We start from the raw sequence: 57,671 nt of genomic DNA, 5'->3' as shown, positions 1-57,671 counted from the left end.
AGAAGGCACTGAGCCATTGTTGAGACGCCCGATTTCAATTTCTTCTTACAACAACAGTGAAAAACAGTTCACGATGATATACAGGGCTGAAGGTAAAGGAACGACGCTGTTATCACAGCGTAAAGAGGCGGAAGCGGTCGATATCCTTGGACCCCTTGGCAACGGATTTCCCGTTCATGAGGCCAAAAAGGGCGAAACGGCATTATTGGTTGGTGGCGGGATTGGTGTCCCGCCCCTGTATCAATTATCACAGATGTTGGTTGCGAAAGGTGTTAGGGTAATCCATGTATTGGGCTTCCAGACCAAATCAGCCATCTTTTACGAAAAAGAATTCAGTGAATTAGGTGATACCTATATTGCCACAGTGGATGGTTCATATGGGACAAAAGGATTTGTTACGACTGTAATAGACAACCTGGAGCAAGAGTTTGCAACGATCTTTTCATGTGGGCCTACACCAATGTTAAAAGCCTTGGAAGCGGGCTATCGTGAGAAAAAGCTTTACCTGTCCCTCGAGGAAAGGATGGGATGCGGCATCGGTGCATGCTTTGCCTGCGTGTGTCATACAGGGGATGATCCAACTGGTTTCAGTTATAAAAAGGTATGCAGCGATGGACCCGTATTCCGGGCAGGAGAGGTGTTATTATGAGCAGGCTTTCAGTTGAATTACCAGGATTACACTTGAAAAACCCGGTCATGCCAGCATCTGGATGCTTTGGATTCGGCCGCGAATACAGTCAGTTTTTCGACTTGGATATTCTTGGGGCGATCATGATTAAAGCGACCACTCCTGAGCCGAGATTCGGTAACCCGACTCCGCGTGTTGCGGAAACCTCTTCAGGAATGCTGAACGCCATCGGTTTGCAAAATCCAGGTTTAGAAAAGGTCATCAGTGAAGAACTGGCCTGGCTAGGTGGGTATGATGTTCCCATCATCGCCAACGTTGCAGGTTCGCAAATAGCTGACTATGTAAAGGTTGCCAGGGAAATAAGCAAGGTGGGGAATGTAAAAGCACTTGAATTGAATATCTCTTGTCCGAATGTAAAAGAAGGAGGCATCGCTTTCGGTACGGTACCGGAAGTTGCCAAAGAGGTAACCAAGGCGGTCAAGGAAGTATCTTCCGTTCCTGTATATGTGAAGCTTTCACCGAATGTCAGTAATATTGTGGAAATGGCCAAAGCTGTAGAAGAAGGCGGGGCCGACGGGTTGACAATGATAAATACATTAGTCGGCATGCGATTGGATTTAAAGACTGGCAAACCGATCCTTTCGAACAGAACGGGTGGGTTATCTGGTCCTGCAATAAAACCTGTTGCGCTCCGGATGATTTATGAGGTAAGCCAGCAAGTGTCGATTCCAATAATCGGAATGGGCGGCATCGCTACAGCGGAAGACGTCATTGAATTTTTCTATGCGGGTGCCAGTGCTGTTGCGGTGGGAACCGCGAACTTCGTGGATCCCTTTGTATGCCCGACCATCATCGAAGAATTACCGAAATTGCTGGATGAGCTGGGTTTTGACCATATTTCAGAATGTACCGGAAGGAGCTGGAAGCAGAATGAAACAGTCACTAATTATCGCTCTTGATTTCCCTGACTTCATTCAAACAGAGAAATTCCTAAAACAGTTCCACTCGGAAAAACTGGCTGTAAAAGTGGGGATGGAATTATTTTATCAGAATGGACCATCAATAATCTCTTTCGTAAAAGAGCAAGGCCACGATGTGTTTTTGGACCTGAAGCTTCATGATATTCCGAATACGGTCAAAATGGCCATGACAGGATTGGCAACTTTAGGTGCTGACATGGTCAATGTACATGCGGCGGGTGGCCAAATGATGATGGAAGCAGCCATCGAAGGCCTTGATAAGGGAACGTCCGCTGGTAAAAAACGTCCATTATGCATTGGGGTTACCCAACTGACGAGCACGTCACAAGAACAAATGAATGTTGAGCAAAACATTGCCGGATCTCTGGAGGATTCGGTCCTCCATTATGCAAAACTTACTAAACAGGCAGGATTGGATGGCGTCGTCTGTTCCACCCATGAAGTAAAGAACATACATGAACGCATCAGTCATGAATTCTTAACGGTCACACCTGGAATCCGAAATGCAGGTGGAAAGACGCATGATCAAAAGAGAATTGCCACGCCTGAACAGGCTAGGGATTTTGGAGCGGATGCGATCGTTGTAGGGAGAGCCATAACGGGGGCGGAAGATCCATTAAGGGCTTATTTGGATATGAAAGCAGCTTGGGAGGGAATATCATGTTAAATAATAAGATAGCTGAACATCTATTGGAAATTAAAGCAGTGTACCTACAGCCGAATGACCCATTTACTTGGGCATCTGGAATTCAATCACCTATTTATTGTGACAACCGCTTAACCCTTTCGTACCCAGAGGTTCGCAATGAAATAGCGGAAGGATTGAAAGGATTGATTGAACAGCATTTCCCTGAGGCTGAACTGATAGCGGGCACAGCAACTGCCGGCATTCCGCATGCAGCTTGGGTGAGTGAAAAATTAAATGCACCGATGTGCTATGTTCGATCTAAAGCCAAGGAGCACGGAAAGGGCAATCAAATCGAAGGCCGCGCTGTTCCAGGACAAAAAGTGGTGGTTGTTGAAGACTTGATTTCAACCGGCGGAAGTGTGATTACTGCTGTTAACGCGCTGAAAGAAGCAGGCTGTGATGTTCTAGGAGTCGTTTCGATCTTTACTTATGAATTGGAAAAGGGAAAAGAAAAATTCGGCGCTGAGGGCATTATTAACCATTCGTTGAGTGACTACTCGACTTTAATAAAAGTCGCTAATGAAAAAGGGTACATCACAGCAGATGAATTGGAAAAGCTAAAAAAATGGCGGGAGAATCCGGCTGATACAGCTTGGATTTCAGCATGAAAATAGAGGTGGCCCAATCACGGAGATTGGGCCACCTCTATTTTTTTTACTCTTTTACCGCTTCCTTTAAGCGTATGACGGTATCGGCATCAGGTGTAATATATACGGTCTGCTGCTGCTCATAGATCACGAAACCAGGCTTAGAACCATTCGGTTTCTTAACATGGCGAACTTGTGTGAAGTCAACGGGAACTGAGCTCGATTGCTTTGCTTTACTGAAGAAAGCTGCCAATACTGCTGCCTCTTTTATCGTTTTTTCACTTGGCGATTCATTTCGAATCACAACATGTGAGCCAGGTATGTCTTTGGTATGAAGCCATATTTCATCACGGCGTGCAAACTTATTCGTTAGATAATCATTTTGTTTATTATTCTTCCCGACAAAAATGAGATCTCCATCTGTAGCATAATATGTTTCAAGCTGCGGTTTTGCATTTGCAGGCTTTTTCATGCCTTTTTTCTTTTTTTGCCGAATGTATCCTTCTTCCTGAAGTTCTTCGCGAATCTCCTCTATATCTCTGGGTGAAGCTGATTGGAGCTGCTGATGCAAGGCTTCAAAGTAGGCCAACTCCAATTTTGTTTTTTCGATTTGTTCTTGGACGACTCCGACTGCATTTTTGGACTTTTGGTATCTGGAGAAGTACTTTTGTGCATTATCTGATGGATTTTTTAATGGGTCAAGCGGGATGGTGACCATACTTTGTTCTTCATCATAATAATTGACGACTTCTATTTCCTTCATGCCTTTTTTCATTTGATATAGATTAGCTGTAAGCAGCTCACCGAACAACTGATACTGTTCTCCGCGTTCCGTATCTTTTAATGTACGTTCGAGCTTCCCGATTTTTTTTGAGTTCTTTTCGATTTCATTCGTAATGAAACGTTCTACATCCTGGCTCTTTTGCTTAACCCGATCTCTTTCTGCCTTTCCGAAGTAATAGCGGTCGAGCATCTCGCTCAATGAAGAAAATGTACGTTGATTTCCAGTCAGATGCTCCAGTGAAAGCATATAAAAAACTTCTTTATTTCCACCATCTTGTTTGATCGTCGCAGCATAGCTCTGTTCCGAGATGTCTTGGATAATCCTTAAAAAAGCTGATGGAAGGGTCGTGCTGTTGGCCAATCCAGCCCGGTAGACGGCTTCCTTTGCAACTAATGGTGAAACTCCTGAAAAATGGGCAACAAGCTGTCGATCCAGCTTTCCTGCATTGAAGTCAATATTTTTCCTTATGTCGTCCTCGGTAGCCTCGAAGGGATTATTCTTTTCTTGTGCGGGCGGAGCCTTATACTCCTGGCCAGGCAATATCGCCCGATAACTGTTAACGGCATGTGAAACATGCTTAATGCTGTCCAAAATCATATTCCGTTCTTTATCGACTAAAACAATGTTGCTGTGACGCCCCATGATTTCGATGATTAACTGCTTTTGAGAGACATCACCAAGCTCATTGCGGCCCTTCACTTCAAAAATGATCATCCTATCAAGTTCATATTGATAAATATCTTCTATCGTATAGCCTTCGAGATGCTTTCTAAGAAGCATGCAGAACATGGGTGCTTCTTTAGGATTTTCATAACTTTCCTCGGTCAATTGCACCCTTGAATAACTTGGGTGTGCTGATAATAAGAGCTTATGGTTCTTACCTCCAGCACGAACAACTAGTATTACTTCATTTTTATAAGGCTGATGGACCTTATTGATTCGTCCACCTTTTAATAAAGAAGCGATTTCTTCCGTCATCGCTTTCGTAAATAATCCATCAAATGACATTCTATTTTTACTTCCTTTACATAAAATTTTCTAAGATACTCATTTTGCTAGGTGTTATCAATGCATCAGGGCAGCCCATTATAGCTATATCACAGTTTTTTGGCGAACTGGGTGAAAAGCTGGAGTTGCAGTTCAGATATATTGAATGGATGCTATTTTTTTAGGTTCCTGAGATTAATTGCAAACTTTGACCATTCATCATGATTGGCGGTCGTTCATTCATTATATAATCCGAATCGTTCTTCTTTCCGCAATTCTGTTTAATTATAGCATTATTTTGGACGAGTCTGAATAATCATGGAAGAAGAGCAGGTTGTTTTATGTATCGGTAAGCAGGCAGGTGTTGGATGAGTAAAGCAAATAGCGCCTGTTGAGATGTATACAGGAGCTATTTCATTCTATTCAAAGGGATGTGTGATACTTGATGGAGTTCAGGGAAATGAATAATCAGGAAATGGAGAAAGCCCTTCAAACAAACGTTACACACGGTTTGGACGATGATGAAGTAAAGGACAGGCTGCGTAAGCATGGCTTTAACGAATTGAAGGAAGGCGAAAAACAGTCTGCCATTCTTTTATTTTTCGCCCAATTCAAAGATTTCATGGTCATAGTTTTACTTGCCGCGACCTTAGTCTCAGGGATATTGGGTGAATATATCGATGCGATTGCCATCATGGCGATTGTTTTTTTGAATGGATTACTTGGTTTTTTTCAAGAACGGAAGGCAGAAAAATCCCTGGATGCCCTAAAGGAAATGGCAGCGCCGCAAGTTAACGTTCTTCGGGATGGCCAATGGCTGAAAATCCCTTCGAGAGAAGTCGTTGTAGGGGACATCCTGAAGTTCTCGAGCGGTGACCGAATTGGTGCCGATTTACGGATCATCGACCATTCAAGCCTTGAAATAGAAGAGTCTGCACTTACAGGCGAGTCACTTCCCGCCGTTAAATGTTCTGATCCGTTGATGAATGAGGTCGAAGGTATCGGTGATCAGGAAAATATGGCTTTTATGGGAACGATGGTGACAAGAGGAAATGGAGTCGGAATTGTAACCGCTACAGGAATGAATACGGCAATGGGCAAGATTGCGGACCTCTTACAGACTGCAGAAACAAAAGAAACACCGCTTCAAAGGCGGTTGGAGCAGCTAGGCAAAATTTTGATCGTCACGGCTTTAATATTAACTGTAATCGTGGTCCTGACTGGCGTCATTCAAGGGCATGACCTCTATACGATGTTTTTGGCCGGAGTATCCTTGGCTGTTGCAGCGATTCCCGAAGGCTTGCCAGCCATTGTGACCGTAGCCTTGTCTTTAGGCGTTCAGCGTATGATCAAACAAAAAGCGATTGTCCGCAAGCTTCCAGCCGTAGAAACGCTTGGCTGCGCAACGGTGATTTGCTCAGATAAGACAGGTACACTGACACAAAACAAAATGACGGTGACGAAGGTTTGGAGCGGAGGGAAAACTTGGGATGTCGGCGGTACTGGTTATAATCCTGTCGGAGAGTTTTCTTTAGATGGAGTTTCAGTTGCACCGAAAAACCATAATGCCTTGCTTCAAATAATTACATTCGGCATGCTCTGTAACAAAGCTGAGTTAAAGGAGAATGGTAAACAATATATTTTAGACGGTGATCCGACAGAAGGGGCGATGTTGGTCGCGGCAATGAAAGCAGGGTTGACGAGGGGACACTTGTCTAAGAGGTTTACGATAGTCAAGGAGTTTCCATTTGACTCGAGCCGCAAAATGATGAGTGTCATAGTGAAGGATGATAAAGATAATCATTTTGTCATCGTAAAGGGAGCCCCCGACGTATTGATCGCCCAGTCCGACACGATTCTTTGGGAAGGAAAGTCGGAAATATTGAATCAGAAGAGTAAGGAAAGGGTGCAACAGGACATGAATGAGCTTGCCTCGCAGGCACTTCGAATGATTGCTGTTGGTTATAAACCTCTTTCAAAAGGAACGATTTTGCTTCATGAAACCGAAGCTGAGCGCAATTTGACCTTCATGGGACTGCAGGGGATGATCGATCCCCCGCGTCCGGAAGTGAAGCAGGCAGTTAAGGAATGCAGGGATGCCGGGATCAAAACTGTCATGATTACTGGCGACCATGTCATAACCGCAAAGGCAATAGCTAAGGAACTTGGTATTTTAAAAGGAAAAGACCGTGTACTTGAAGGACGGCAATTGGCGGAAATGGAAGTCGGGGAACTTGAGGAAGTTGTTGAAAGTGTTTCTGTATTTGCCCGCGTTTCCCCGGAACATAAGTTGAAAATCGTAAAAGCCTTGCAAAATAAGGGACATGTCGTTGCAATGACAGGGGATGGAGTCAATGATGCTCCTGCGATAAAATCCGCGGATATTGGTATATCCATGGGCATCACGGGGACTGATGTCGCTAAGGAAGCCTCTTCCTTGATATTGGTTGATGATAATTTTGCCACCATTAAATCTGCCATTAAAGAAGGCAGGAATATTTATGAAAACATCAGGAAGTTCATCCGTTACCTGCTAGCTTCCAATGTTGGGGAGATTTTGGTCATGTTTTTTGCGATGCTGTGTGCCTTGCCATTACCTTTGATACCAATCCAGATCTTATTCGTGAACCTTGTAACCGACGGACTGCCTGCGATGGCGTTAGGCCTGGATGCCGCAGAAGAAGATGTAATGAAAAGGAATCCAAGAAACGCTAATGAAGGTGTTTTTGGAAGAGGGCTTGGCTGGAAGATCATCTCACGCGGATTTCTGATCGGTATTTCTACATTGATAGCATTTTATGTAGTATATCGTGCAAATCCGGATAACCTTGCTTATGCACAAACGATTGCGTTCGCCACCTTGGTCCTGGCTCAGCTAATACATGTATTCGATTGCCGAAGCGAACGTTCGATTTTCTCGAGAAATCCATTCGGAAACCTTTATCTAGTGGGGGCGGTATTGTCCTCCCTATTATTGATGGTAGCCGTCATGTATGTGCAGCCTTTACAAACAATCTTTCATACGGTACCAATTTCGGGAAGGGATTGGCTATTAGTAATAGGAATGGCATCCATTCCAACTTTTTTACTGGCTGGAACCTTTTTAGCAAGAAAAGCACAATGATATATGATATAATCTTTAAGGTGGTAGAGTCTTGCTCTATTGCCTTTTTATTTTTGTAGTATTTTATTTGTGAGCTAAAGTTTTCGTGCTGTAGCTAATATATAATGATTGTTAAGGGCCAAATTACTACATTATGTTTGATAGGATGTGGAACCATGGTTACCAGTATGACGGGCTATGGAAGAGAAGAAGCGGAAAACGAACAGGTCAAGGTTTTTGCCGAAATTAAGACCGTGAACCATCGTTTTTGTGAATATACGATTCGAATGCCGCGCCAGCTTTTGGTTTTGGAAGAAAAGGTGAAGAAGAAGGCGAATCAATACATAAGAAGGGGACGGGTTGAAATCTTCATTACAGTGGAAGGTGAGAGCCTGGTTTCCAAAAAGGTGAAGATCGATTGGGATCTTGCTGATCAGTATGTGGGTTTGATGGATGAGGTCAAGGGAAAATACAATCTGGAAAGTTCCATTACATTACAGGATTTGCTGCAACTTGAATCGATTTTCATGACGGAAGAAGTACCAGCGGTTCCTGCAGATTTGGAATCCCTGGTATTGAAGGCGGTCACTGGGGCATTGGAAAATCTGAAAAAAATGCGGATTCTGGAAGGTCAGGAACTGGCCTTGGACATGAAACACCAGCTTAAAAAGTTTGGTGAGATTGTAACAGGGGTCAAAATTCATGCACCTTCAGTCGTCGAAAAATATAAAGCCCGGTTGGAAATCAAACTGGCCGAGTTGACTGAAGGATTGATCGAAGATAGCCGCATTATGACAGAAGCGGCCATTTTTGCTGATAAATGTGATATAAATGAAGAACTGACCAGACTCGATAGCCATTTACAGCAATTTTCAAGGACGCTTACCCATAGTGAACCAATTGGAAGGAAACTTGACTTCCTTGTCCAGGAAATGAATAGGGAAGTCAATACGATTGGATCAAAGGCAAATGATTCGGCCATTACCAAAGAAGTGGTGGAAATGAAAAGCCTGCTTGAAAAATTAAAGGAACAGGTTCAAAATATCGAGTAGTCGGTTTATGTTGAACCTAACAAGGTGACAATAGATATGAATGGGGGACTAAAATGTCAATTAAGCTCATTAATATTGGTTTTGGGAATATCGTTTCCGCAAACCGGATCGTGTCCATCGTGAGCCCTGAATCTGCTCCGATTAAAAGGATCATCCAAGACGCCCGAGACCGCGGATCCTTAATAGATGCTACATATGGTAGAAGGACTAGGGCCGTTATAATTACAGACAGCGACCATGTTATCTTATCTGCCGTTCAACCGGAAACGGTTGCCGCACGGCTTCAAGATAGAGATGACAGCGTAGAAGAGGGGTAACTGAAACAATATGAGAGAAAAAGGTTTATTAATCGTTTTGTCCGGTCCATCCGGTGTTGGTAAAGGAACTGTAAGGAAGGCGATTTTTTCTCAGCCAGGAACGGCATTCGAATATTCAATTTCGATGACGACACGGCTGCCTCGCCATGGGGAAGTGGACGGAGTGGACTATTTCTTCAAAAAACGCGAGGAATTCGAAGCACTGATCGAAGAGGGCAAATTGCTGGAATATGCTGAGTTCGTCGGTAATTATTATGGAACACCCGTGGATTATGTCCGTGAAACAATCGATTCCGGAAAAGATGTATTTCTGGAAATAGAAGTTCAAGGAGCTAAACAGGTCCGGGAGAAATTCCCTGAAGGACTTTTCATTTTCCTTGCTCCTCCGAGTTTGACCGAACTCGAAAGCCGCATCGTTACTCGCGGGACCGAGACGGAGGAAGCGATAAAAGGACGGATGAAAGTGGCGAAGGAAGAAATAGAACTTATGGATCTGTATGATTATGTTGTTGAAAATGATCATGTGGATGCTGCGTGTGCTAGAATTAATGCAATTGTAATTGCCGAGCATTGCCGTCGGGAAAGAGTTGCTGCTTTATATAAAAAAATGTTGGAGGCGGAATAAATTATGTTATATCCATCAATTGATTCTCTATTACTTAAAATCGATTCTAAATACTCACTTGTATCAGTGGCAGCTAAGCGTGCCAGGGAAATGCAAATTAAAGATAATTGCCTCATAGCGAAACCGGTTTCCCATAAATCAGTAGGTCGTGCCCTTGAAGAAATTCATTCCGGTAAATTGACTTACGATAATTCTTACGAGGAAAACTAAGAGAACACATAGCTTGACCTATCGGGCCTGACACCCTAAAGCAAACAGGAGCGTTACATTTGGAAAGTGCTTCCTTCCTGCGGCCAAGGTGTCAGGCCTGTTTGTTTTGATTTTTTTAAAGTAACGGAAGTCATTGATGAAAGCAGGCAAAGATATGGAATGTTTGGGGAAATCCATATGCTATTGCGCATTTCAAATGAAATTTCTTCGGTTTTCCGTCATAATTAGAAGAAAATAGAATGTATAGTTAGGGGAAATTTGCATGCTTATCGATAAAAAAGTACTTCTTTGTGTCACCGGCGGGATTGCTGTATATAAGGCTGCTGCCCTGACAAGTAAATTAACTCAGGAAGGTGCGCATGTTAAAGTGATCATGAGTGAATCGGCACGTAAGTTCGTGACTCCGCTCACCTTTCAAGCCCTTTCGAGAAATGATGTTTATACAGATACTTTTGATGAGAAGGATTCTTCAGTCATTGCCCACATCGACTTGGCTGATTGGGCTGATATCATCCTGTTGGCTCCAGCCACAGCCAATATCATTGGCAAGGTAGCCAATGGAATCGCGGATGATATGATCACGACAACACTACTGGCAACGGAAGCACCTGTCTGGGTTGCGCCGGCAATGAATGTGCACATGTACGCCCACCCAGCGGTACAGAAAAATATGGAGACACTTCGGTCGTTTGGATATCAATTCATTGAACCGGGTGAAGGGTATTTGGCATGCGGTTATGTAGGGAAGGGACGATTGGAGGAACCAGAAACAATCGTAGAACACCTTAATCGATATTTCGGTGAACGCAAATCACAGAAACAGCCTCTTAAAGGAAAGAAATTTTTGATAACGGCAGGACCGACTCGTGAAGCAATAGATCCGGTGCGTTACGTGACGAATCATTCCAGCGGCAAAATGGGCTATGCCCTAGCCGAAGTGGCAATTGAAATGGGCGCTGAGGTGACATTGATTACTGGCCCAGTGAACTTGATGCCACCTTCCAAGGCTAGCGTAATACCAGTGGAATCTGCAGCGGATATGTATGATGCGGTATTCGATCAGTTCGATTCCAGTGACGTCGTAATCATGACTGCTGCAGTGGCGGACTATAAACCAAAGATTTATCATGCTCAAAAGATGAAAAAGCAGCCAGGGGAAAATGTGATTGAATTTGAACGGACAAAGGATATCCTTAAGGAGCTCGGTGAAAATAAAACTCATCAGATCTTGGTAGGCTTTGCGGCTGAAACGAACAACGTTGAAGAATACGCAAGAGGAAAATTAGTCAAAAAGAATGCAGATATGATCGTTGCCAATAATGTTACCGTTGCAGGGGCAGGATTTGGAACGGATACGAACATCGTGACCATTTACGATAAAGATGGAAGTGCGACCGAACTTCCAAAAATGAGTAAAGCGGATATAGCTAAAAGCATCCTGGCAGAAGTATCTCGCAAGCAAAAGGAATGATGTCTTATGGATATAGCATCCGTCATCGTGGATGTACCTGCTAAACAAACGGATCGAGAATTCGATTATCGCATACCTGAAAAGTGGAACCAAGTCATCAAGCCCGGAATGCGGGTAATCGTCCCATTCGGTCCAAGAATGGTTCAGGGATTCGTCACAGGCTTAAAAGCTAAAAGCGACTTTGCGAAATTACGCTATATAAAAGAACCAATGGACTTGGAGCCCATCCTTAATGATGAATTGCTTCAGCTGGGTGACTGGTTGACCAAAGAGGCGATGTGTTTTAAAATTTCAGCGCTACAGGCCATGCTTCCGGCAGCGATGAAAGCAAAGTATGAAAAAGTGATCAAAGTCGTTGAAGATAAAAAGGATCGGCTCCCTCCCTTCATTCAAAACCTTTTCGGAAAAAATGATTCAATATCCTGGAAAGACGTGATTGAAGGGGAGAACGCCTCCCTCTTCCAAAAGGAAATGCAAAATGGCAATCTTGAGCTCGTATATAATGTGAAAAACCGACTTAATAAGAAGACGGTCCGTGTCATTAAATCTTTGCTATCCCCTAAGGAACTGAAAGAAATGGCATCAGCCATATCCAGCCATGCAAAAAAACAACAGGAACTCCTTCAATACTTTATTGAACATCAAGAACCCATTCCGTTAAAGGAATTGCTTGAATTGATAAACACATCAAGCGGTACCGTCAAATCCCTTGTATCAAAAGGGGCCTTGGCGGAAATGGATCAAGAAATTTACCGTGATCCTTATGAAAACCGTGTGTTCGAAAAATCCACTCCCTTTACACTGACAGCTGAACAAACAGCTGCCTTGAAGCCCATCAACGAGAAAATACATCATGATGAACATGATGTTTTCCTTTTATATGGTGTAACCGGCAGCGGGAAGACGGAAGTGTATCTACAGGCAATTGCCTCTGTCATTGAAAAAGGGAAGGAAGCCATCATGCTTGTACCTGAAATCTCCTTAACGCCACAGACGGTGAAGAGGTTTAAGGAACGATTTGGGGAGCAGGTAGCGGTCATGCATAGCGGTTTATCCGTAGGTGAAAAATATGATGAATGGCGGAAAATTCACCGTAAAGAAGTAAAAGTTGTGGTGGGCGCGCGTTCCGCCGTGTTTGCTCCTTTTGAAAACCTCGGACTGGTCATCATTGATGAAGAGCATGAATCCAGTTATAAGCAAGAAGAAACGCCAAGGTACCATGCCAGGGACGTTGCCATTGAACGAGCAAAATCATATAGGTGTCCTGTTATTCTAGGCAGCGCCACACCTACACTTGAATCTTTTGCGCGAGCCAAGAAAAACGTCTATAAATTATTGACCCTTAGCCAGAGGATGAATAAAAATGCGTTGCCGGCAGTGGATATTGTAGATATGAGGGAAGAACTGAGAACGGGAAATCGTTCCATGTTTTCGGAGCTGCTCTTTACCAAGCTGAAAGACCGGCTTGAGAAGGGGGAGCAAACAGTTTTGATGCTAAATAAAAGGGGTCATTCTTCCTTTGTGATGTGCCGAAGCTGCGGATTGGTCATCAACTGCCCTAATTGTGACATTTCACTCACATATCATCGCTTTAATGATATAATGAAATGCCATTATTGTGGGTTTGAAGAAGGAATGCCTTCCGTTTGCCCCGAATGTGAAAGTGAACATATAAGGTTCTTCGGCACAGGCACTCAAAAGGTTGAAGAAGAGCTTGCAAAAATCCTCCCTGAAGCACGGGTAATACGAATGGATGTTGACACGACGAGTAAGAAGGGTTCACATGAGCGGTTGCTGAATGCCTTTGGTGAAGGAAAGGCCGATATATTGTTAGGCACCCAAATGATAGCCAAGGGCCTTGATTTTCCTAATATCACCCTTGTTGGAGTCCTTTCAGCTGATACGATGCTACATCTGCCTGATTTCCGTTCTTCGGAAAAGACATTCCAGCTGCTGACACAAGTCAGCGGAAGGGCGGGACGTCATCAGCTTCCGGGAGAAGTGGTCATCCAAACCTATACGCCGGAGCACTACAGCATCGAGCTTTCTGCCTTACAGGATTTTGATGCTTTTTATGAACGTGAGATGCATCTGCGGAGGCAAAGTCATTACCCTCCCTATTATTATGTGGTCCTTATAACCGTTTCACATGAAGACTTAATGAAAACGGTGAGTGTCACTGAAAAAATTACCAATTATTTAGGCTCGCGATTGAATCGTGATTCTATCGTACTGGGTCCGGTTGCTTCGCCCATTAGTCGAATCAACAATAGATATCGCTATCAATGTCTGATAAAATACAAACGAGAACCGGACCTTAATCAGCATTTACGCACACTTTTGGAGCATTACCAAAAAGAAACCGCTCAAAATCATCTGCAGATTTCAATAGATTTAAATCCACAGATCATGATGTAATTGTTTAAGAGATGGATGATTACCGCGAGCTGTAACAGCTTGCGATTTTATATAACGAAGTGTTGTTTTTCATATCTAGGAGGGTACCTTTAATTTTGGCTATTTTACCGATTGTTTTGTTTCCTGAAAAAATTTTAAAACAAAAATGCGATAAAGTAACAAGTTTTGATAAAAAGTTGGCAAAGCTGTTAAATAACATGTATGAAACGATGGTGGAGGCGGATGGCGTTGGACTTGCAGCACCTCAGGTTGGCGTGAAAAAGCAAGTGGCCGTCGTTGAAATAGAGGAAGGATCAGCAATCGAACTGATTAATCCGGAAGTGCTGGAAATGGAAGGCGAACAGACAGGTGTTGAAGGATGCTTGAGCTTCCCGAGTTTATATGGTGAAGTATCGCGTCCATACCGTGTCAAAGTCCGGGCACAAGACCGAAAAGGATCTTTTTTCGAGATAGAAGCGGAAGATTTCCTCGCAAGGGCCCTTCAGCACGAAATCGATCATCTACAAGGAGTTTTATTTACAAGTAAGGTTTCCCGGTATATTTCGGAAGAAGAGTTAGAAAGGTTTGGAGAAGAATGACAAAAATTATTTTTATGGGTACACCGGACTTTTCAGTGCCGGTATTGAAAAGGATCATCGATGAAGGGTATGATGTGATCGCTGTTGTCACACAGCCCGATCGTCCAGTAGGCCGGAAAAAGGTACTAACGCCGCCGCCAGTTAAAGTCGAAGCCGAAAAGCAGGGGATACCCGTTTATCAGCCCGAAAAAATCCGTGAAAAAGAAGAACTTGAAAAAATCATTGCATTGAATGCTGACTTAGTGGTGACGGCGGCTTTCGGACAAATCCTTCCGAATGAATTGTTGGATGCCCCTAAGTACGGTTGTATTAATGTACATGCCTCCCTGCTTCCTGAACTGCGTGGAGGTGCGCCCATTCATTATTCCATTTTACAGGGGAAAGAAAAGACTGGGATAACCATCATGTATATGGCCGAAAAATTGGATGCAGGTGATATATTGACTCAGGCGGAAGTTACAATAGAGGAAGAAGACAATGTCGGTACACTGCATGATAAATTAAGCAAGATAGGATCGGATTTACTTGCAGAGACACTTCCAAAACTTATTAATGAGGAGTTACAGGCGATTAAGCAAGATGAGGCTAAAGCGTCTTTTGCGCCTAACATCAAACGGTCGGAGGAAAAAATCGACTGGTCGAAATCAGGGGAAGACATCTATAACCATATACGCGGCCTGAATCCTTGGCCTGTTGCTTATACTACCTTAGACGGTTCCATTTTGAAAATTTGGCAAGTAAAGAAACTTGAAGATGGCAAACAGGCCTTGCCGGGCACGGTCATTGATGTACAAAATGATGGTTTCATCGTTTCGACAGGCAATGAGACGGCAATACTAGTAACAGAACTGCAGCCTTCAGGAAAGAAAAAAATGCTGGCGAAAGATTACTTGCGCGGAGCCGGGTCGTTCATTAAAGCAGGCATGAAGTTAGGAGAACAGAATGAAGCAAACTAAAAAGGGAGTACGTGAAATCGCTCTCGATATTTTGGAATCTGTAGAGAAAAATCAATCCTACAGTAACCTATTATTGAATAACTTGATTAAAAAGCATCAGTTATCCGTCGTGGACAGTGGTTTGCTTACAGAAATAAGCTACGGTACCATACAGCGGAAGATGACTTTGGATTATTTTTTGAACCCGTATATTAAACAACCTAAAAAAACGCAAAGCTGGGTCATCAATTTACTAAGACTTTCCGTTTACCAAATGGTCTATTTAGATAAAGTGCCTGATCATGCAATCATTTTCGAGGCTGTCGAAATTTCCAAAAAGCGCGGACACAAGGGTACATCTTCGATGGTAAATGGTGTGCTTCGCAATATTCAAAGAAATGGTGTTCCTTCTTTAGAGGAAATTAAAGATGATCTTGAACGGCTTTCCATAGAAGTAAGTCATCCAATTTGGCTGGTCCAGCGTTGGGTAGAGCAATTTGGTTATGAAAAAACCAAGGAAATGTGTGAAATCAACTTAACTGCGCCATTACAGACAGGACGGGTCAATTTAAAGAAGATTTCACGCCGTGAACTGATCAGCATATTAACGGAAGAAGGATATCATGTTGAAGCAAGTGAAGTCGTTCCCGAAGCAATCGTCAGCTATAAAGGGAATCTTGCTCATTCAGAAAGCTATAAATTGGGGTATTTATCGATTCAGGACGAGAGTTCAATGCTTGTTGCCCATGCATTAGGTGCGAATGAAAATGATGCTGTGCTCGATTGCTGTGCTGCACCTGGAGGGAAAACGACACATATCGCAGAAGGCTTGACAACAGGACAAGTATATGCGCTCGACCTTCATGAGCATAAGGTCAAGCTCATTAAAGAGCAGGCGGAGCGCCTAAAACTCAGAAACAATATTAAGACCATGGCCCTTGATAGCAGAAAAGTGCAAGAACATTTTAATAAGGAAGGGTTTGACAGGGTCCTGATCGATGCACCATGTTCCGGATTGGGAGTCATGCGCCGGAAGCCTGATGTAAAGTACACTAAAACAAAAGATGATATAATGAAACTCTCAAGTATACAAAAACAATTATTGGAATCGGCTGCCCCGCTTGTTAAGCAAGGCGGACGGTTAGTATATAGTACCTGTACGGTGGATAAAGAAGAAAATGACAAAGTCGCTGCAGCATTTTTGGAAAGCCATCCGGATTTTGAAAGCGATGCAACCTTGTCCACAAGAATGCCTGAAAGCGTTCAGCCATTTATCGAGGGTCATACGCTGCAAGTTTTTCCGCAATATTTTAGCAGTGACGGATTCTTTATTGCGAGTTTTAGAAAGAAGGTGCTGTAATGGCAGAAATCACTAAATCATCTAGAGTAAGAAAAGACACGACACCAGAAAAACCATCGATCTACTCATTAGAGCTTCACCAAATTAAAGAATGGCTTCTTCAAAATGGAGAGAAGGCATTCCGGGCCGATCAAGTATATGACTGGCTTTATAAAAAGCGTGTCTCCAGTTTTGAAGATATGTCCAACCTTTCGAAATCATTACGGGATAAGCTGGAAGAACAATTCACCTTCACAACACTGAAAACTTTGATTCAGCAAACGTCCAATGACGGAACGATAAAGTTTTTATTTGAACTCCATGATGGATATTCGATTGAAACGGTGCTGATGCGCCATGAATACGGAAACTCCATTTGCGTGACAACGCAGGTTGGATGTAGAATTGGCTGCACATTCTGTGCGTCGACACTAGGCGGTTTGAAGCGGAATCTTGAATCAGGGGAAATTGTTGCCCAGGTCGTTAAAGTTCAGCAAGCACTTGACGAATCGGAAGAACGTGTTAGTTCTGTCGTTATCATGGGAATCGGTGAACCGTTTGATAATTACGATAATATGATGTCATTCTTGAAGAATATAAACCATGAAAAGGGCTTGAACATCGGCGCGCGTCATATTACCGTTTCCACAAGTGGAATCATTCCTAAAATTTATAAGTTTGCCGAAGAAAGCATGCAAATAAACTTTGCTGTTTCCCTTCATGCACCGAACACGGAATTGAGAAGTAAATTGATGCCGATCAATAAGGCCTACAAACTTCCAGACTTGATTGAAGCCATTAAATACTATACAGAAAAAACAGGTCGCCGTGTAAGTTTTGAATATGGTCTATTCGGTGGGGAAAATGATACAGTGGAGCACGCAGAAGAATTAGCAAATTTAATAACCGGGATAAAATGCCATGTCAATTTAATACCGGTTAACTATGTACCTGAACGCAACTATGTACGTACACCTCGTGACCAAATTTTTGAGTTTGAAAAAACATTGAAGAAGCGCGGCATTAATGTAACGATCCGAAGAGAACAAGGCAGTGATATTGACGCAGCCTGCGGCCAGCTTCGGGCCAAGGAGCGCAAAGAAGAGACGAGGTGACCCTATGAGGGCAATATTTAAGACAGACCGTGGAAAAGTCCGCCAGCATAATGAAGATAATGGCGGAATCTTTAATAACTCGGAAGGCGTTCGCCTTGCCATCGTTGCAGATGGCATGGGCGGCCACCGTGCCGGGGATGTAGCCAGTGCAATGACGATAGACCTTCTGAAAAAGGGCTGGGAAGTATCCACCGGAATCGAAACGGCAAATGATGCCGAGGATTGGCTGAAGCAGCAAATCTTCTTGGTCAATCAGTTGCTTTTTGAACATGCAGAAGCGAATACGGAATGTAAGGGCATGGGGACCACCATTGTTGCAGCCATTTGCACCGACAAGTTTGCTACCATTGCCAACATCGGGGACAGCCGATGTTATTTGTATAATGAGAGCGGTTTTAAGCAGATCACGGAAGATCATTCACTTGTTAACGAATTGGTCCGTTCCGGGCAGATTTCGAAGGAAGATGCCGAAAACCATCCACGGAAAAATGTTTTATTACGAGCGTTGGGGACAGAAACGCAAGTGGAAATGGACATTATGACGGTCATCTTTGAAGAAAATGATTTACTATTGCTTTGTTCGGATGGTTTGACGAATAAAGTGAGCGAACAGGAACTGGAAGAAACGGTAACCAATGGACAGCCACTTGAAGAAAAGGCGAATTCATTGATAGATAAGGCCAATCACTACGGCGGGGAAGATAATATCACCCTTGTGCTTGTTCAATTTACTGAAGAAAGTGAAAGCAGGTGAATTGAATGTTGATTGGTAGAAGAATCAACGACCGTTATAAACTGATCGAGATGGTCGGCGGCGGCGGTATGGCGAATGTTTACCTTGCAAGGGATATGATCTTAGATAGAGATGTTGCATTGAAAATCCTTCGCATGGATTTTAATAATGACGAAGAGTTCATCAAGCGCTTCAATCGGGAAGCCCAATCGGCAACCAGTTTGGCCCATCCCAATATCGTAAGTATTTATGATGTTGGTGAAGAAGATTCCATCTATTATATTGTAATGGAATACGTGGACGGTTTTACACTTAAGCAATACATACAAAAATATTATCCAATTCCAGTTGATGAAGCCTTGGATATCATGAAGCAAATCACGGCAGCGATTTCCCATGCCCATCATAATGGGATCATCCATCGAGACATCAAGCCACAGAACATTTTGATTGATAAAGAAGGAACCGTCAAGATTACGGACTTTGGCATTGCATTGGCCCTAAGTGCAACAAACATAACGCAGACCAATGCAGTCTTGGGCTCGGTTCATTATTTATCTCCTGAACAGGCCAGAGGCGGTATGGCCAATAAGAAATCGGACATTTATTCACTTGGCATCGTCATGTTTGAATTGTTGACGGGGAGATTGCCTTTTTCTGGTGAATCAGCCGTTTCGATAGCTCTTAAACATTTACAATCGGAAACTCCTTCGCCAAAACGCTGGAACCCTGAAATACCTCAGAGTGTGGAAAATATTATCTTGAAAGCGACAGCCAAAGATTCATATCACCGCTATGAGAGCGTGGACTCAATGGAAGATGACATGCGGACGTCGCTTAATCCGGAGCGTTCAAATGAACTGCCTTTTGCGATTCCCGAAGATCATGATGCAACAAAAGCCATCCCTGTCATAACGGATGATCAGCTTTCAAGCATTGACGAGACAATCATAAGGGGTCCTGAAAAAAATACATTAGTCTATGCGGACGATGAAGAAAGTGAATCAGAAGCAGAGATTAAATCGAAAAAGAAACAGAAAAAACAAAAGAAACAGAAAAAACAAAAAAACAAGTCGGAACACAAAGGTAAAAAACGAAAGAACATGCCTGCAATCTTGGTGACCACCTTTTTAGTTCTCGCCCTGCTTGCTGTTTTATCTGTCACTGTTTTACCTCCCCTCCTTGTTTCGAAGGAAGTGACGATCCCTGACCTTAAAGGGAAAGAATTGGATGATGCCATTACTGATCTGCTAGAATTGGATTTGGAAATTGGAGAAACGATCGAGATTGAAGATGAAGAGGTTGAAGCTGGTCTTGTAATCAAAACCAACCCTAAGGAAGGTAAGACGGTCAAGGAAGGCGCAGAAATCGATATTTATCAAAGCATTGGCAAAGAGACGATTTCATTGTCCAGCTATGAAGGTCGAGACTACTCGGATGTTAAATCCCTGCTTGATAAAATGGGATTCAAAAACATAAGCGTGACTGAAAAATATGATGTCAGTGCTGCTGGTACGATCATAGAACAATCGCCTTCGGGTGCCACTGAAATCGTACCATCCGAAACGGAGCTTGAGCTAACGGTCAGTAAAGGGGAAGATCTGCTTAGCTTGAAGAACTTAACGGGGTTCAATGAAGCTGGCCTTAATGATTATTCAAGTGAGAGTGGAATAAAGATAGATGTCGAAGAAGAAATCTATGATGATTCCGTAGCAGAGGGGCTTGTCATTTCCCAGTCACCCGAACCTGCTACGAAGGTGGAAAAGGGCAGTACTGTGAAGGTGGTCCTTTCAAAAGGGAAAGAAGAGATTCCTCCCAAGATTGTAACGGAGGAAATCAAAATCGAGTATGACCCGGTTGAGCCAGGCAAAGCGCAAAAAATTCAGATTTTCATTGAGGATATCAAAAATAGCATGACGGAGCCTAAAGAAACATTCTTTATCTTGGAAGATGCCAAGAGAACGATCGAATTAAATGTTTCCCCCGATAAGAAAGCAGGATATAAAGTCATGCGGGACAATCAGGTCATTATCGACCAAGCCGTCTCATATCCAGAATAAATTTAATAATTAGGAGTGTGGTTATGCCCGAAGGAAAAATTATCAAAGCATTAAGTGGATTTTATTATGTCCATGATGGTGAAGAGGTCTATCAATGCCGCGGACGGGGATTGTTCAGGAAGAATAAGGTAACGCCACTTGTGGGTGATTATGTGGTTTTTGAAGCGGAAAATAAAACGGACGGGACCGTGACCGAAATAAAACCGCGAAAGAATGAATTGATACGTCCGCAAATCTCGAATGTAGACCAGGCAATCCTTGTCTTTTCGGCAGTGGAACCTGATTTCAGTCCAGCCTTGCTTGATCGATTTCTCGTACTGATCGAAGATAACGAAATCGAACCCATTATCGTCGTGACGAAACTTGACTTGGTTACTGCTGAAAACCAAAAGAAATTGTCTCAGTATATCAAGGACTATCAGAAACTTGGCTATACTGTACTGGAGACATCTTCAGTTACCGCTGGAGGAATAGAAGAACTAGTGCCTTACCTGGAAGGAAAAACCAGTGTGTTTGCCGGTCAGTCCGGTGTTGGGAAATCGTCTTTGCTGAATGCAATCAATCCTGAATTGGCTTTAAAGACGGATGATATTTCTTCACACCTGGGACGTGGGAAGCATACCACCCGCCACGTTGAATTGATTCATATTGGCTCTGGACTTGTCGCGGATACTCCAGGGTTCAGTTCACTTGAATTTATGGAAATGGAAGCTGAACGGTTATCCTATTGCTTCCCGGAAATGCATAAGCATGGGGAAGACTGTAAATTCCGGGCCTGTCTGCACGATAAAGAACCGAAGTGTGCAGTGAAGGAAGCGGTTGATGCCGGGGAAATTCCACGTTATCGATATGAGCATTATATGCAATTCTTAGAAGAAATCAGAGATAGAAAGCCGAGGTATTAAAATGGTTAAAATCGCACCATCCATTTTATCAGCTGACTTTGCAAAATTGGGAGAAGAAATTCTTGATGTGGAAAGGGGCGGAGCGGATTTAATCCATGTAGATGTCATGGATGGGCATTTCGTGCCGAATATAACGATAGGCTCACTAATTGTTGATGCTATCCGACCGGTGACAAAGCTTCCGCTTGATGTTCATTTAATGATCGAACAACCCGATCGTTATATCGAGGCCTTTGCGAAAGCGGGAGCCGATTATATAACTGTACATGTAGAGGCGTGCACTCATTTGCATCGGACGATCCAATTGATTAAATCTTTTGGTGTAAAGGCAGGCGTGGTGCTTAATCCAGCTACTCCAGCTTCCTTGATCCAACCTATAATCGAAGATATTGACATGGTATTGCTGATGACGGTTAATCCGGGTTTTGGCGGGCAAAAGTTCATTAAATCCGTACTGCCCAAAATTGCCGAAGTGAAGGCGATGGCAGGAATGTATAATCAAAATTTGGAAATAGAGATTGATGGTGGAGTAAATGAAGAAACGGCTAAACTATGTATTGAACAAGGGGCGACAGTCCTAGTGGCCGGCTCGGCAATATATAATCAAGAAGATCGACACGCAGCGATTCAAAAGATCCGGGGAAAGTGATATAAGCCGACACTATCATATTCGTATGATGGTGATCGGCTTTTTTTATCAATTGAATATATATAGAAAAGGATGATTTAGATGATTATTAGCATAATGGCTGGAGGTCCTGAATGTCTTTGGCCGGATCTGACATGGTATAAGGAGAAGACTGATCTTTGGGTTGGGGTTGATAGGGGAGTATGGTCCTTGCTTGAAGAAGGTATCGAACCTAAGTGCGGTTTTGGGGATTTTGATTCAGTTTCGGAAGGTGAATACAAGAAGATTGAGCAAAGGCTGGAACAAATCAATCTATATTCTTCGGAAAAGGATGAAACGGATTTAGAAATTGCATTTAAATGGGCAATAAGTCAAAAGCCAAGTGAAATTCACATTCTGGGCGCTACAGGGGGGAGAATGGACCACTTTCTTGGAAATATCCAGCTGCTCCAAAAAGAAAGTGTCCTCCCATATCATGGCGATACAGATATATACATAGTCGATCAGCAAAATATATTCACAGTAAAGACAGCGGGTTCATATGAGGTCACTGCTTTGGATGATAAGAAATACTTGTCATTGCTCCCTGTAACGGCGGAAGTCACCGGCATTACACTTTCGGGTTTCAAATACCCACTGAATGATGCAAGCTTGGAAATAGGTTCGACGCTTTGCATCAGCAATGAACTAATTTCCGAATCTGGGAATGTTTCATTTGAGAAAGGCATATTAATGGTGATAAGAAGCAGTGATTAAAATTCATGCTTAGGGCAGATTCGGATATAATTACGATCATCCTATATCCGCTTAAAAGCTTATGTTGTAATAGAAAAATTCCACTTCATCTTATTTGTGGGATGCAAAGAGGAGGGGCATGATGAAATTTTATACGATTAAATTGCCAAAAGTTCTGGGCAGTTTGGTAAGGGCTATGCTCGGAGCGTTTAAAAAAGGCTGATACTTATCTCCATGACACCTCTCGAATATAGGGAGGTGTTATTTTTCGGGAAAATGAAAGGGGCGGCCATCCATTAATGGGTGAAGGCTTCCTTTCTTGATGCAGACTAGTCATGATCAACGAATTAAAACCATCCCCATTAAATACCGGCCATTACAAGTAAAAAGGCATCCTAAGAGGATGCCGTAACATTATACGCGTTCTACTTTGCCCGATTTAAGAGCTCTTGCAGAAACGTATACACGTTTAGGTTTACCGTCAACTAAAATACGTACTTTTTGAAGGTTAGCGCCCCATGTACGCTTGCTAGCGTTCATTGCGTGAGAGCGGCTGTTACCAGAACGAGTTCTTCTTCCAGTGATTACACATTTACGTGCCATGTTAAATTCCCTCCTAACTACAACAAGCTTAAGTTTTTCGCAGTCGTCTTAAGTCTTTGTAAAATACTTTAATAATTTATCATACCTACCGTTAGAATGCAATACTTCAGTTAATTACTTTCAAGAAAAAAACCTTGACATACATACTTCAAAATTGAATTATATATAGAACCGTAAGACATTTACTTTTAAAACCATAGACATTATAGTAAAATGTCTTTAGTTGATTTGATTTTTGGGAGGGAAAAGAAAATGTCTATCGAATTACAAACGAAGTATGGACAAATTGATATCTCTAATGATGTTATCGCTACTGTAGCAGGCGGTGCAGCCGTGGATTGCTACGGAATTATAGGAATGGCTTCCAAAAAACAATTTAAAGACGGCATTGCCGAAATTTTAAGAAAAGAAAACTTTACTAAGGGTGTAATTGTCCGTCAAGAAGAGGAAGAAGTTCATATCGATATGTATATTATCGTAAGTTATGGAACGAAAATCTCGGAAGTTGCACATAATGTGCAATCAAAGGTAAAGTACACTCTGGACAAAACTGTAGGATTAGCTGTTGATTCCGTTAATATTTTTGTACAGGGAGTTCGTGTGACGAACCCTTAAGTATAGGAGGAAAGTTTTGTGTCAATTACAAGTTTAAACGGAAAGCGCTTTGCAGAAATGATCATTCAAGGTGCCAACCATTTAGCGGCTAATGCCCAAATGGTTGATGCGTTGAATGTTTTCCCTGTTCCAGATGGAGATACAGGAACGAATATGAATTTATCGATGACTTCGGGAGCGAAGGAAGTGCAAAATAACGTCCAGGAACACATCGGGAAAGTGGGCACGTCCCTTTCAAGAGGACTGCTGATGGGCGCACGTGGCAATTCGGGAGTTATCCTTTCGCAACTGTTCCGCGGTTTTGCTAAAGCGATTGAACATAAATCGGAAATCAATAGTGAAGAATTTGCCCAAGCTTTTGAAGCAGGGGTACAGACAGCTTATAAAGCTGTTATGAAACCTGTTGAAGGAACCATTTTAACGGTTGCAAAAGATGCAGCCAAGCAAGCGGTTTCATCAGCAGCAAAGCATATAGACCTTATTCAGGTAATGGAAGAAATCGTTACGGAGGCCAATGCTTCATTAAAACGCACACCGGATCTTCTTCCAGTCTTAAAAGAAGTGGGAGTCGTTGATAGCGGCGGGCAAGGGTTGGTGTTTGTTTATGAAGGTTTCCTTGCTGAGCTGAAAGGTGAAGCCCTTCCAGTCCGATCTGCAAATGGCCCAAGCATGGATGACATGATCAGTGCCGAACATCACATGAATGTACAAGGGCATATGAACACGGAAGATATCGTATATGGCTACTGCACGGAATTCATGGTCCGCTTGGAAAGTGAAAAACTTGCCAATAAATCATTTGATGAAGAAAAATTCAGAAATGATTTAAGTGAATACGGAGATTCTTTATTAGTCATCTCAGATGATGAAGTTGTCAAAGTACATATTCACTCTGAACAGCCTGGCATGTGCCTGAATTATGGACAGCAATATGGTAGTTTAATAAAAATGAAAATTGACAATATGCGTGAACAGCATACTGCGATTGTAGGTGAGACGAATACACCCCTTCAAACTAAACCGTCCACCAAAGAGAAGTACGCTGTAGTGTCAGTGGCGATGGGCGCTGGCATCAGCGAATTATTCAAAAGCATCGGCGCTAAGTCCGTCATCGAAGGCGGACAAACGATGAATCCTAGCACGGAAGATATCGTTAAAGCTGTCGAAGAGGCATATGCAGATCATGTGATCATCTTGCCTAACAATAAAAATATCATCATGGCGGCCAATCAGGCTGCGGATGTACTTGGGGATCATGTGACTGTAATTCCAACGAAAACAGTACCACAAGGAATGGCTGCATTGTTGGCTTTCAACCCTTCACTTGATGCCGAAGAGAATAAAAAAGCGATGAACGAAGCCCTTTCGCATGTGAAAACGGGCCAGATTACTTATGCTGTCCGGGATACCAACATTGATGGTCTTGCAATCGAGACCGGGGACTTCATGGGAATTGCTGAAGGCACCATCAAAGTGAAGGATAAAGACATGACTCAAGCGGCAAAAGATCTTCTCTCCAATATGATTGACGAAGATTCAGAAATCCTTACCATTTTATATGGAGAAGATACCACTGCTGAAGATGTCGAAAGTCTTGTTGCGTTTTGTAATGAGAATTTCGAAGATGTTGAAGTTGAAGTCCATAATGGGAAACAACCTTTATATTCTTTTATTTTTTCAATTGAATAAGTAGAGAACCAGATAAGGGAGACTTATTCATCACAATGTTTGGAGGATCCCGAAAAAAATAAAAGGCAATAAACTGCATATGTCATTAGGCTATGCAGTTTTATTTTTTTGAAAAGAAGGATTACGGACAGCGTAATTGTAATTACAATATATCAGGCTTTATTATTAAACTAACTCCCAGTGTATAGAAGGAGGAGCAAATCATGAAATTTAGAAGTGTATTCGATATAATTGGTCCTGTTATGATCGGCCCCTCTAGTTCCCATACAGCAGGAGCTGCAAGGATCGGTAGGGTTGCCAGGAATTTATTCGACCGGGAACCAAAATGGGCCCATATTTCTTTTTACGGATCGTTTGCTAAAACCTATAAAGGCCATGGAACGGATGTAGCCATTGTAGGAGGCTTACTTGATTTTGATACATTTGATGAGAGAATCAAAGAATCGCTGGAAATAGCCCGCAAAAAGAAAATGAAAATCACTTTTCGAGAAGAAGAAGCAGTACCTGAACATCCCAATACAGCAAAAATAACAGTAGGTGATGATGATGGTGAACTGGAACTTGTCGGAATATCGATTGGCGGGGGGAAAATCGAAATCGTCGAACTGAACGGGTTTAAATTGAGGCTCTCCGGGCACAACCCTGCCATACTCGTCGTTCATGATGATCGATTTGGTGCCATTGCCAATGTTTCAAACATATTAGCCAAGCATCAAATCAATATTGGCCAGATGGAAGTCTCCCGAAAAGAGAAAGGGAAGATGGCCTTGATGACGATTGAAGTGGACCATAACCTGGAGGATGATGTCATCGCTGAAATTACAGCACTACCCAACATCACTCAAGTAGCAAGGATTGTGGATTGATAAGGCAATCGTTTCCACTTAGGAAGGAGAAGAAATCATGTTTCGAAATGTAGCGGAATTAGTAGAATTAGCTGAATCAAAGCAGAAAAAAATTTCAGCGCTGATGATAGAGCAGGAAATGGAAGTAACGGGAAAAAGCCGTGAAGAAATCATCCGCCAGATGGGAGTCAACCTGGATGTAATGGAACAGGCAGTTGAAAAAGGACTTCAAGGTGTACGGTCCGTTTCCGGCCTGACGGGAGGGGATGCAGTCCTTCTTCAGAATTACATTGAATCCGGTAATTCCTTATCCGGTGAACTGCTGTTGGATGCGGTAAGCAAAGCCGTTGCAACAAACGAAGTGAATGCAGCCATGGGAACGATTTGTGCGACACCGACTGCCGGATCAGCTGGTGTTGTGCCTGGAACCCTTTTTGCTTTGCAAAATAAGTTAAAACCGAATCGCGAACAGAAAATTGAGTTCCTATTTACAGCAGGGGCGTTTGGTTTTGTAGTAGCGAATAATGCTTCGATCTCTGGAGCCGCAGGGGGCTGTCAGGCGGAGGTCGGTTCCGCTTCGGGTATGGCAGCGGCAGCCATCGTTGAAATGGCAGGAGGGACACCGGCACAAAGTGCAGAAGCGATGGCAATCACATTAAAGAACATGCTTGGTCTTGTGTGTGACCCTGTTGCTGGGCTTGTGGAGGTGCCTTGTGTGAAGCGTAATGCCATGGGTGCAGCCAATGCTATGGTTGCCGCAGATATGGCGTTAGCGGGGATTACAAGCCGCATACCGTGTGATGAAGTGATTGATGCGATGTACAAAATCGGGCAAACGATGCCATCGGCTCTTAGGGAAACTGCACAAGGAGGTTTAGCGGCTACACCGACTGGGCGGGAGTTGGAAGCGAAAATCTTTGGCTTACCGCTGAATAAGAAGTGAACTCGACTTTACGGGAACCCATAACAGCAGTAAAAGGCATTGGGGCCGAAACGGCAGCAACTTTGGGGGAAATGGAGATCCATACCGTCGCGGATCTCCTTGAGCACCTCCCATATCGCTATGAAGATTACCGATTGAGGGATTTAGAAACGGTCGAGCATGATGAGCGGGTTACCATAGAAGGCAAGGTTCATACGGTGCCCACATTAGGGTACTTCGGAAAGAAAAAATCCAGGCTTACGATTAAAGTATTGACTGGGAGATATTTAATAAATGTCATTTTTTTTAACCAGCCATATCTGAAGCCCAAGCTTACGATAGGCGAAACCGTAACGGTAACAGGAAAGTGGGATCGTCATCGCCAAACCATTACAGGCTCGGAATGCCACGTTGGTGATCGTAGCCGGGAGAAAGAGTTCGAACCGGTGTACTCAGTGAAGGGCAGCATTACTGTCAAAGGGCTCCGCCGCTTTATCTCCAATGCATTTTCTGAATATGGGACAATGATAGAAGAAAATCTGCCCCCGCAATTATTGGCGGCATACAAACTGATGCCGCGTAACGATGCACTTCGTACCATGCATTTCCCTCAATCGGCCAATGAGGTGAAAAAGGCTCGACGCCGTTTTGTGTATGAAGAATTTTTATTGTTTCAACTTAAAATGCAGGCACTTCGTAAAGTGCAGCGAGAGCAGTCAAAAGGAATAGGACAGGAGTTTGACATGGAGCAGCTGGAAGCCTTTGTTGGAACTCTCCCTTTTCCTTTGACGAACGCTCAGAATAGGGTAGTCGAGGAAATAATGAATGACATGAAATCTCCCTACAGGATGAATCGTCTACTTCAAGGGGATGTCGGATCTGGAAAAACGGTGGTTGCCGCCATATGCCTGAAGGCGACGATTACAGCAGGTTTCCAAGGTGCACTTATGGTCCCGACGGAAATCTTGGCTGAGCAGCATACACAATCCCTGAAGGCGATGTTGGAACCGAGTGGTGTAAAGGTCGCATTGTTGACAAGTTCGGTAAAAGGCAAAAAGCGCAAGGAACTATTGCAAATGCTGGAATCCGGGGAGCTAGATCTTTTGATAGGAACCCATGCATTGATACAGGATGAAGTGAATTTTAGGAACCTAGGTCTTGTCATAACGGATGAACAACATCGTTTCGGAGTGGAGCAGCGCCGCATCCTTCGTGAAAAAGGTACAAATCCAGATGTGCTTTTCATGACGGCTACACCGATTCCGCGAACGCTCGCAATTACAGTGTTTGGGGAAATGGACGTCTCAACTATCGATGAAATGCCTGCCGGGCGTAAAGCGATAGAAACCTATTGGGCGAAACACCAAATGCTTGATCGGATCTTAACCTTTGTCGAAAAGGAACTAAAGAAAGGGAGACAGGCTTACGTCATCTGTCCATTGATTGAGGAGTCGGAGAAACTCGATTCTTTACAGAATGTTCTTGATGTTCATGCAATGCTGACACAATACTTTGCGAACAGGTACAAAGTGGGTCTTATGCATGGACGGCTGCCCGCGGATGAAAAAGAAGAAGTGATGCAGCAGTTTAGTGCCAATGAAGCACAAATCCTTGTTTCCACGACGGTTGTCGAGGTTGGGGTGAATGTTCCAAATGCAACGGTGATGGTTATTTATGATGCGGAGCGCTTTGGGCTTTCACAGTTGCATCAGCTACGCGGAAGGGTTGGACGGGGGAGTGATCAGTCCTTTTGCATCCTGCTGGCTGATCCGAAAACGGAAGTCGGCAAAGAACGGATGAAAATCATGACCGAGACAAACGATGGTTTTGCCCTTTCTGAAAAAGATTTGGAACTTCGTGGCCCCGGGGACTTCTTCGGTAAAAAACAGAGCGGCCTTCCCGAGTTCAAGGTAGCCGACATGGTCCATGATTACAGGACCCTGGAAGTGGCAAGGACAGATGCTGCAAAATTGATTGCCTCCCAAAGCTTTTGGCATTCCCCGGAGTATGCACCGTTACGGAACTATTTAGAGGGAACGGGAGTATTTACTGGAGAAAAGCTGGACTGAACTGAATAAAAAACCAATAGCAGATTGTGAGATTTTACGCAATATCTTGCAATCTGTTTTTAAAATATATATACTACTATTAGTACCTAGTCATAATACTACGGATGGTGACCTTCAAATGCGAAGAAATAAGAAGGAACGCCAGCAATTATTAATCGAAACGATTAAACAGAATCCTTTTGTAACGGATGAGGAGCTGGCTGAAAAATATTCGGTGAGTGTCCAGACCATTAGGCTTGACCGTCTTGAATTATCGATACCTGAACTGCGTGAACGTATTAAAAACGTGGCCGAGAAAAAATTCAGTGACGAAATCAGGGCATTGCCTTTGGATGAAATCATCGGGGAAGTAATTGATCTTAATTTAGATGATAATGCAATTTCGATTTTGGATATAAATAAAGAACATGTCTTTAAACGGAATGGAATTGCAAGGGGACATCACCTTTTTGCCCAAGCAAATTCATTGGCTGTAGCAGTCATAAATGATGAATTGGCATTAACTGCGAAAGCATCCATTTTATTTACTCGTTCTGTAAAGGAAAATGAAAGAGTGGTAGCTAAAGCGAGGGTTAAAAACGTGGACCACACCAACGATCGTTCCGTGGTGGAGGTTAGAAGCTACGTAGGTAATGAACTGGTTTTTAAAGGTGAGTTCGAAATGTATCGCTCTTAACTTGCTAGTAAAGGATGAAAGAAAATGAAGATAACGATAGATGCAATGGGTGGCGATAATGCTCCCAAGGCACAGGTTTTGGGAGCGATCAAAGCTGTCGAGACTTTTTCCGATGTGGAAATCACCTTGATTGGCAATGAATCCGAGATTAACCAATACTTAGCGAAACATGGCCGAATAAAGGTTATACATACTGATGAAAAAATATTAAGTACCGATGAACCTGTTCGTGCGGTTCGCCGCAAGAAAAGCGCCTCGATGGTATTGGCTGCACAGCAGGTGGCTGATGGAGAAGCCGATGCATGCATTTCTTCAGGAAATACCGGAGCGCTAATGGCTGCAGGCCTGTTTGTGGTAGGTAGGATAGAAGGCATTGAACGTCCGGCATTGGCTCCCACCCTTCCAACAATCGATGGTAAAGGTTTTGTACTACTGGATGTAGGCGCGAACTCCGATGCGAAACCGGAGCATCTCCTTCAATTCGCCATAATGGGGTCTGTTTATGCCCAAAAAGTGCGGGGAATCGAAAAGCCCCGTGTCGGATTACTTAATATTGGCACAGAAGAGAAAAAAGGGAATGAACTGACAAAACATGCCTTTACATTACTGCAGCAATCATCTGAGATATCCTTTATAGGTAATGTAGAGGCAAGGGACCTCCTAAGCGGGCCGGCAGATGTTGTCGTAACGGATGGCTTCACGGGTAATATGGTGTTAAAGACGCTTGAAGGTACTGCTATGGGTGTATTCAAAATGGTGAAAACGGCCTTGATGAGCAATCTCAAGAGTAAATTGGCTGCAGCAATGGTAAAGCCTGAACTAAAAGGCATAAAAAGTAAAATGGATTACTCGGAGTATGGCGGTGCCGGCCTATTCGGTTTGAAGGCCCCTGTCATTAAGGCTCATGGTTCTTCAGATGCGAATGCGGTCTATAATGCAATACGCCAGACCCGCGATATGGTTGGAAATGACGTCATATCGACAATTGCGGAGACGATAGAAAAACAATAATAAATCATAGAGGCAGGGGAGTAACAAATGGGTAAAATTGCTTTTGTCTTTCCAGGACAAGGTTCACAATCAATAGGAATGGGGCATGGCTTATTTCAGGAAAACGAGCGTGCTCAGCGAATTTTTCGAACAGCTGATGAAAAACTTGATTTTCCACTTTCCGAATTGATCTTTAATGGCACACAACAAGAATTAACGGTGACTTATAATGCACAGCCTGCTTTATTGACCACGAGTTATGCTTTTGTCAAGGAGTTGGAAGAAGCGGGGATCAAACCCGATTATACAGCTGGGCACAGTTTAGGTGAATATACGGCATTAGTGGCATCTGGTGCAATTTCTTTTGAGGATGCCGTATATACAGTGCGTAAGCGTGGTGAATTCATGGAAGCTGCGGTACCGAATGGTCAAGGCTCAATGGCTGCGATATTGGGAATGGACCGGGAAGCTCTATCTGAAGTCACTGCTGAAATTACGGCCACAGGGGAATCCGTTCAATTGGCCAATATTAATTGTCCAGGGCAAATCGTCATTTCAGGCACCTCGGAAGGGGTTAAACTTGCAAGTGCAAAAGCCAAGGAAAATGGGGCTAAACGGGCTCTTCCTCTTGATGTGAGTGGACCGTTCCATTCGGAATTGATGAAACCGGCAGCAGAAAAGTTACAGGGTGTCCTCGATGAAGTTAGCTTTAAACAGGCAGAAATTCCTGTTATTTCAAACGTAACGGCTAAGCCCATTACAGCACCTGCTGAAATAAAAGAAAAATTAATCGAACAGCTGTATTCACCGGTCCTATGGGAGGACAGTGTGAAAAGTCTACTTGAATTGGGCGTGGATACGTTCATCGAGGTGGGCCCAGGGAAAGTATTGGGCGGATTGATAAAGAAAATTGATCGTTCCGTTCAAATTCACTCGGTATCCGATATAGATACTCTAACTAAAACAATTGAAACATTGAAGGGGGTACAAGCATGATCCTCGAAGGAAAAAAAGCACTTGTAACGGGAGCATCACGAGGTATAGGCAGGGAAGTTGCATTAGAACTTGCCCGTCAGGGAGCAGACGTTGCCATCAACTATTCCGGCAGTGAAGCTAAAGCAAATGAAGTGGTTGATGAAATCAAGGCATTGGGCCGTAAAGCATTCGCCATCCAATGCGATGTTGCAAATAGTGAATCGGTGACAAGCATGATCAAAGAGGTCGTCGAACAGTTTGGCAGAGTGGATATCCTGGTTAATAATGCAGGCATCACACGTGATAACCTATTGATGCGTATGAAAGAAGATGAATGGGATTCTGTGATCAATACGAATCTTAAAGGGGTGTTCCTATGCACCAAAGCGGTTACAAGGCAAATGATGAAGCAGCGTAGCGGCAGGATCATCAATATGGCATCGATCGTCGGCGTCAGCGGAAATGCAGGGCAGGCTAATTATGTAGCGGCTAAAGCTGGTGTGATCGGCCTGACTAAAACCACGGCAAAGGAACTTGCTTCAAGAGGCATTACGGTCAATGCGATTGCCCCAGGTTTCATCTCAACGGATATGACTGGTGAATTGCCTGAAGACGTCCAAAAAGCCATGCTGGACCAAATTCCGCTTGCACGGTTCGGTGACCCTAAAGATATTGCTGCAGTGGCGTCTTTCCTCGCTTCCGAGGCCAGCAAATATATGACTGGGCAAACTCTTCATGTAGATGGCGGCATGGTCATGTAAGTTTTCTTTGATTTTTTTCGAAATTAATTTATAATGTTTTGAGGGGAGGTGAACACATTGGCAGATGTATTAGAAAGAGTAACTAAAATCGTTGTAGATCGTTTGAACGTAGAAGAATCAGAGGTAAAACTTGAAGCTTCTTTCAAAGAAGATCTTGGTGCCGATTCCCTTGATGTAGTTGAACTAGTCATGGAATTCGAAGACGAGTTTGATATGGAAATTTCGGACGATGACGCTGAAAAAATCGCCACAGTAGGTGATGCTGTGAATTACATACAAAGCACTATGTAATGAATTGTCATTTGACTAAAAGCTCCGTTTTTTAACGGGGCTTTCTCTTATTGGTTAAAGAAGTTTGATGCAGCGGCAGATAAGGGAATGAGCATGTACACGGTAAGCGCCGCCTGTATGGCAGTGGTCTTTTGCCACTAGTTTTCTTTAAGCGGATAATAATGTATGATGGTACATAGGAAAGCTTGACAGGAATTCCTGCCAGGTTTCTTTTTTATATTGGAAAAATATGCTTTTTGAACCGTTGTGGAGGGTTTTGTGTGATGCGTAGGAACGGAAATAATCGTAAACCATCAATCAAGGATAATAAATTTAAACAGTTGCAAGAAAATCTTGGTTTTCATTTTAAAGATGAAAATTTATTGAAACAAGCTTTTACACATTCATCTTATGTGAATGAGCATCGCCGTAAGCCTTATGAAGATAATGAAAGGCTTGAATTCTTGGGGGACGCTGTACTTGAACTGACCATCTCTAAATACTTATATCAAAAATATCCGATGATGAGCGAAGGTGAACTTACCAAACTAAGGGCAGCCATTGTGTGTGAGCCTTCACTTGTTGCTTTTGCAAATAGCCTTTCTTACGGGGAATATGTATTACTCGGAAAAGGGGAAGAAATGACAGGCGGAAGAGAACGCCCTGCCATGCTTGCGGATGTATTCGAAGCCTATATTGGTGCTTTGTACCTTGATCAAGGATTAGAGCCAGTTGTGCAGTTTTTGACGAATGTCGTGTTTCCGAAGATAGACGAGGGTGCTTTTTCTCATGTGATGGATTATAAGAGCCAGCTTCAGGAGCTTATCCAGCGGGATGCTATCGGTGTCCTGCAATATAAGATCTTGCAGGAAAAAGGACCGGCTCATAATCGGGAGTTTGTTTCGACCGTCTCCCTGAATGGGGAAGAGCTGGGCTCTGGAATAGGAAAGTCCAAAAAAGAAGCGGAGCAGCATGCTGCCGAGCATGCATTGATCGTTTTAAAAGAAAAAAATCAACAAGATAGTTGAACAGTAGAGGGGGAAAGGTCATGTTCCTCAAACGTTTGGACGTTGTAGGATTTAAATCTTTCGCAGAGAAAATTTCGATTGATTTTGTACCTGGTGTCACGGCAGTGGTTGGACCAAACGGAAGCGGTAAAAGTAATGTGACCGATGCAGTCCGATGGGTACTTGGAGAGCAGTCTGCGAAATCGCTGCGCGGAGCAAAAATGGAAGATATCATCTTTTCGGGAAGTGACACGAGGAAAGCGTTGAATTTTGCGGAAGTATCATTGACCCTTGATAACGAGACCAATTCCCTGCCGATTGACTTTCATGAAGTCAGTGTGACAAGACGAGTATATCGATCGGGAGAAAGTGAATTTTTCATTAATAATCAAGGTTGCCGTCTGAAAGACATCATAGACCTTTTCATGGATTCTGGTCTTGGGCGAGAAGCATTTTCCATCATCAGCCAAGGGAAAGTGGAAGAAATCCTAAGCAGTAAGGCTGAAGAAAGACGAGTGATCTTTGAAGAGGCAGCCGGTGTCCTGAAGTATAAAACAAGAAAACGAAAAGCGGAATCGAAGCTGACGGAAACACAGGATAATTTAAATCGTGTCCATGATATCCTCCATGAATTGGAAGGACAGGTGGAGCCGTTAAAAATTCAGTCTTCCCTTGCCAAGGAATTTTTGGCTAAGAAAGAAGAGCTTGAGCAAATTGAAGTGGCTTTAACCGTTTTTGAAATAGAAGAGCTTTATGAAAAGTGGGAAAAACTGTCACATGAACTTGAAAAACATAATGAAATGGAACAGCAAATGGCTGGACAGCTTCATGACAGGGAAGCGCATCTCAAAAAGCTAAGGGATAGTCTTGCGACGCTTGAGTCATCGATCAATGGACTTCAGGAAATTCTCCTGAATGCCAGCGAAGAACTTGAAAAGCTTGAAGGACGTAAAGAAGTTTTGAAAGAACGGAAAAAAAATGCTGCCCAAAACAAGTCACAGCTAGAAAAAGCGATTGTGGAAGGTGAGGCTGCTGTCGAGCGTTTGTCTTTGCAAAAGGAAAGAGAAACGGAAATCCTGAATGCACTGAACCTGGAAGTGAAAGGGATTCAAGAAACATTACATGAAAAACAAAAAAGCCTAGGCCTATTCAATAGTGATATCGAAGCGATGATCGAAGCGAAAAAGAGTGACTATATCGAGTGGTTGAACAAGCAGGCATCGGCTAAAAACGAAAAACAATACCTGCTCCAGCAGCTAACACAGCAGGAACATAAAAATGCTAAACTTGATTTGGAAAATGAAAAGTTCTTAACCGAAAGAATGGGTATCACTGCTAAAAAAATGGAATATTCTCAGCTGATGGACAATGTGACCAAGCAGCTTGAAGAGCATGTCACTTATTTCCGAAATCAGCAGAATAAATTGAATGCGGCAAAAGATACGTATCAAAAACAAGAAACCACCCTTTACAAGGCCTATCAATTCCTTCAACAGGCAAAATCACGTAAGGAACTGCTTGAAGAAATGGAAGATGATTATGCAGGCTTTTTTCAGGGTGTAAAAGAGGTTTTGAAAGCGAAAGAAACCCTTCGAGGCATTGAAGGGGCAGTTGCGGAATTGATAAAGGTTCCAAAGGAATATGAAACGGCCATCGAAACGGCTCTGGGCGGAGCGATGCAGCATGTTGTCGTGGAACGCGAAGAGCATGCACGGGAAGCCATTTCCTTCTTGAAGAAAAATAGGTATGGGCGTGCGACGTTCTTGCCTTTATCAGTCATAAAGGCAAGAGAGGTATCATCTAGCCAATTATCGGTGCTGAAGAGTCATTCAGCTTTTGTAGGGACGGGTTCCTCATTGATACAATATGATGATAGGCATGCAGCGATTGCTGAAAACCTATTAGGAACCGTGATGATCACCACAGATTTAAAAGGTGCAAATGACCTGGCGAAAATGATGCAGCACCGTTTCCGCTTCGTAACACTTGAAGGGGATATCGTCAATCCGGGTGGTTCAATGACTGGTGGAGCCTTAAAGCAAAAAACGACCTCCCTGCTTTCAAGGAAAACGGAATTGGAAGAGCTCAATCACAAACTTGCTGCCATGGAAGCTAAAACGAATCAGCTAGAAAAGCAAGTCAAACAGCTCAAAGTGGATGTGGGCGTTCAAGAGCAAACGCTTGAACAAACCAGAAAAACAGGAGAGAGACTCCGGTTACAAGAACAAACTCTTAAGGGCGAAATCCGTGAAGTTGAGCTGCAGGAAAGAAATGTGAATGAGCGGCTGCATCTTTATGATTTGGATAAAAATTCATATTTAGAAGAACAACAGCAAAAAACAGCAAGACTTGAAGAGCTGGAAGAACTTTTGGAATCATGTAAAAAGGAAATTGAAGGGCTGGACAGGTTGATTTCCGAAATGACCGAACAAAAGCAATCTCAACAATCCTCAAAAGAGAGCCTTGCTGAAGAAACGAATGAACTGAGGGTAATGCTGGCCTCTAAGCGTGGGCAGCTGCAAAACCAAAAAGAGAAGATGGAACGCATTGAATCGGATCTTTCAAAGGAAACAAGCAGGCTTGCCGAAAACAAAGAAGATTTAGGACTTCTGACCAATGAAATGACAGACAGTTCAAGCGGGGAAGAGTCCCTGGAAGATATGGCTCAGCAGAAATTGCTCGATAAAAATGGAGCCATTGAAGGAATCACCATAAAAAAACGGGAAAAAAACGAGCTTCTAACGCAAGTTGAAACGCTAGAACTGTCCTTGAAAGAAGAAAATCGACTTTATAGAGGCATTGTCGAAGTGATAAAGGATGAAGAAGTGAAATTAACTCGTCTGGATGTCGAACTGGAAAATCGCCTAGACCACTTGAGAGAAGAATATACCCTTTCCTTTGAAGGTGCTAAAGAACAGTATCCATTGATGTTGCCTGCAGAAGAAGCTCAAAAAAGGGTGAAGCTAATCAAGCTTGCAATCGAGGAATTGGGGACGGTGAATCTAGGTGCAATTGATGAATACGCACGTGTAGCTGAACGCTATGAATTCCTTCTTAGTCAAAAGGAAGACCTGCAACAGGCGAAAGATACATTATTCCAAGTCATCGATGAAATGGATGATGAAATGAAGCGGCGCTTTGCGGATACCTTCTATTCGATCCGTGAAGAATTCGAACAAGTCTTCAAAGCTTTATTTGGCGGAGGCAGAGCGGAGCTGAAACTGACAAATCCGGATGATTTACTAAATACAGGGGTAGATATCATTGCACAGCCTCCTGGGAAAAAACTGCAAAATTTGAGCCTCTTATCCGGGGGAGAACGCGCATTGACAGCCATAGCCCTTTTATTCTCCATTCTAAAAGTGCGTCCGGTGCCTTTCTGTATCCTTGATGAAGTCGAGGCAGCGCTTGATGAGGCGAATGTCGTCCGGTTCAGTCAATTTTTAAGGAAGTTCAGCAGGGAAACGCAGTTCATCGTGATTACTCACCGCAAAGGCACGATGGAAGAGGCAGATGTCCTATATGGGATTACGATGCAGGAGTCAGGCGTCTCCAAACTTGTTTCCGTCCGGATGGAAGAATCAGAAAACTTTATTGAAGTTTAAAATTCATGAATTAGAGGAAGTGGGACAATGAGTTTTTTCAAAAAGCTAAAAGAGAAATTTACGACCCAGGAAGAAAAAGAAAAATCAGTTGAAGCAGAAGTATCCATAGGGGAAAAATTCAAGCAAGGGTTGACAAAGACGAGGAATTCCTTTACTGGAAGGGTTAATGAACTTGTTGCCCGTTATCGGAAAGTGGATGAGGACTTTTTTGAAGAACTTGAAGAAATCCTGATACAGGCTGATGTAGGCTTTGATACTGTGATGGAACTGATTGATCAATTAAAAATGGAAGTCAAGCTTCGCAATATCTCTGATACGAGGGAAGTGCAGTCCGTTATTTCCGAAAAGCTTGTTGAAATCTACCAAGGTGATGATGAAGCGACTTCAAGCCTGAATTTACAAGAAGAAGGTTTGACGGTCATTTTGTTTGTAGGGGTTAATGGGGTAGGTAAAACGACGACCATCGGTAAACTTGCCCATAAATTCAAAACGGAAGGTAAATCTGTCGTATTGGCTGCCGGAGATACCTTCCGTGCCGGTGCGATCGAACAGCTTGAGGTTTGGGGAGAGCGTGTCGGTGTCAGTGTAATCAAACAGGGTGAAGGCTCTGATCCTGCAGCGGTCATGTTCGACGCCATTCAGGCCGCCAAGGCACGAAAAGCGGATATCCTGATCTGTGACACTGCCGGCCGCTTACAGAATAAAGTGAATTTAATGAAGGAATTGGAAAAGGTGAAACGTGTAATTGAACGTGAAGTACCAGGTGCACCACACGAGGTGTTGCTTGCCCTTGATGCAACAACTGGACAAAATGCCCTTATTCAGGCCAAGACATTCAAGGAAGCGACCAATGTTTCCGGTATTGTTTTAACAAAGCTTGATGGCACCGCAAAAGGTGGAATTGTTTTGGCGATTCGCAATGAATTGGCCATTCCCGTTAAATTTGTCGGGCTAGGTGAAAAAATGGACGATCTACAGGAATTCGATGCCGAGAAATATGTTTATGGCCTTTTTGCTGATATCATCGATAAAGAAGAGGTTTAAGAAAAATTGAAGCCGGAAGAGATTATTCTCTTCTGGTTTTTTGTCCTTGCGTTAATGACCCATTCTTAATACAGGATTCACAGTGGCTATTTGGAGGAACAATTGCAGAAAGGTCTAAAAAAAAGCGAGAAAAAGAAAAAAATGATGCTTTGCAAACAAGTGGTAAGGAGTTTGACTTGACATCAAATAAACAAGGCTTTACAATATAAACTTGTAAAGGGTTTTCACTTAACAGCAGGGAGGCTTGCTAAGATGCTTGAAAAGACAACGCGGATTAATTATTTGTATGACTTTTACCAATCGTTGTTAACAGAGAAGCAGCAGAGCTACATGTCCCTCTACTATCTGGATGATTACTCTCTTGGCGAGATTGCCGATGAATACGAAGTCAGTAGGCAGGCAGTCTATGATAATATAAAAAGAACAGAAGCGATGCTTGAGGAATACGAAGCAAAGCTATTGTTATTTCAAAAATTTCAAGAGCGTAACCAGTGGATTGCGAATATGAAGGGACTCATAGAAAAGGATTCCTTTTCAAAAGAGAAGCTGCTAGACGCAATCACAACGCTTGAGAAGTTGGATTAGGAGGCGGCAATATGGCATTTGAAGGATTGGCCGACCGACTGCAGAGCACGATGCAAAAGATCCGGGGAAAAGGGAAGGTCAACGAAGCGGACGTTAAAGAAATGATGCGTGAAGTTCGATTGGCCCTGCTTGAAGCGGATGTTAACTTTAAAGTCGTGAAGGATTTTGTAAAACGTGTCAGTGAACGTTCGGTAGGTCAGGAAGTGCTGAAAAGCTTAACCCCCGGTCAACAGGTAATTAAAGTAGTTAAGGAAGAATTGACAGAGCTGATGGGCGGCGAACAGAGCAAGATTGCCGTTGCCTCGAAACCACCGACTGTCATTATGATGGTAGGGCTTCAGGGTGCTGGTAAAACGACGACCACCGGAAAGCTTGCCAATCTTCTTAGAAAAAAATACAACCGCAAGCCATTGCTCGTTGCGGCTGATATTTACCGTCCGGCGGCGATTAAGCAGCTTGAAACACTTGGCAAACAATTAAGCATGCCTGTTTTCTCCCTTGGGGACCAGGTCAGTCCTGTTGAAATTGCCAAACAGGCAATTGAAAAAGCTAAGGAAGAACATCATGATTATGTGTTGATTGATACCGCAGGCCGCCTTCATGTTGATGAAAACTTGATGGGCGAACTGAAGGATATCAAAGAGTTGGCAAAACCTGATGAAATCTTCCTGGTTGTCGATGCGATGACAGGTCAGGATGCGGTCAATGTAGCCCAAAGCTTCAATGAACAGCTAGGCCTGACAGGAGTCGTATTAACGAAACTTGATGGGGATACACGTGGTGGTGCGGCACTTTCAATTCGTTCAGTCACCGATACGCCGATTAAATTCGTCGGTATGGGAGAAAAATTGGATGCACTTGAAGCGTTCCATCCAGAACGGATGGCGTCAAGGATTCTCGGCATGGGTGATGTATTGACCCTTATCGAAAAAGCACAGGCCAATGTAGATGAGGAAAAAGCGAAAGAATTAGAGAAAAAGATGCGTACAGCCACTTTTACCTTTGATGATTTCCTTGAGCAGCTTGGTCAGGTGCGGAATATGGGACCGCTTGATGATATTCTGAAAATGATTCCCGGTGCGAATAAAATGAAAGGGATGGACAACCTTCAGATCGATGAGAAACAGATCGGTCATGTTGAAGCTATCATCCGTTCAATGACAACGCATGAAAAGGAACATCCAGAAACCATGAATGCATCCCGCAAGAAACGGATTGCCAAAGGAAGCGGCAGATCGATTCAAGAAGTGAACCGTCTACTGAAGCAATTCGAAGAAATGAAAAAGATGATGAAACAGGTTACGAACATGCAAAAAGGAAAGAAAAAGGGATTCAAATTCCCGTTCATGTAAGGTTTATTTTAGGTCAAAACTGAGGCGAAATACGGGTCGAAGCCATGTATTTCAACACTTTTTTTACCTGTTAAGAAAAAAACCTTTACAAACATACAAGACATTTGATATTATACTATCTTGTGTGAAACTATTCGGAGGTGCTTATTTAAAATGGCAGTAAAAATTCGCTTAAAACGTATGGGAGCTAAAAAATCTCCTTTCTATCGTATTGTAGTTGCAGATTCTCGTTCACCACGTGACGGACGTTACATTGAAGTGGTAGGAACTTATAACCCGGTGACTCAACCAGCTAAAGTTGAAATCAACGAAGAGCTTGCTCTTAAATGGTTACAAGATGGAGCTAAACCATCTGATACAGTTCGTAACTTATTCTCTACACAAGGCATCATGGAAAAATTCCATGTTGCAAAAAACAGCAAGTAATCGACGGTAGTTGATGAAAGCTCTGATTGAAACGATTGTTTCAGCACTTGTGGATTATCCGGAAGAGGTCATCGTGACCTCCAAGGAAGAATCCGACCGGATTGTTTATATCCTCTCCGTTCATAAAGAGGACATGGGCAAGGTGATCGGTAAACAAGGGCGTGTTGCTAAGGCGATTCGGACTGTGGTATATGCAGCAGGATCTTCACAGCAGAAGAAAATCTATTTGGAGATTTCCGAATAAGGAGGGTTTAATAGCCCTCCTTTTTTTGTACTTCAAGAAAGTGAAATTCCGACTTGGATCCTAATTGAATAGACCTGGACTTTAAACTTTACGCCTTTTTAAGACGCATCTTTTACCGATTTACGTTATACTTAAGAGAATGACCCCCATTTCAAAAAGATTACCCCATCATACATATTTTTTGAAGGAAATAAGAAATCATAGATAATAGGAGGTGCTGGAATGAAAATTCTCCAAAATGTAATCGTTAACCAAGTATTAACGGAATCCAGCAAGAATCAGCTCCTCGAGAAATACAAGTCAAAACGCCTTCAGCTTCAAAAAGAGAGTGAACAGCTTCGCTTTGAACTGAAAAAACTTGAAAAAACAAGAACTCTCCAACCTGCTAGTCTCCGTGCTCATTTCGAAAAAGAAATAAACCAGAGGCAAGAAAAAATTAAACTGCTTGAATTTCAAATGGAGCAGTTGGAGATCCTACCCGCAGGTAGTGAATTGAAGGAACGGGAAGTTCAAAGTATCATTGATGTGGAAATTGGGGCAGATTGGGACGAAATTATGGCAACGAAGACCATTGTCATTAAAGATGGAATCGTCTCGGAAATTCGTTAGAGGTGAAAGAATGGAAAAATGGTTTAATGTAGGTAAAATTGTCAACACACATGGTCTTTTAGGAGAAGTCCGTGTTATTTCTTCAACAGACTTTCCGGAAAAACGATATAAAGTGGGAAATACTCTGTATTTGTTTAGGGACACGGAGAAAAAACCTTTGCCGCTTATCATCAGGTCGCATCGCACCCATAAAAACTTTAACCTATTGACGTTCGAGAACTATTATAACGTCGGACAGGTCGAGGCTTTTAGAAATGGGGTCCTGAAAGTCAAGGAAGCACAGCTTGATGAATTGGACGAAGGTGAGTTCTACTTCCATGAAATCATCGGCTGTTCGGTATTTACGGATGAAGGCATGGAAGTTGGGGAAATCATTGAGGTTCTTACGCCTGGTGCCAATGATGTTTGGGTCATTAAGAAAGCTGGCAGTAAGGACATCCTGATTCCGTATATTGAACAAATTGTAAAAGAAGTGGATATTTCCGCTAAAAAGGTCATCATTACACCGATGGAAGGACTTTTAGACTGATGAAAATCGATGTGCTTTCGCTTTTTCCAGAAATGTTCGAAGGGGTATTTGGTTCGTCAATTTTAAAAAAGGCTGCGGAAAAGCAGGCTGTCAGCTATAAGGTGACCAATTTTCGAGATTATGCAGATAATAAGCATTCGACGGTAGACGATTATCCGTATGGCGGCGGTGCCGGAATGGTATTGAAGGCACAACCGATCTTTGATGCTGTGGAAGCTCTTAAAGGGCAAGGTGGGCTAACCCCAAGGGTAGTCCTGCTTTGTCCCCAGGGAGAGCGTTACACGCAGAAAAAAGCCGAAGAGTTTGCTGAAGAGGAACATCTCATTTTCATTTGCGGGCATTATGAAGGGTATGATGAGCGCATCCGGGAGCATGTCGTAACTGATGAAATATCCATTGGTGACTTTGTGCTTACAGGCGGGGAATTGGGCGCAATGGTCATTATTGACAGCGTTGTTCGCTTGCTGCCTGGCGTTCTGGGAAATGTTGACTCCCCGATTCTTGATTCCTTTTCTTCTGGTTTGTTAGAGCATCCCCATTATACTAGACCTGCAGATTTCCGGGGGATGAAAGTTCCCGATCCGCTAATATCCGGGAATCATAAAAAAATCGATGAATGGCGGATAAAGGAATCTCTGCGCAGAACTTGGAATCGACGTCCGGATTTGCTCGATAGTTATGAACTATCGGAAGTTGAAAAAAAATTATTGTCCGAGATTAAAAAAGAAGACTGATGTCTATTGCATCGACGTTTATAATATGATAGGATATACCTTGTGACTTGGGCAAAATGCTCAGTCTTATAACGATGTTCCGCTGCAAACAATAAGTATTTGCAAGAGCGTCCAGGAGGAGTTGAAATCGATGCAAAATCTTATTAACGAAATCACAAAAGAACAACTTCGCTCAGATCTTCCATCATTCAGACCTGGTGACACAGTACGTGTACACGTAAAGGTTATTGAAGGAACTCGCGAACGTATCCAGTTGTTTGAAGGCGTTGTAATCAAACGTCGTGGCGGCGGAGTTAGTGAAACTTTCACAGTACGTAAGATCTCTTACGGCGTTGGAGTAGAACGTGCTTTCCCTGTTCACACACCAAAAATTGCGAAACTAGAAGTTATCCGTCACGGTAAAGTACGTCGTGCGAAACTTTATTACCTACGCGAACTTCGTGGTAAAAAAGCACGTATTAAAGAAATTCGTCGTTAATTCTTCGAATATCTTCATGCGGGTTTACCATGATCCACATAAGGTGAATAACCAAACAGTATCATGCAAAAAAAGGGAGCTTGTTTATCAAGCTCCCTTTTTGCACTTTAAGAAACGGTGAATACACATACGGTGAAAACTATATAGAATCCTGCTCGCTATAGCGTCGGCAACATGTTAAAATAATTGTTGATATGCTTCAAAAAGGGTGGGTAAGGATGGCGAAAAAGAAAAATGAATTGTGGGAATGGACAAAGGCGGTCATAATCGCGGTTATAGCGGCGACGCTGATTCGTTATTTCCTCCTGGCTCCTATTGTTGTGGACGGCAATTCCATGATGCCGACATTAAAGGATACGGACCGCATGATCGTTAATAAAATCTCCTATTCGATTGGCGAACCGAAAAGATTCGACATTATCGTTTTCGAAGCTCCAGAAGGAAAAGATTACATAAAGCGGGTCATCGGATTGCCAGGGGAAAAAGTGGAATATAGAGATGATACTCTTTACGTGAATGGAAAAGCTTATGATGAGCCATACTTGGATGAATATAAAGAACAATTGATTGATGGCGGGGCTTTGACGGAACCTTTTACATTAAGTGATGTCATAGAACGAGGAACGGTGCCTGAAGACCACCTATTTGTCCTAGGGGATAATCGCCGTTTTAGTAAGGATAGCCGCCATATTGGCGTAGGTGTCGTTCCTTACGAGAAAGTGTTAGGAAAAACTAAATTAGTTTATTGGCCGATTGAAGACTTTCGATTGGCGGAATAGTAGGAAGGTGGATTCCATTGACAATACAGTGGTTCCCTGGCCATATGGCCAAAGCAAGACGGGAAGTAACAGAGAAATTAAAACTGATCGACATCATCTTTGAACTTGTGGATGCCCGGATTCCGGCATCTTCACGAAATCCGATGATCGATGAAATCATTCAGCATAAACCGAGGGTTATCCTTTTGAATAAAGCTGATATGGCCGATCCGGTAAAAACGAATATGTGGCTTGAACATTATAAATCGCAGGGGAAAACGGCGATTGCCATTAACTCACAGGCAGGAAACGGTTTAAACCAGATTACAGCTGCTTCCAAAAAACTTTTAAAAGAGAAGTATGAGCGGATGGAATCAAGAGGAATAAAGCCGAGAGCGATCCGTGCCATGATAGTCGGCATTCCGAACGTGGGGAAATCGACTTTAATCAATCGACTTGCCAAAAAGAACATTGCCAAAACAGGGAATACACCTGGCGTCACGAAAGCGCAGCAATGGATAAAAGTTGGTAAGGAATTGGAATTGCTCGACACGCCGGGGATTCTCTGGCCTAAATTCGAGGATCAAGAAGTAGGTTTGAAGCTTGCATTGACAGGTGCGATCAAGGATACGATTCTAAACTTGCACGAAGTCTCATTATACGGCCTTCGCTTTTTGGAAAAAGAATATCCGGATAGATTGAAATCCCGTTATAACCTGGATGTAATTCCGCAGGAAACGCTCGAATTGTTCGATGCGGTCGGAAAGTTCAGGGGCTGTTTAGCATCTGGGGGCTTCATCGATTATGACAAAACCGCAGAGTTGGTCGTACGTGAAATCCGTTCAGAAAAGATGGGCCCGCTTACGTTTGAGGTCCCTTTGGATTATGAAGAGGATGATATCCCGGAATAAGATTAACATTGATCTGATTGTTGTAATACGGAGCTGGAGTTGGATGTCGAAAAGGCTTTTTCTTTTTGATGTCTCTTTTCCGCTCCGTATTTTTGTCTGAACAGTAGAAAGAAAGAAAGACTGCCGATAATTAATATGATGGGTGATAAAAGATGATAACTGCAATGAGCATTAAGGAAATCTCCTCAAAGTTAAAGACAATAAAAGAGCCCGAAGATATATTTTTACAAGAATGCCGGGAGGACGGACGAAAGGGAGTAACCGACTTAGTAAACAAATGGCAAAGAACTTATGAAAAAGAACAACAGGTAAGGGATGCTTTCACGGAAATGACAGAGTTTGAAAGGCAATTGCGAAAACAGGGGTTTTCCATTCTGGCTGGTATCGATGAAGTGGGAAGAGGACCGCTGGCAGGACCAGTTGTGACGAGTGCAGTCATCTTGCCTGAATCTTTTTATTTGCCAGGGCTTAATGATTCTAAAAAGATTCCAGAGTCAAAGAGGGAACTGTTTTATGAGATGATTTTTAAGGAAGCAATATCCATAGGTGTAGGTGTTGTACATAGCGAAATAATTGATGAAATCAATATATATCAAGCTACGAAAAAGGCGATGGTGGCCGCAGTGAACGATCTGTCAGAACTTCCTGATCATCTGTTGATCGATGCGATGGAACTGGATGTGCCGATTCCGCAGCTTTCGCTCATAAAGGGGGACGCAAGAAGCATTAGCATCTCTGCAGCCTCCATTATAGCGAAAGTGACTCGTGATAGGATGATGAAGGAATACGGTGAAAAATATCCGGAATATGGTTTTGAAAAGCACATGGGTTACGGGACAAGCCAACATTTAGAAGCGCTCGACACGCACGGGCTTACACCTTGGCATAGAAGAAGTTTTGCACCAGTTAAGGAAATCGCTGCACGAACGAAGGATTAAGGGGGGATGAGTGGGGCAATCCATAACAAGCGGTCACCCCGTATCTTCACCCATTGAGATAAAAGGACTGCGAGTTTGAAAAACGGGCAAATCCTTTTCGGGAAGGTGAATAAGGTTTTTCCTAACCAAACGGCCGAGGTGCAGATTAGCCATCAAAAAATGATTGCCACTCTCGATATCCCGCTTCGGACAGGAGAAAAGTATTGGTTTCAAGTGCCAGCACCCAATTGAGGGGAAGGTCGTGTTAAAAGTTTTAGATTCCCCCGATTTGAACGCATCCGGCTTAAAGGGAACAGTTGCACAATTGATCGCCCATCTCGGCATAATACCCGAACCGGCCGCAACGAAGCTTGCCGAATATCTCCTGATAAATCGCCTCCCGATAACCAAGGAAACTTTTCAGTCCGCTTTGCAATGGTTAAAAACTGCTGATGCTGCAGAAGTTGGTCTGCCTGAATAAAAACAATGTTGATTTAGCAACTGCCTTTTGTAAAAGATGTATTTGATGCATTATTTACACAGTCCAAAGGTGAACCTTTCCACAAACTCCTCAGTGGCCTCAAGCAGCAGCTGCAGGATGGTGGGGCAGTAACGAGGACTGCCGCCAAGCTAATGGAGGTATTGGACTCTTTACATGTTGCTAAACAGAACCAGCTTCAACAAATCGGTTTGCAAAACCTAGTGACCACTTGGTTGAATTCCGATTCAACGCCAGAAATGAAAATCTGGTGCATTCTCCCTGCTTCAAAAGACAGGTTTCGTTCCGAAGGGAAATACGGAATCTGTCTTTCTGGAAAATTTAATTGATGGAGCTGTGGCTAGGTCAGGTATTCCTGAGAATTCAGCGATTGATAAATGACAGCAAGGATTGCAGTTGCTTTCCGAGGCAAAAAGAGGAGCATTTGCAAAAGTTGAAGAGAACGAAATTGCTATTAATCGCATATTGAATAGTCATGATCATGAGGAGGAAAAACTGCCAATTGATATCCACTCGATGCAGAGAAAAAACATTTCTGCAGAAAAACTTCCCCCTCTTGCCTTTCATTTACTCCAGAATGCTTTTACCGAAGCGATAGCCAAAAAGGCAGTAGGCGAAAAATAGAAATGAATGACCTTATAGGCTACTTGAATAAGGACAAAGAGCAAGTAGCTGAGTCGAAGGGTAAGGCGTCTGAATTACTGTTTCAGTCGCTTAATAAGCTTCCTGAGGCCCAATACGCTAGGATTAATGAGAAGCTGGTCCTTTCACATGTATTGGAAGCTGAGTTCAAAAAATCGATTTCACCAATGGACCTTCTGTTGCACACCAACTGAAAGAAATGACCAAAATCCTCGGTCTTCAGCTGGAATATGCACTCATTAATCTTTCTGGAGATGATATGGCGGATTTCCCGAAGGATTTAGAGACACTTAAACCGCTGCTGCTTAAATTGCTGAATGAGCAAATTCCGGCATCTATCAAGGAGATGGCAGAACAAGTCCTGAATCGGATAACTGCGCAACAGATCCTTTCACAGGAAAACGGGCCGATTCAGAATTTACTCCTTACACTTCCAATCAATCTGGGTTCTACTCAAACGGATCTAACGTTACAATGGAGCGGAAGGAAAACAAAAGATGGCAAAATAGACCCGGATTACTGCCGAGTCCTTTTTTATTTAGAACTGGAACGCCTTAAAGAGACGGTCATCGACATGCAGGGGTCAAAACCGGATCATAAAAGTGACGTTCATCAATGGGCATGGTTGCGATCCTTGAAGAGGCAGCCGGTCAATATCTTGACATCCTGAGAGAGAATCTGGGAAAAATCGATTACAGATTATCTGGGGTTTCATTTGTAAATCCCGTGAATGAAAAAGAGCGGGACCTAAGGGTGAAACCGATTCCTTTTTCAGAAGCCGGTTCATATAGTGGAGTGGATATTCGAATATGAAAAATGATAAACGAAAAGAAGCCATTGCCTTAAAGTATGATCAAAAGACATCCAAAGCGCCCGTCATATTGGCGAAGGGGAAAGGGAAAACGGCTGAAAATATTCTGGAAAAGGCCATGAAACTTGATATACCGGTCCAAAGGGACGAATCGCTTGCTGCACTTTTAGGATAATTGGATATAAATCAAACGATTCCGGAAGAATTGTATGGGGCTGTTGCAGAGGTATTTGCATTCATTTATAAAGTTGACAAGGACATCAATCGGTAGGAGCCTAATTGTCCATGTAATTTCACCAAATGGATTTCTGTTGGTTTATGTAGAATATTAGGGAAATCACTGACAAATTTTCATTATATTAAAAAAATACTAAACTGTTTGCAAAAGGACAAGGCCGTGGCTTTGTCCTTTTGCTTTTACTTTGAATCAAGACATGGATAACCGTAATTTTTTATTAAAAGAACTCTGAGTTAAAATGGTGAAAAGGCTTTCACAGGAGAGTTTTTAATAGATTATAACTGTAATTACTTTTATTGTTAATAGAATTTCATAACTAAAATAAATGATTTAATAAGAAAAAAAACACAACGGCGAAGAAGTTTTTTTCCATTTTTCATAAGGGTATAGAAGTATATTATAATAATATTTCAAAAATTATGTGAAAGAATATTATGCACGAAGGAGAATTTTGTTGTAATATGGTAGAGAAAACACGCATTAAATTCCAAAGTTGTTTTTTAGTAGATAAGGAGGATGGGAAATGAATATCCATGAGTATCAGGGGAAAGAGATATTGCGACAATACGGGGTATCCGTTCCAAATGGCCGGGTTGCCTTTACTGTTGAAGAAGCAGTTGAAGCAGCGAAGGAGTTAGGTACGGAAGTTGTTGTCGTCAAAGCTCAAATTCATGCGGGCGGCCGCGGGAAAGCCGGCGGAGTCAAGGTAGCGAAGAATCTTGATGAAGCACGTACATATGCAGAAGAGATTCTTGGTAAGACACTGGTGACCCATCAAACGGGACCTGCAGGCAAGGAAGTTAAGCGTTTACTTATTGAAGAAGGCTGCGACATTACGAAAGAGTACTATATCGGGCTGGTCCTTGACCGTGCTACGAACAGTGTCGTATTGATGGCTTCTGAAGAAGGCGGAACGGAAATTGAGGAAGTGGCCGAAAAGACACCAGAGAAAATTTTCAAAGAAGTAATCGATCCGGTTGTCGGCCTGACTGGATTCCAGGCACGGAGGATTGCATTCAATATCAATATTCCGGCTTCACTAATAAATAAAGCTTCCAAACTGATGGTTAACTTATATACAGCTTTCGTTGAAAAAGATTGCTCAATCGCAGAAATCAACCCATTAGTGGTAACGGGCGACGGCAATGTAATGGCGCTTGATGCTAAATTGAATTTCGATGATAATGCGATTTACCGCCAAAAAGACATCGCGGAGTACCGTGATTTGGATGAAGAGGATGCAAAAGAGATTGAAGCATCAAAACATGGCCTTAGTTACATATCGCTTGACGGAAATATCGGATGCATGGTTAATGGTGCTGGGCTTGCTATGGCGACGATGGATATCATTAAACATTATATGGGAGATCCGGCTAACTTCCTAGACGTTGGTGGCGGCGCCACTGAGGAAAAAGTCAAAGAGGCTTTCAAAATCATCCTTTCCGATCAAAATGTTAAAGGCATCTTCGTTAATATCTTCGGAGGAATCATGAAATGTGACATCATCGCTACTGGCGTCGTGGCTGCTGCTAAAGAGCTTGGCCTGGATGTCCCTCTTGTTGTTCGTCTTGAAGGAACGAATGTTGACCTTGGCAAAAAGATTCTAAACGAGTCAGGTTTAAATATTACGGCTGCCGAATCAATGGCAGATGGAGCACAAAAAATAGTATCACTTGTAGGATAATAGGCAGGGGGGAACATAATGAGCGTTTATATTAATAAAGATACGAAAGTGATCGTTCAGGGAATCACTGGTGCAACAGCATTATTTCATACAAAACAAATGTTGGAATACGGCACGAAAATCGTTGGAGGAGTCACTCCGGGTAAAGGTGGAACAGAAGCGGAAGGCGTACCTGTATTCAATACAGTTTCCGAAGCTGTCACTGAAACCGGAGCGAATGCATCTGTTATCTATGTACCGGCTCCATTTGCTGCCGATGCAATTCTAGAAGCCGTAGACGCAGAACTTGATCTTGTCATTTGTATCACGGAACATATTCCTGTCCTGGATATGGTCAAGGTGAAACGATACATGGAAGGCAAAAAAACTCGCTTGATTGGACCGAACTGCCCAGGTGTCATTACTCCTGAAGAGTGTAAGATTGGTATCATGCCAGGGTATATCCACAAAAAAGGCCATGTAGGTGTAGTTTCACGTTCTGGAACTTTAACATACGAAGCCGTTCACCAATTATCGCAAGCAGGCATTGGGCAATCTTCGGCTGTCGGTATCGGTGGCGATCCCGTTAACGGAACGGATTTCATTGATGTTTTGAAAGCGTTCAATGAAGATCCGGAAACACATGCGGTGATCATGATCGGGGAAATCGGCGGAACGGCAGAAGAAGAAGCAGCAATCTGGGTGAAGGAAAATATGACTAAGCCAGTTGTTGGTTTCATTGGTGGCCGTACGGCTCCTGCCGGTAAACGCATGGGACATGCTGGTGCCATTATCTCAGGAGGAAAAGGGACTGCTGACGAGAAAATCCGCGTTATGAACGAATGTGGAATTAAAGTTGCCGAAACTCCGTCCGTAATGGGTGAAACATTGATCTCCGTCTTGAAAGAAAAAGATATTTACGAACCTTGTAAAACACATTGATATAAGTTGGGCCGACCTTTTTTGGGGTCGGTCTTTATTTCCTCCAATTTCCTCGGGAGAGACCAAGTCCATCACTATCAACCTACCTTTTTAAAATATCCGATTAGGGGCGTTTCCAATTGAATAAAAAAGAAAAGTTAATCCATCTCCATCATTGCCGCGGAGCAGGATGGAAAACCATCCAAAAAATAATGTCCAAAGACCCGTCATTATCTTCCCTGTTCACGAAGAATTACGTTGAATGGGCAAAAATGCTCCCTATCCCTTCAAATAAGCTTAACCTCTTTCTCAAAGATTTACATTCACTCAATACCATCGATAAACTTAAAAAATACGAAGATAGCCAAATCCATTGTTTGACGATCTTCGATGATGAATATCCTTTTTTGCTGAAGCAAATATTCGATCCACCGTGGGTTCTTTATTTTAAAGGTGATAAGGAGCTTTTAACAAGGAAGAATACGCTAGGTGTTGTTGGAACACGTAAGCCAACCACGTATGGTCTGGAGGCCTTAAAAACGATTCTATTACCGCTTGTAAAGAAAAGGTTCGTGATCATAAGCGGAGTGGCGGCTGGAATCGATGCAGAGTCACATAAGATCACATTAAGGGAAGGCGGAGATACGATTGGTGTTTTAGGAGGGGGGCTCATGCAAATATATCCGAAATCCAATGTTACCCTTGCTGAAGAAATCATCAATAAAGGCCTGCTTATATCTGAGACTCCACCGGAAATGAAGGCGGAACCTTGGATGTTTCCGCTTAGGAATCGAATCATCAGTGGATTATCACAGGGAGTATTCGTGGTTGAGGCAAAAGAAAGAAGCGGTTCCCTTATTACGGCACAAGCTGCTTTGGAACACGGGAGGGAGGTATTTGCGCTTCCCGGTAATGTTACGAGCCCTGAATCACTGGGGACCAATCAATTGATTCAGGATGGAGCCAAACTTGTTTTGAGTTCCAGGCAGATCGAGGAAGAGTTTTGAACAATATAATATAGAAGATAGCCGGTGAATCAAACGGGAAAATAGAAAAAAAAGGTGATTTTTTAGAAGGATGGGTTGAATTATTAGACAAAAAGGTTGAAAATATTGTAAAACTGTTATAAGTTTTGCAAATGGCACCTCTTGTCAAAATACCTATAAATAAATGAATCAGCATGCTTTGAAAAGTAAAGAGGTGTTGACAAATGATTTTTGAATGATTAATAATAGTGAAGATTTATATTACCTCTTTGAGGAGGATTTATTGGATGTCAGAATACTTAGTGATTGTGGAATCGCCCGCAAAGGCGAAAACAATAGAACGTTACTTGGGAAAAAAATATAAAGTAAAGGCTTCCATGGGGCATGTACGCGATTTGCCTAAAAGTCAAATGGGTGTCGATGTTGAACATGAATATGAACCTAAATATATAACTATCCGCGGCAAAGGCCCGGTTTTAAAAGAATTGAAAACTGCTGCAAAAAAAGCGAAAAAAATCTATCTCGCGGCTGACCCCGACAGGGAAGGGGAAGCCATTGCCTGGCATTTGGCTCACAGTCTTGATGTTGACGTTAACTCAGATTGCCGCGTGGTATTCAACGAGATCACGAAAGAGGCTATCAAAGAATCTTTTAAATCGCCGAGGCCAATAAATATGAAATTGGTTGATGCCCAGCAGGCAAGAAGGGTCTTGGATCGTTTGGTCGGATACAATATAAGCCCGCTTTTGTGGAAAAAGGTGAAAAAAGGCTTAAGCGCGGGACGGGTCCAATCGGTTGCTGTACGGATGATCATTGACCGGGAGAAGGAAATCAAAGATTTTATCCCGGAAGAGTATTGGACAATTAAGGCTGATTTTGTAAAAGGAAAAGAACAGTTTGAAGGTTCCTTCTTCAGCCTTGGCGGCGAGAAGAAGGAATTAAATACCGAAGAGGACGTCAAAAAAGTGCTCGCTTCTTTAAATGGCGGCGAATTTACGATAGGATCTGTGGCTAAAAAGGAAAGAAGGCGCAACCCAGCTGCACCTTTTACAACTTCTTCCCTGCAACAAGAAGCCGCACGTAAATTGAATTTCCGTGCAAAGAAAACCATGATGCTTGCTCAGCAGCTTTATGAAGGAATCGAGCTTGGCAAGGAAGGTACAGTCGGGTTAATCACTTATATGAGAACCGATTCGACCCGGATTTCCGATGTTGCGAAAGAGGAAGTCCACACCTTCATTCAAAGTAATTATGGTAAAGATTATGTTCAGGTTGAACAGCGCAAGGAGAAAAAACAAACTAATGCCCAAGACGCCCATGAAGCAGTCAGGCCAACAAGCACATTACGTGAACCGGGTGTAGTCAAGGAGTTCTTATCCAGAGATCAATTCCGACTTTATAAATTGATTTGGGAACGATTCGTTTCTAGTCAAATGTCTTCGGCGGTCATGGATACGATGAGCATCGACCTGCATAACGGGGATGTTATCTTCAGGGCAAATGGTTCGAAAATTAAATTTCCGGGTTTCATGAAGGTATATGTTGAAGGGTCCGATGACTCGGTGGAAGAAAAGGAAAATGCACTTCCGGATGTGAAAAAAGGAGATCAATTCTTTTCAAAAGATATCGAGCCGAAGCAGCATTTCACACAGCCTCCGCCCCGATATACTGAAGCCCGTCTTGTCAAAACCCTAGAGGAACTGGGAATAGGCCGTCCTTCTACATATGCGCCTACCTTGGATACGATTCAAAAACGGGGCTATGTTACCTTGGATAATAAACGGTTCATCCCGACAGAGCTTGGTGAGATCGTTCTTGAATTGATACGCGAATTCTTCCCGGATATTCTTGATGCAGAGTTCACTGCCAAGATGGAACAGGAATTCGACAGCGTCGAGGAAGGCAGTATTGAATGGATAAAGGTCATCGATGATTTTTATAAAGAATTTGCAGTTCATTTGGCTAAAGCCGAAGTCGAGATGGAGAAAATTGAAATCAAGGATGAACCTGCAGGTGAAGATTGCGTGGAATGCGGACATGGGATGGTCTTTAAAATGGGACGTTATGGAAAGTTCATGGCATGCAGTAATTTCCCGGATTGCCGTAACACAAAACCAATCGTTAAAGAAATCGGTGTCAAATGCCCAAAATGTAAAGAAGGAAACATCATTGAAAGGAAAAGTAAAAAACGACGCATATTTTACGGGTGTGATACCTACCCTGGATGTGACTTCATATCTTGGGATAAACCGCTGCCGCGGAGTTGTCCAAAATGTGAAGGTACACTTGTTGAGAAAAAACTCAAAAAAGGCGTCCAGGTCCAGTGCATGGATTGTGATTTCAAAGAAATGCCCCAAGCATAGAAAAGACCGTGAAATCGTTTACTTACTCTGTAAACTATCGAAAAATCCTAAATATAAATTGACTCGGCATCTGCCGAGTTTCTTTATGTTCGGGAAAGTATGATATCATGATAATAGGTGGATTTACTTCCAAGAAGAAAATGGATAAAGCTTGAAACTTTTTTATTTAGGCCATGTGAGGTAAAATTCAGTGGACAAGTACATTCTTTTAAAGATATAATTCCTATTTGCGTCCGTTACCCTTTTTAGAAAAGATGGATTGCAGGAAGAATGCCGGCTTTGTGGCATTTGCTTTAAAATTATCGTTAGCAGGAATGAGTATTTCGGGTATAAATACATAGATATCGTTAAAAATGAAACTTTTATGAAAGCAGTTTTAATGATAAATGATCCTGTCTTATCATATCTATACATGGAGGTTCGAAAAATGAAAGAAACAAAAGTAAGTGTAATCGGTGCTGGGCTTGCTGGAAGTGAAGCGGCGTGGCAGTTAGCTAAAAGAGGAATTAAAGTCGATCTATATGAAATGCGCCCTGTAAAACAAACGCCAGCCCACCATACCGATAAATTCGCTGAACTTGTTTGTTCCAATTCTCTTCGGGCAAATACGTTAACAAATGCAGTTGGTGTATTAAAAGAAGAAATGCGTATACTGGATTCGGTCATCATGTCCGCAGCAGATGCTTGTGCTGTACCGGCTGGCGGTGCTTTAGCTGTTGATCGTCATGAATTTGCCGGTCTTGTTACGGAAAGGGTCAAAAATCATCCAAATGTGACGGTCATCAATGAAGAAGTGACGGAAATTCCGGAAGGTCCCACCGTCATTGCAACCGGTCCGCTTACAAGTCAATCACTATCTGACAGCTTAAAGCAAATCATGGATGAAGAATACTTGTACTTCTATGATGCTGCCGCACCAATTCTTGAAAAAGACAGCATCAACATGGATAAGGTATATTTGAAATCCCGTTATGATAAAGGGGAAGCAGCTTACTTGAACTGTCCGATGACTGAAGAAGAGTTTGACCGCTTTTATGAAGCATTGATTGCTGCTGAAACAGTCCCACTTAAAGAATTCGAAAAAGAAATCTTTTTTGAAGGCTGCATGCCCATTGAAGTGATGGCATCACGTGGGAAGAAAACGATGTTATTTGGTCCATTGAAGCCTGTTGGCTTAGAAGATCCAAAAACGGGAAAACGTCCTTTTGCTGTAGTTCAATTGCGTCAAGATGATGCGGCAGGAACACTTTACAATATTGTTGGTTTTCAGACACATTTGAAATGGGGGCCGCAAAAAGAAGTATTGCAGCTCATACCTGGATTGGAAAATGCAGAAATTGTCCGTTATGGAGTTATGCATCGAAACACTTTCATAAACTCACCTAATGTTTTGAAGCCTACGTACCAATTCAAGAATCGGGATGATTTATTCTTTGCCGGTCAGATGACTGGCGTCGAAGGGTATGTAGAATCGGCTGCATCGGGACTTGTTGCAGGTATCAATGCTGCAAGGACCGTCCAAGGATTGGAGCCTATCATTTTCCCTGCGGAGACGACGATGGGCAGCATGGCAAGGTACATAACGTCGACGAATGGTAAGAGCTTCCAACCGATGAATGCCAACTTTGGATTGCTTCCAGACCTTGAAGTGAGAATCAAATCCAAAAAAGAGCGGAACGAAACGCATGCTAAACGCGCTTTGGACACAATTCAGAACTTTGTGAAAAATTTGTAAAATATTTGCCTGCTGTTTTAAAGTATGATACTATTTATTAGCCTTTGCGAGGTGTTTCCATGATTAATAAAAAAAAGGCATTATCATCCTTCATCGAATATTTACAAATTGAAAAAAACAGTTCACAATACACCATTGAAAATTACAAACGTGATATACACGAATTTTTTCTGTTCCTTAATGAACAGGGCATTGAGGATATCACGTCCGTTGAATATTTTAATGTCCGGTTATATTTAACGAATTTATATGAGAAAAAACTTTCTAAGCGCACTGTAGCAAGAAAAACTTCTTGCTTGCGGAGCCTTTATAAATTTTTACTGCGTGAAGGTGATGTGAAGGACAATCCTTTTTCTCTTGCTTCTTTACCTAAAAAGGATCAAAGACTGCCACGTTTTCTTTATGAGAAGGAAATGGATCAGTTGTTTTCTTCTTTAAAGAAAGATTCACCGATAGGAATAAGGAACAATGCCTTACTGGAATTATTGTATGCTACAGGCATTCGCGTAAGTGAATGTTGTGAGATTAAACTGCAGGATATCGATCTTTCCTTAGGGACGGTACTGATCCATGGAAAAGGAAAAAAGGATCGCTACGTTCCGGTTGGTAGATATGCACAGGAAGCAATAGATTTATACATACGTACAGCCAGGATGGAATTGACTTCGTCTGACGCCAAGGCGCATGTTTATTTATTTGTTAATTTTCGTGGAGACCCTCTGACACCTAGGGGAGTTCGCTATATATTGAATGAATTGATTAAAAAGTCAGCCGCAGATGGAAGTCTTCATCCCCATATGCTAAGGCATTCGTTTGCTACACACCTATTGAACAATGGGGCGGACATTCGCACGGTTCAGGAATTGCTTGGTCATTCAAAAATTTCATCAACGCAAGTGTATACGCATGTTACAAAAGACCAATTGAAAAAAGTCTACAATGCATCACATCCGCGGCCTTAAATGTTGAAAGGGGACACTTTATGACAACGATATTTGCAGTGCATCATAAAGGTGAATGTGCCATGTCCGGTGATGGGCAGGTTACTTTAGGAAATTCAGTAGTGATGAAGCATACAGCAAGGAAAGTGAGAAAAATCTTTAATGGTAATGTCCTTGCAGGTTTTGCTGGTTCCGTTGCAGATGCATTCACTTTATTTGAGATGTTCGAAGCCAAACTTGAAGAGTATAATGGCAATCTTCAACGCGCTGCCGTCGAAATGGCAAAGCAATGGAGAAGTGACAATGTATTGAGGAAGCTGGAAGCCATGTTAGTCGTGATGGATAAGAACCATTTACTGCTCGTCTCTGGTACCGGGGAA

The 57,671-nt window shown here is 42.8% G+C and carries 59 protein-coding genes and 1 pseudogene (2 of these 60 cut by a window edge); 58 read left to right on the top strand and 2 right to left on the bottom strand.

Annotation, left to right across the window (positions count from 1 at the left end; translation table 11 throughout):
- The 4 genes in view from Q8G36_RS06120 to pyrE are tightly spaced (each overlapping or abutting the next) and all read left to right on the top strand, a layout consistent with a single transcriptional unit that may run on beyond the window.
- A protein-coding gene (locus Q8G36_RS06120) for a dihydroorotate dehydrogenase electron transfer subunit (RefSeq protein ID WP_305159350.1) crosses the window boundary here: on the top strand, positions 1-649 show its 3' portion. The gene continues 131 nt to the left of window position 1, outside the view; 649 of the gene's 780 nt are visible here — the last part of the coding sequence; its start codon lies beyond the left edge, outside the window; its stop codon occupies positions 647-649.
- Positions 646-1,587: a dihydroorotate dehydrogenase gene (locus Q8G36_RS06115; RefSeq protein ID WP_305159351.1), complete on the top strand. Its 942-nt coding sequence runs from the start codon at positions 646-648 to the stop codon at positions 1,585-1,587. Before Q8G36_RS06120 ends, Q8G36_RS06115 begins: the two co-directional genes overlap by 4 nt.
- Entirely contained in the window at positions 1,559-2,275 is a 717-nt protein-coding gene (gene pyrF, locus Q8G36_RS06110; protein ID WP_305159352.1) for an orotidine-5'-phosphate decarboxylase, read from the top strand. Before Q8G36_RS06115 ends, pyrF begins: the two co-directional genes overlap by 29 nt.
- Positions 2,269-2,904 (top strand): orotate phosphoribosyltransferase, encoded by a 636-nt coding sequence (gene pyrE, locus Q8G36_RS06105; protein WP_305159353.1) that lies wholly within the window; start codon positions 2,269-2,271, stop codon positions 2,902-2,904. Before pyrF ends, pyrE begins: the two co-directional genes overlap by 7 nt.
- A 46-nt stretch (positions 2,905-2,950) precedes the next feature.
- Here the strand turns inward: pyrE and Q8G36_RS06100 are convergent, their stop codons facing one another.
- Entirely contained in the window at positions 2,951-4,675 is a 1,725-nt protein-coding gene (locus tag Q8G36_RS06100) for an Rqc2 family fibronectin-binding protein (RefSeq protein WP_305159354.1), read from the bottom strand.
- 424 nt (positions 4,676-5,099) lie between these two features.
- On the opposite strand from Q8G36_RS06100, the gene Q8G36_RS06095 reads away from it, so the two are divergent.
- The 17 genes from Q8G36_RS06095 to spoVM all read left to right on the top strand — a co-directional run bounded on the left by Q8G36_RS06095 (position 5,100) and on the right by spoVM (position 23,101).
- Positions 5,100-7,778, top strand: coding sequence for a calcium-translocating P-type ATPase, SERCA-type (locus Q8G36_RS06095; RefSeq protein ID WP_305159477.1), 2,679 nt, complete (start codon positions 5,100-5,102; stop codon positions 7,776-7,778).
- Between the two features lie 155 nt (positions 7,779-7,933).
- Positions 7,934-8,809, top strand: a complete 876-nt coding sequence (locus Q8G36_RS06090) for a YicC/YloC family endoribonuclease (protein WP_305159355.1) — start codon at positions 7,934-7,936, stop codon at positions 8,807-8,809.
- Positions 8,810-8,862: 53 nt separating this feature from the next.
- Positions 8,863-9,126, top strand: a complete 264-nt coding sequence (remA, locus tag Q8G36_RS06085) for an extracellular matrix/biofilm regulator RemA (RefSeq protein WP_034313813.1) — start codon at positions 8,863-8,865, stop codon at positions 9,124-9,126.
- 10 nt (positions 9,127-9,136) lie between these two features.
- Positions 9,137-9,751: a guanylate kinase gene (gene gmk / locus Q8G36_RS06080; RefSeq protein ID WP_241591087.1), complete on the top strand. Its 615-nt coding sequence runs from the start codon at positions 9,137-9,139 to the stop codon at positions 9,749-9,751.
- Positions 9,752-9,754: 3 nt separating this feature from the next.
- Positions 9,755-9,961, top strand: a complete 207-nt coding sequence (rpoZ, locus tag Q8G36_RS06075; RefSeq protein ID WP_064461813.1) for a DNA-directed RNA polymerase subunit omega — start codon at positions 9,755-9,757, stop codon at positions 9,959-9,961.
- A 262-nt stretch (positions 9,962-10,223) separates the two neighbouring features.
- Positions 10,224-11,432 carry a bifunctional phosphopantothenoylcysteine decarboxylase/phosphopantothenate--cysteine ligase CoaBC gene (coaBC, locus tag Q8G36_RS06070; RefSeq protein ID WP_305159356.1) on the top strand — a complete coding sequence of 403 codons (1,209 nt, stop codon included), beginning with the start codon at positions 10,224-10,226 and terminating at the stop codon, positions 11,430-11,432.
- 6 nt (positions 11,433-11,438) lie between these two features.
- A complete protein-coding gene (priA, locus tag Q8G36_RS06065; RefSeq protein ID WP_305159357.1) occupies positions 11,439-13,850 on the top strand; it encodes a primosomal protein N' in 2,412 nt (803 codons plus the stop codon).
- A gap of 95 nt (positions 13,851-13,945) precedes the next feature.
- Positions 13,946-14,428, top strand: coding sequence for a peptide deformylase (gene def / locus Q8G36_RS06060; RefSeq protein WP_305159358.1), 483 nt, complete (start codon positions 13,946-13,948; stop codon positions 14,426-14,428).
- Positions 14,425-15,384, top strand: coding sequence for a methionyl-tRNA formyltransferase (gene fmt, locus Q8G36_RS06055; protein WP_305159359.1), 960 nt, complete (start codon positions 14,425-14,427; stop codon positions 15,382-15,384). The genes def and fmt overlap by 4 nt, the downstream gene beginning before the upstream one ends.
- Complete coding sequence (gene rsmB / locus Q8G36_RS06050; protein WP_305159360.1) at positions 15,371-16,723, top strand: 16S rRNA (cytosine(967)-C(5))-methyltransferase RsmB; 1,353 nt, start codon at positions 15,371-15,373, stop codon at positions 16,721-16,723. Before fmt ends, rsmB begins: the two co-directional genes overlap by 14 nt.
- Entirely contained in the window at positions 16,723-17,817 is a 1,095-nt protein-coding gene (gene rlmN, locus Q8G36_RS06045) for a 23S rRNA (adenine(2503)-C(2))-methyltransferase RlmN (RefSeq protein ID WP_305159361.1), read from the top strand. Before rsmB ends, rlmN begins: the two co-directional genes overlap by 1 nt.
- Before the next feature lie 4 nt (positions 17,818-17,821).
- On the top strand, positions 17,822-18,571 hold the full coding sequence (locus tag Q8G36_RS06040; RefSeq protein WP_305159362.1) for a Stp1/IreP family PP2C-type Ser/Thr phosphatase: 750 nt from the start codon (positions 17,822-17,824) through the stop codon (positions 18,569-18,571).
- Between the two features lie 5 nt (positions 18,572-18,576).
- On the top strand, positions 18,577-20,610 hold the full coding sequence (gene pknB / locus Q8G36_RS06035) for a Stk1 family PASTA domain-containing Ser/Thr kinase (protein WP_305159363.1): 2,034 nt from the start codon (positions 18,577-18,579) through the stop codon (positions 20,608-20,610).
- Positions 20,611-20,633: 23 nt separating this feature from the next.
- On the top strand, positions 20,634-21,515 hold the full coding sequence (rsgA, locus tag Q8G36_RS06030; RefSeq protein WP_305159364.1) for a ribosome small subunit-dependent GTPase A: 882 nt from the start codon (positions 20,634-20,636) through the stop codon (positions 21,513-21,515).
- 1 nt (position 21,516) lies between these two features.
- Positions 21,517-22,164, top strand: coding sequence for a ribulose-phosphate 3-epimerase (gene rpe, locus Q8G36_RS06025; RefSeq protein ID WP_305159365.1), 648 nt, complete (start codon positions 21,517-21,519; stop codon positions 22,162-22,164).
- An 81-nt stretch (positions 22,165-22,245) separates the two neighbouring features.
- On the top strand, positions 22,246-22,899 hold the full coding sequence (locus Q8G36_RS06020; protein ID WP_305159366.1) for a thiamine diphosphokinase: 654 nt from the start codon (positions 22,246-22,248) through the stop codon (positions 22,897-22,899).
- A 121-nt stretch (positions 22,900-23,020) separates the two neighbouring features.
- Positions 23,021-23,101: a stage V sporulation protein SpoVM gene (gene spoVM, locus Q8G36_RS06015; RefSeq protein ID WP_034313769.1), complete on the top strand. Its 81-nt coding sequence runs from the start codon at positions 23,021-23,023 to the stop codon at positions 23,099-23,101.
- 191 nt (positions 23,102-23,292) lie between these two features.
- On the opposite strand, the gene rpmB is transcribed toward spoVM, so the two are convergent.
- On the bottom strand, positions 23,293-23,481 hold the full coding sequence (rpmB, locus tag Q8G36_RS06010; protein ID WP_034313767.1) for a 50S ribosomal protein L28: 189 nt from the start codon (positions 23,479-23,481) through the stop codon (positions 23,293-23,295).
- Positions 23,482-23,733: 252 nt separating this feature from the next.
- Between rpmB and Q8G36_RS06005 the strand changes: the two genes are divergently transcribed.
- From Q8G36_RS06005 to hslV, 37 genes and pseudogenes are all read left to right on the top strand, one after another.
- Positions 23,734-24,096 carry an Asp23/Gls24 family envelope stress response protein gene (locus tag Q8G36_RS06005; protein WP_048684651.1) on the top strand — a complete coding sequence of 121 codons (363 nt, stop codon included), beginning with the start codon at positions 23,734-23,736 and terminating at the stop codon, positions 24,094-24,096.
- A gap of 18 nt (positions 24,097-24,114) precedes the next feature.
- A complete protein-coding gene (locus tag Q8G36_RS06000; protein WP_305159367.1) occupies positions 24,115-25,785 on the top strand; it encodes a DAK2 domain-containing protein in 1,671 nt (556 codons plus the stop codon).
- A 203-nt stretch (positions 25,786-25,988) separates the two neighbouring features.
- Positions 25,989-26,651, top strand: coding sequence for an L-serine ammonia-lyase, iron-sulfur-dependent subunit beta (sdaAB, locus tag Q8G36_RS05995; RefSeq protein WP_305159368.1), 663 nt, complete (start codon positions 25,989-25,991; stop codon positions 26,649-26,651).
- Positions 26,652-26,688: 37 nt separating this feature from the next.
- Positions 26,689-27,573 (top strand): L-serine ammonia-lyase, iron-sulfur-dependent, subunit alpha, encoded by an 885-nt coding sequence (gene sdaAA / locus Q8G36_RS05990; protein ID WP_305159369.1) that lies wholly within the window; start codon positions 26,689-26,691, stop codon positions 27,571-27,573.
- Positions 27,570-29,621 carry an ATP-dependent DNA helicase RecG gene (gene recG, locus Q8G36_RS05985; protein WP_305159370.1) on the top strand — a complete coding sequence of 684 codons (2,052 nt, stop codon included), beginning with the start codon at positions 27,570-27,572 and terminating at the stop codon, positions 29,619-29,621. Before sdaAA ends, recG begins: the two co-directional genes overlap by 4 nt.
- Before the next feature lie 118 nt (positions 29,622-29,739).
- Positions 29,740-30,297 (top strand): transcription factor FapR, encoded by a 558-nt coding sequence (gene fapR / locus Q8G36_RS05980; RefSeq protein ID WP_305159372.1) that lies wholly within the window; start codon positions 29,740-29,742, stop codon positions 30,295-30,297.
- 24 nt (positions 30,298-30,321) lie between these two features.
- Positions 30,322-31,308 carry a phosphate acyltransferase PlsX gene (gene plsX, locus Q8G36_RS05975; protein ID WP_305159373.1) on the top strand — a complete coding sequence of 329 codons (987 nt, stop codon included), beginning with the start codon at positions 30,322-30,324 and terminating at the stop codon, positions 31,306-31,308.
- A 27-nt stretch (positions 31,309-31,335) separates the two neighbouring features.
- Positions 31,336-32,283: an ACP S-malonyltransferase gene (fabD, locus tag Q8G36_RS05970; RefSeq protein WP_305159374.1), complete on the top strand. Its 948-nt coding sequence runs from the start codon at positions 31,336-31,338 to the stop codon at positions 32,281-32,283.
- Positions 32,280-33,023 (top strand): 3-oxoacyl-[acyl-carrier-protein] reductase, encoded by a 744-nt coding sequence (gene fabG / locus Q8G36_RS05965; protein WP_063231889.1) that lies wholly within the window; start codon positions 32,280-32,282, stop codon positions 33,021-33,023. Before fabD ends, fabG begins: the two co-directional genes overlap by 4 nt.
- Positions 33,024-33,080: 57 nt before the next feature.
- On the top strand, positions 33,081-33,314 hold the full coding sequence (locus Q8G36_RS05960) for an acyl carrier protein (protein WP_034313729.1): 234 nt from the start codon (positions 33,081-33,083) through the stop codon (positions 33,312-33,314).
- A gap of 263 nt (positions 33,315-33,577) precedes the next feature.
- Complete coding sequence (rnc, locus tag Q8G36_RS05955) at positions 33,578-34,321, top strand: ribonuclease III (RefSeq protein ID WP_137018983.1); 744 nt, start codon at positions 33,578-33,580, stop codon at positions 34,319-34,321.
- A 20-nt stretch (positions 34,322-34,341) separates the two neighbouring features.
- Positions 34,342-37,905, top strand: a complete 3,564-nt coding sequence (gene smc / locus Q8G36_RS05950; RefSeq protein WP_305159375.1) for a chromosome segregation protein SMC — start codon at positions 34,342-34,344, stop codon at positions 37,903-37,905.
- A gap of 27 nt (positions 37,906-37,932) precedes the next feature.
- On the top strand, positions 37,933-38,949 hold the full coding sequence (gene ftsY, locus Q8G36_RS05945; protein ID WP_305159376.1) for a signal recognition particle-docking protein FtsY: 1,017 nt from the start codon (positions 37,933-37,935) through the stop codon (positions 38,947-38,949).
- Between the two features lie 252 nt (positions 38,950-39,201).
- A complete protein-coding gene (locus tag Q8G36_RS05940; protein ID WP_061462382.1) occupies positions 39,202-39,534 on the top strand; it encodes a putative DNA-binding protein in 333 nt (110 codons plus the stop codon).
- A gap of 11 nt (positions 39,535-39,545) precedes the next feature.
- Positions 39,546-40,886 carry a signal recognition particle protein gene (gene ffh, locus Q8G36_RS05935; RefSeq protein WP_305159377.1) on the top strand — a complete coding sequence of 447 codons (1,341 nt, stop codon included), beginning with the start codon at positions 39,546-39,548 and terminating at the stop codon, positions 40,884-40,886.
- Positions 40,887-41,039: 153 nt separating this feature from the next.
- The gene (gene rpsP / locus Q8G36_RS05930; RefSeq protein WP_034313715.1) at positions 41,040-41,312 is read left to right on the top strand and encodes a 30S ribosomal protein S16; all 273 of its coding nucleotides are present in this window, start codon (positions 41,040-41,042) and stop codon (positions 41,310-41,312) included.
- A gap of 13 nt (positions 41,313-41,325) precedes the next feature.
- Positions 41,326-41,556 carry a KH domain-containing protein gene (locus tag Q8G36_RS05925; RefSeq protein ID WP_048684915.1) on the top strand — a complete coding sequence of 77 codons (231 nt, stop codon included), beginning with the start codon at positions 41,326-41,328 and terminating at the stop codon, positions 41,554-41,556.
- 222 nt (positions 41,557-41,778) lie between these two features.
- On the top strand, positions 41,779-42,165 hold the full coding sequence (locus tag Q8G36_RS05920) for a YlqD family protein (protein WP_034313711.1): 387 nt from the start codon (positions 41,779-41,781) through the stop codon (positions 42,163-42,165).
- 10 nt (positions 42,166-42,175) lie between these two features.
- Positions 42,176-42,694 carry a ribosome maturation factor RimM gene (gene rimM, locus Q8G36_RS05915; RefSeq protein ID WP_305159378.1) on the top strand — a complete coding sequence of 173 codons (519 nt, stop codon included), beginning with the start codon at positions 42,176-42,178 and terminating at the stop codon, positions 42,692-42,694.
- Positions 42,694-43,428, top strand: a complete 735-nt coding sequence (gene trmD, locus Q8G36_RS05910; RefSeq protein WP_305159379.1) for a tRNA (guanosine(37)-N1)-methyltransferase TrmD — start codon at positions 42,694-42,696, stop codon at positions 43,426-43,428. Before rimM ends, trmD begins: the two co-directional genes overlap by 1 nt.
- A gap of 130 nt (positions 43,429-43,558) precedes the next feature.
- Complete coding sequence (gene rplS / locus Q8G36_RS05905; protein WP_034313702.1) at positions 43,559-43,906, top strand: 50S ribosomal protein L19; 348 nt, start codon at positions 43,559-43,561, stop codon at positions 43,904-43,906.
- 218 nt (positions 43,907-44,124) lie between these two features.
- Positions 44,125-44,685 carry a signal peptidase I gene (gene lepB / locus Q8G36_RS05900; RefSeq protein WP_305159380.1) on the top strand — a complete coding sequence of 187 codons (561 nt, stop codon included), beginning with the start codon at positions 44,125-44,127 and terminating at the stop codon, positions 44,683-44,685.
- A gap of 17 nt (positions 44,686-44,702) precedes the next feature.
- Complete coding sequence (gene ylqF, locus Q8G36_RS05895) at positions 44,703-45,575, top strand: ribosome biogenesis GTPase YlqF (protein ID WP_305159381.1); 873 nt, start codon at positions 44,703-44,705, stop codon at positions 45,573-45,575.
- A 155-nt stretch (positions 45,576-45,730) separates the two neighbouring features.
- Positions 45,731-46,513: a ribonuclease HII gene (locus Q8G36_RS05890; protein ID WP_370694019.1), complete on the top strand. Its 783-nt coding sequence runs from the start codon at positions 45,731-45,733 to the stop codon at positions 46,511-46,513.
- Positions 46,514-46,588: 75 nt separating this feature from the next.
- Positions 46,589-46,744, top strand: a complete 156-nt coding sequence (locus Q8G36_RS05885) for a hypothetical protein (RefSeq protein WP_305159382.1) — start codon at positions 46,589-46,591, stop codon at positions 46,742-46,744.
- Between the two features lie 10 nt (positions 46,745-46,754).
- The gene (locus tag Q8G36_RS05880; RefSeq protein WP_305159383.1) at positions 46,755-46,973 is read left to right on the top strand and encodes a hypothetical protein; all 219 of its coding nucleotides are present in this window, start codon (positions 46,755-46,757) and stop codon (positions 46,971-46,973) included.
- A 414-nt stretch (positions 46,974-47,387) separates the two neighbouring features.
- Positions 47,388-47,615 carry a hypothetical protein gene (locus Q8G36_RS05875; RefSeq protein ID WP_305159384.1) on the top strand — a complete coding sequence of 76 codons (228 nt, stop codon included), beginning with the start codon at positions 47,388-47,390 and terminating at the stop codon, positions 47,613-47,615.
- Positions 47,616-47,617: 2 nt separating this feature from the next.
- Positions 47,618-47,827: a hypothetical protein gene (locus tag Q8G36_RS05870; RefSeq protein ID WP_305159385.1), complete on the top strand. Its 210-nt coding sequence runs from the start codon at positions 47,618-47,620 to the stop codon at positions 47,825-47,827.
- A 5-nt stretch (positions 47,828-47,832) separates the two neighbouring features.
- On the top strand, positions 47,833-48,303 hold the full coding sequence (locus Q8G36_RS05865; protein ID WP_305159386.1) for a hypothetical protein: 471 nt from the start codon (positions 47,833-47,835) through the stop codon (positions 48,301-48,303).
- 139 nt (positions 48,304-48,442) lie between these two features.
- Positions 48,443-48,715, top strand: a pseudogene (locus Q8G36_RS05860) (EscU/YscU/HrcU family type III secretion system export apparatus switch protein).
- Positions 48,716-49,205: 490 nt separating this feature from the next.
- Positions 49,206-50,366 (top strand): ADP-forming succinate--CoA ligase subunit beta, encoded by a 1,161-nt coding sequence (gene sucC / locus Q8G36_RS05855; RefSeq protein WP_305159387.1) that lies wholly within the window; start codon positions 49,206-49,208, stop codon positions 50,364-50,366.
- Positions 50,367-50,384: 18 nt separating this feature from the next.
- Entirely contained in the window at positions 50,385-51,287 is a 903-nt protein-coding gene (gene sucD, locus Q8G36_RS05850) for a succinate--CoA ligase subunit alpha (protein WP_305159388.1), read from the top strand.
- Positions 51,288-51,406: 119 nt separating this feature from the next.
- A complete protein-coding gene (gene dprA / locus Q8G36_RS05845) occupies positions 51,407-52,273 on the top strand; it encodes a DNA-processing protein DprA (RefSeq protein WP_305159389.1) in 867 nt (288 codons plus the stop codon).
- Positions 52,274-52,539: 266 nt separating this feature from the next.
- A complete protein-coding gene (gene topA / locus Q8G36_RS05840; protein WP_305159390.1) occupies positions 52,540-54,615 on the top strand; it encodes a type I DNA topoisomerase in 2,076 nt (691 codons plus the stop codon).
- Positions 54,616-55,042: 427 nt separating this feature from the next.
- The gene (trmFO, locus tag Q8G36_RS05835; RefSeq protein ID WP_305159391.1) at positions 55,043-56,350 is read left to right on the top strand and encodes an FADH(2)-oxidizing methylenetetrahydrofolate--tRNA-(uracil(54)-C(5))-methyltransferase TrmFO; all 1,308 of its coding nucleotides are present in this window, start codon (positions 55,043-55,045) and stop codon (positions 56,348-56,350) included.
- 59 nt (positions 56,351-56,409) lie between these two features.
- On the top strand, positions 56,410-57,312 hold the full coding sequence (gene xerC / locus Q8G36_RS05830; protein WP_305159392.1) for a tyrosine recombinase XerC: 903 nt from the start codon (positions 56,410-56,412) through the stop codon (positions 57,310-57,312).
- 20 nt (positions 57,313-57,332) lie between these two features.
- Positions 57,333-57,671, top strand: the 5' portion of a protein-coding gene (hslV, locus tag Q8G36_RS05825; protein ID WP_048684874.1) for an HslVU peptidase proteolytic subunit. 189 nt of this gene lie beyond the right edge of the window; the window shows 339 of its 528 coding nt (coding positions 1-339); the start codon lies at positions 57,333-57,335; the stop codon falls past the right edge of the window.

Source organism: Peribacillus frigoritolerans (assembly GCF_030676415.1).
GTDB lineage: Bacteria > Bacillota > Bacilli > Bacillales > DSM-1321 > Peribacillus > Peribacillus frigoritolerans_A.
This window is presented reverse-complemented; position numbering and strand designations above follow the sequence as displayed.

Excerpts from the sequence above, each read along its gene's own strand:
- Q8G36_RS06115 (WP_305159351.1), top strand. The coding sequence starts at position 646 with ATGAGCAGGCTTTCAGTTGAATTACCAGGATTACACTTGAAAAACCCG.
- pyrF (WP_305159352.1), top strand. The coding sequence starts at position 1,559 with ATGAAACAGTCACTAATTATCGCTCTTGATTTCCCTGACTTCATTCAA.
- pyrE (WP_305159353.1), top strand. The coding sequence starts at position 2,269 with ATGTTAAATAATAAGATAGCTGAACATCTATTGGAAATTAAAGCAGTG.
- Q8G36_RS06100 (WP_305159354.1), bottom strand. The coding sequence starts at position 4,675 with ATGTCATTTGATGGATTATTTACGAAAGCGATGACGGAAGAAATCGCT.
- Q8G36_RS06095 (WP_305159477.1), top strand. The coding sequence starts at position 5,100 with ATGGAGTTCAGGGAAATGAATAATCAGGAAATGGAGAAAGCCCTTCAA.
- Q8G36_RS06090 (WP_305159355.1), top strand. The coding sequence starts at position 7,934 with ATGGTTACCAGTATGACGGGCTATGGAAGAGAAGAAGCGGAAAACGAA.
- remA (WP_034313813.1), top strand. The coding sequence starts at position 8,863 with ATGTCAATTAAGCTCATTAATATTGGTTTTGGGAATATCGTTTCCGCA.
- gmk (WP_241591087.1), top strand. The coding sequence starts at position 9,137 with ATGAGAGAAAAAGGTTTATTAATCGTTTTGTCCGGTCCATCCGGTGTT.
- rpoZ (WP_064461813.1), top strand. The coding sequence starts at position 9,755 with ATGTTATATCCATCAATTGATTCTCTATTACTTAAAATCGATTCTAAA.
- coaBC (WP_305159356.1), top strand. The coding sequence starts at position 10,224 with ATGCTTATCGATAAAAAAGTACTTCTTTGTGTCACCGGCGGGATTGCT.
- priA (WP_305159357.1), top strand. The coding sequence starts at position 11,439 with ATGGATATAGCATCCGTCATCGTGGATGTACCTGCTAAACAAACGGAT.
- fmt (WP_305159359.1), top strand. The coding sequence starts at position 14,425 with ATGACAAAAATTATTTTTATGGGTACACCGGACTTTTCAGTGCCGGTA.
- rsmB (WP_305159360.1), top strand. The coding sequence starts at position 15,371 with ATGAAGCAAACTAAAAAGGGAGTACGTGAAATCGCTCTCGATATTTTG.
- rlmN (WP_305159361.1), top strand. The coding sequence starts at position 16,723 with ATGGCAGAAATCACTAAATCATCTAGAGTAAGAAAAGACACGACACCA.
- Q8G36_RS06040 (WP_305159362.1), top strand. The coding sequence starts at position 17,822 with ATGAGGGCAATATTTAAGACAGACCGTGGAAAAGTCCGCCAGCATAAT.
- pknB (WP_305159363.1), top strand. The coding sequence starts at position 18,577 with ATGTTGATTGGTAGAAGAATCAACGACCGTTATAAACTGATCGAGATG.
- rsgA (WP_305159364.1), top strand. The coding sequence starts at position 20,634 with ATGCCCGAAGGAAAAATTATCAAAGCATTAAGTGGATTTTATTATGTC.
- rpe (WP_305159365.1), top strand. The coding sequence starts at position 21,517 with ATGGTTAAAATCGCACCATCCATTTTATCAGCTGACTTTGCAAAATTG.
- Q8G36_RS06020 (WP_305159366.1), top strand. The coding sequence starts at position 22,246 with ATGATTATTAGCATAATGGCTGGAGGTCCTGAATGTCTTTGGCCGGAT.
- spoVM (WP_034313769.1), top strand. The coding sequence starts at position 23,021 with ATGAAATTTTATACGATTAAATTGCCAAAAGTTCTGGGCAGTTTGGTA.
- rpmB (WP_034313767.1), bottom strand. The coding sequence starts at position 23,481 with ATGGCACGTAAATGTGTAATCACTGGAAGAAGAACTCGTTCTGGTAAC.
- Q8G36_RS06005 (WP_048684651.1), top strand. The coding sequence starts at position 23,734 with ATGTCTATCGAATTACAAACGAAGTATGGACAAATTGATATCTCTAAT.
- sdaAB (WP_305159368.1), top strand. The coding sequence starts at position 25,989 with ATGAAATTTAGAAGTGTATTCGATATAATTGGTCCTGTTATGATCGGC.
- sdaAA (WP_305159369.1), top strand. The coding sequence starts at position 26,689 with ATGTTTCGAAATGTAGCGGAATTAGTAGAATTAGCTGAATCAAAGCAG.
- fapR (WP_305159372.1), top strand. The coding sequence starts at position 29,740 with ATGCGAAGAAATAAGAAGGAACGCCAGCAATTATTAATCGAAACGATT.
- plsX (WP_305159373.1), top strand. The coding sequence starts at position 30,322 with ATGAAGATAACGATAGATGCAATGGGTGGCGATAATGCTCCCAAGGCA.
- fabD (WP_305159374.1), top strand. The coding sequence starts at position 31,336 with ATGGGTAAAATTGCTTTTGTCTTTCCAGGACAAGGTTCACAATCAATA.
- fabG (WP_063231889.1), top strand. The coding sequence starts at position 32,280 with ATGATCCTCGAAGGAAAAAAAGCACTTGTAACGGGAGCATCACGAGGT.
- rnc (WP_137018983.1), top strand. The coding sequence starts at position 33,578 with ATGCGTAGGAACGGAAATAATCGTAAACCATCAATCAAGGATAATAAA.
- smc (WP_305159375.1), top strand. The coding sequence starts at position 34,342 with ATGTTCCTCAAACGTTTGGACGTTGTAGGATTTAAATCTTTCGCAGAG.
- ftsY (WP_305159376.1), top strand. The coding sequence starts at position 37,933 with ATGAGTTTTTTCAAAAAGCTAAAAGAGAAATTTACGACCCAGGAAGAA.
- Q8G36_RS05940 (WP_061462382.1), top strand. The coding sequence starts at position 39,202 with ATGCTTGAAAAGACAACGCGGATTAATTATTTGTATGACTTTTACCAA.
- ffh (WP_305159377.1), top strand. The coding sequence starts at position 39,546 with ATGGCATTTGAAGGATTGGCCGACCGACTGCAGAGCACGATGCAAAAG.
- rpsP (WP_034313715.1), top strand. The coding sequence starts at position 41,040 with ATGGCAGTAAAAATTCGCTTAAAACGTATGGGAGCTAAAAAATCTCCT.
- Q8G36_RS05925 (WP_048684915.1), top strand. The coding sequence starts at position 41,326 with ATGAAAGCTCTGATTGAAACGATTGTTTCAGCACTTGTGGATTATCCG.
- Q8G36_RS05920 (WP_034313711.1), top strand. The coding sequence starts at position 41,779 with ATGAAAATTCTCCAAAATGTAATCGTTAACCAAGTATTAACGGAATCC.
- rimM (WP_305159378.1), top strand. The coding sequence starts at position 42,176 with ATGGAAAAATGGTTTAATGTAGGTAAAATTGTCAACACACATGGTCTT.
- trmD (WP_305159379.1), top strand. The coding sequence starts at position 42,694 with ATGAAAATCGATGTGCTTTCGCTTTTTCCAGAAATGTTCGAAGGGGTA.
- rplS (WP_034313702.1), top strand. The coding sequence starts at position 43,559 with ATGCAAAATCTTATTAACGAAATCACAAAAGAACAACTTCGCTCAGAT.
- lepB (WP_305159380.1), top strand. The coding sequence starts at position 44,125 with ATGGCGAAAAAGAAAAATGAATTGTGGGAATGGACAAAGGCGGTCATA.
- Q8G36_RS05870 (WP_305159385.1), top strand. The coding sequence starts at position 47,618 with ATGAATGACCTTATAGGCTACTTGAATAAGGACAAAGAGCAAGTAGCT.
- Q8G36_RS05865 (WP_305159386.1), top strand. The coding sequence starts at position 47,833 with ATGACCAAAATCCTCGGTCTTCAGCTGGAATATGCACTCATTAATCTT.
- sucC (WP_305159387.1), top strand. The coding sequence starts at position 49,206 with ATGAATATCCATGAGTATCAGGGGAAAGAGATATTGCGACAATACGGG.
- sucD (WP_305159388.1), top strand. The coding sequence starts at position 50,385 with ATGAGCGTTTATATTAATAAAGATACGAAAGTGATCGTTCAGGGAATC.
- topA (WP_305159390.1), top strand. The coding sequence starts at position 52,540 with ATGTCAGAATACTTAGTGATTGTGGAATCGCCCGCAAAGGCGAAAACA.
- trmFO (WP_305159391.1), top strand. The coding sequence starts at position 55,043 with ATGAAAGAAACAAAAGTAAGTGTAATCGGTGCTGGGCTTGCTGGAAGT.
- xerC (WP_305159392.1), top strand. The coding sequence starts at position 56,410 with ATGATTAATAAAAAAAAGGCATTATCATCCTTCATCGAATATTTACAA.